Here is a 51,242-nt window from a genome sequence, read left to right as displayed (position 1 = left end):
CCCCCCCCCCCCCCCCCCCCCGCCATAAATTTTTTTTTACCACCATCCTCTAAAATTATAGCTCTATCATGTTTTTTCTGGGGTTGGGTTATTTTATTAAGAGCCTGGTGATGCCCGGGGCCTGCCGCGCCGACGAGGTGGCGTTGCAATACGCGACCGCCGCCGCGACGGCCAAGCCGATCAACAGGCCCGACCCGGCCGCGCGAGCGGCGGGAGCCAGCGCGGCGAAGATCCCGGCGCCGAGCATCGCACCCAGCCCGATCACCACCGCATCGGCGAGCCCGAGACGGCGAGGCAACCGGCCCGATGTCTCGTGACCCGCCACCTCGGTGAAGTCGGATTCGCTCATGCTTATGTCGCCCTGGCAAATCCGGCCGCATCCGAGTCATCGGGTTTCGTACCGCCGAGGCGCGCGTCGACCAGCAGGCCCGCCACGCCGATCGCGATGCAGAGGACGGACACGACGATCAGCGCGGGATCGGTGCTCCCCGTGAGCGCCTCGCCGAGCGCGACCAGCGCGATCGTCCCCGGAAGTACACCCACGGCCGTCGCGATGAGAAACGGTGCCAGGCGCATCGACGAAACACCTGCACAAAAGTTGACCAGCCAGAACGGAACCGGGCTGATCAACCGCAGCGATCCCACGGCCAGCCAGCCGCGCCGAGCCAGCCGGCGGTCCACCGCCACGACCGCCGGATGCGTCCACCGCGCGATGACCGCCTCGCGACCGACCGCACGCACGAGCAGAAACGCCAGTGCCGCACTCACCGTGGTGGCGGACACCGCGAGCGCGACGCCGAGGGCCGGACCGAACAGCAGTCCGGCGACCAGAGTGAACGGAACCCGCGGCAGCACAACGGTTGCCAGCACGTGTGCGAGAAAGAACACGAGCGGCAGCCACGCTCCGGAAGCACGCGCCCAATCACGAATCTGGCCGACCTCCGGACGCGGCGCGAACAGCGCGAGCGCCACGAAAACCACCAGCAGCACGAGCGCGCCGATCAGTCTCGGACTCCGGCGACGGCTCGGCACGATCGCCACCGTGGCGCGAAAGCCTGCGCTGAGCATGCTGGGGCCGCTCAGCGCGCCGCGGGACGAGGCGCGGGCTGAAACAGTTCGACGAAGTTGCCGGACGAGTCCTGCAGCAGAACCTGTTGTCCCCCTGGGCCGCTGAGAATGTCGTTGCGGAAGGTGACACCGGCTGCCCGCAGCCGCGCGACCTCGGCGGCGATATCGTCGACCACGAGCTGGATACGGTTCCAGCCCGCGCCGGGCACCGGGACGGCGCCGTCGGGCATCGGGCGGCCCGCGGAACTCTTGGGTCCGGCGAGCAGCAGCTGCAACGGACCGCGGACGACGGCGGCGAATGCGGGCGCGGCATCGAAATCGACGGTGAAACCGAGGTGGGTGGTATAGAACTCCACAGCTTCGCGCACATCATCGATGAGGTATCGGACGCGGGCGAGTTCGTTCGGTGCGGTGGTGGTCATGGTCGGGCCTCCTTGTCATCCCTACAGAGCCAGGAACCCGATGCGGGTATCGAGTTCGGTTGCGATACGCCGGAATTCGGGATAGGCCGCCTCCTCGGTCGCCGCGGCGGCGGCCGGATCCGGCAGGCTCCAATGCGTCGTGACCGCCGCGCCGTGATCGCGCGGAACCTCGCGGATCTTGTCGCACAACGTGATCACGACATCGAAACGGCGACTCGCGATCTCCTCCAGCGACCGCGGCCGCCGGGGTGCGAAGTCGATGCCGAAGTGCTCGCGCAGCACGCGTCCGGTATTCGGGTGCATGGCGGGCTTGGGATGACTGCCCGCGCTGGTCACCTCGACGCGTCCGCCACTGCGACGCCGCAGCAGCGCCTCCGCCATCGGTGAGCGCGCGCCGTTTCCGGTGCACAGGAACAACACCGAGCCGCCCTTCGGCCACTGCCGCTCGGCGGGCGCCAGCAAGGGATGCAGCGCGTCGGCCGCGTCACCGAATGCCGTGGCGCAGCGGGCCAGATCGAGGTGGTAGTAGCTGTCGCGACCGTCGAAACTACTGCGCCGCATCGTCACCAGACCGGCCGTCCGCAACAGCCGCAGGTGATAGGACACCAGGTTCTGCGGCTCGTCGACGGCCGCGACCAGCTCTCGCACCCGTCGATCACTGGACGCCAACTCGGTCATCAGCGCCCAGCGCAACGGGTGTGCCGCCATCCGCATGAGCAGCGGCACCGGTACTCGCGTCTGGGTTGCCACACGAGCAGAATACATCAAATGGGTTTGATGTAATAGGGGTCCACTCAGTGGATCGGAACGAAGGCCTCAGCCGGGCTACCAGGCCACGGGCAGTTCGTAGATGCCGTATGCGAGGCGGTCGTGTTTGAACTCCACCTTGTCGAACGGAATCGCCAGGTGCAGCGTGGGAATGCGGCGGACCAGGGTGTGGAAGACGATCTGCAGTTCGGCGCGGGCCAGCTGCTGCCCGACGCACTGGTGCGGGCCGAAGCCGAAGCCGACGTGCAGGTTGGCGGGGCGGCGCAGGTCCAGCTTGTCCGGCTGTTCCCACTGCTTCTCGTCCCAGTTGGCCGGGGCCAGATCGAAGATCAGGCCGTCACCGGCACGGATCGTCTCGCCCGCGATCTCGATGTCGTCGATCGCGACCCGGCGCTGGCCGTTCTGGATGATGCTCAGATAGCGCAGCAACTCCTCGACCGCTCCCGCCACGACCTTCGGATCGTCGGTGTCGCGCAGCAGCGCGAACTGGTCCGGGTTCTCCATCAGGGCCAACGCGCCGAGGGAAATCATGTTGGCGCTGGTCTCGTGGCCCGCGATGAGCAGCCCGGTACCGAGCTGGGCGGCCTCGCGCATGTCGATCTCACCGGCGCGCACCCGCTCGGCGATATCGGTCACCACGTCCTCGGCCGGTTCGTCCAGCTTCTTCTTGACCAACTCGACCAGATAGCGCGCCAGCTGCGAACGACCCTCCGCCGCTTGCTCTTTGGTCGCGAACCGGTCCACGTTCATGGTGGCGTGCAGTTGGAAGAACTCGTGGTCGTCGTAGGGCACGCCCAGCATCTCGCTGATCATCAGGGTCGGCACCGGAAGGGCCAGTCCCGCAACCAGATCGGCGGGCTGCGGGCCGTCGAGGATCTTGTCGACGTGCTCGTCGGTGATCTGCTGGATCACCGGGCGCAGCGCCTCGACCCGCTTGAACGTGAACGGCTTGGTGAGCATTCGCCGGTACCGGCTGTGTTCCTCGCCGTCGGTGGTGAACAGCGACTTGGGACGGCTGTCCTTGATCGCCAGCATGCCCTCGTTCCAGTGCGGGAAGCCCGGGCGGTGATCGTCCACGCTGACACGGGGATCGGACATCAGCGCCTTGAACTCGGCATAGCCGGTGACCAGCCACGGCGTGCTGCCGTCCCAGATCCGCACCCGGTTGAGCGGCTTCTCGCGGCCCAGCCGCAGCGCCTGCTCGGGGGGCGCGAACGGGCAGCCGGCGGACCGGAGCATCGGATAGTCGGGGATGCCCGCCGTCGCGGCGGTGGCGTCGGTCAGTGTTTCGGACACGGTGACTCCTGTGGTCGGCTGCGGCGAACCGCAGGCTTTCGGTCTATTCCTCGACGTGGATGGCCATGGCGGGGCAGACCGCCGCCGCCTCCCGCACGTCGGCGGCGAGTTCGGCGGGCGGGTTCTCGTCGAGCAGTTCGACCACACCGTCGTCGTCACGCTGATCGAATACGGCCGCGGCGTGCATGACGCAGTGCCCGGCGGCAATGCATTTGTCCTGTTCGACAGTCACCTTCATCGGGACCTTCTTCCTACGGGGAGTGCGCTGGGGTGAGCGGCTCGCGGCGGGCATCCACGAGATGCTGACGCTGCATGCGAGCCTGTTTGGGCATGTTCCAGCCGAGCACGGCCGTGATCGCTCCGGCCCGCTCGTAGCGGGCGACGAAGCGACCGGTCGCCGGGTCGCCGTCCACGACCGTGACCTGTGCGTCGGGCGTGATGGTGCCGTGCACCTGGATCTTGGCGTCGAACTGGTCGGTCCAGAAGTACGGGATCGGCCGGTAGACCCGCTCGGCGCCGACGATATTGGCCGCCACCACGCCCGCCTGTTCGGAGGCGTGCGTCCGATTCTCCAGGCGCACAGGCGCGTTCGCGTCCTGATCGTGCCAGCGGGCGACGTCGCCGACGGCGTAGACACCCGCCGCGGCCCGGCAGCTGTCGTCGCAGACGACGCCGTTGGCCAGGGTCAGCCCGCTGCCCGCGAGCCAGTCGGTCGCGGGCACGGCGCCGATGGCGACGACGACCAGATCGGCGGGCAGCGTCTCGCCGGTCCGCAGCGTCACGCCGGCGACCCGGCCATCGCGATCGGTGAACCCGTCGACGCCCGCACCGAGCCGCAGCCGGACACCGTTGCGCGTGTGCAGCTCGGCCAGCCGCGCGGCGGCGAACTCGCCGAGTTGGGTCACCATCGGGGCGGACAGCGGGCCGGATATGGTGACGTCCAGGCCCAATTGCCTTGTGGTCGCGGCGATTTCCGCACCCAGGACGCCCTCGCCTACGACGACCACCCGGGGCCGCGCCGGACCAGGGTCACTCGAGGCGTACCCGAGCCCGGCGGGGGTCAGCGCGTCACGCAATGCCAGGGCGTCGTCGAGGGTGCGCAGCACATGAACGCCGCGCAGACCGGGCACGGTCGGCAGCGTCCTCGGGGTGGCCCCGGTGGCTATCACGACCGCGTCGGTGGCGGTGATGGGTCCCGCCGTCGAGCGCACCGTGCGCCCGGCCACGTCGAGGGCGAGGGCCCGGTGCCCGAGCAGCAGTTCGACCTCCAGCCCGGCCAGCAGGCGCGGCGCGCGCAACAGGGTACGTTCGGGCCGCCAGGCGCCGGACAGGATCTGCTTGGACAACGGCGGACGATCGTAGGGCAGATGCGGTTCCGCGCCCAGCATCGTGATCGCACCGCGGAAACCCTGGCGGCGCAGCGCTTCCGCCGTCGCCAGCCCGGCGGCCGCGGCGCCGACGATCAAGACACCCGTGCGGCGGGGGACTCTCGTCATCTCCCGACTTCCTTTCTACGCGCGGCCGTTCGGGGCCGCGTGACGACGGTCATCGCGTGACCGGCGCCAGATAGAGCCCGGTGATCGCGTCGATCAGACCGGTCGCGGTCTCCTCCCAGCTCGCGCGGCCCAGCAGCGTGTCGTCGGCCAGCGCGCGCTCACGCTCGGCACAGGTGTGCACGATCAGCAAGCGCGCCATGGAGTTTCGCTCCCGGCGCAGTTCGGGTGACAGGCCGGGCAGGCTGCGCTGCAGGCCGTCCACGACGCGCACCAGCGACCGGGACGCCAGCGACTCGTCCGACATCAGATCGCGGAAGACCGGATCCGGCTGCAACTGCGCGCTGAAGCGCGCGTACCAGGTCGGATTGCCCAGGGCCGCAAGGTGTTCGGTGACCGGGCGGACCAGACAGCTCACCCAGTCCCGCAATTCGTCGGACTCCCCCACGCGCGTCACCATCTCCCGGCACAGCTGCTCGGTATGCGCGTGATGCCTGCGCACGATGGCCCGGACCAGGTCTGCCTTGGCGCCGAAGTGGTAGCCGACCGCGGCGTTGTTCCCTTGTCCCGCGGCCTCGCTCACCTGCCGGTTCGACACCGACGCGATCCCGCGCTCGGCGAACAGGCGTTCCGCGGCGACGAGAATGGCCTCGCGAGTCGTGGTGACCTGCTCGGCGCGGGATCTGTCGACCGTAGCCATGTCGGCTCCCTCCGGATCGCCGGCTCGGCCCGGACGGCGTGATGACCGCGCGGCCGCATCGGAATCTCGTTCTCGATTTCGAATACCGGCACTTCCAGTCAACGCCGCCGGGCGATTTAAGTCAAGCAGTTGAATTAACGCGAGCATGATCAGCTACGGGCGGTGACGGACTGCTCCGCGGGCTTCTTGCGCAGCTTGAGCGGCTTACCGGCCACCGTGCCGCCGTCCACGGGCAGCACCGTTCCCGTGACATACGCCGAAAGGTCGCTGCCGAAATACAGCACCGCCTCCGCGACATCCTCCGGTGTGCCCTCGCGCGGCAGCGGCCGGTCCTCCTTCATCGACGCCCGCACCGACCGGGTGAATCGCTCGATGCGTTCGGCCGACATCGTGGTGGCCGACGCCGCGAGAAACGGGGTCGGCACGTTGCCGGGAGCGATGCAGTTGACCCGAATGCCGTACTGCGCCAACTCGATCGCCGCGGACTTGGTGAAGTGGATCACCGCGGCCTTGGAGGCCCGGTAGGTCTGCACGCCGCCACCTGCCTGGACGCCGCCGATCGAGGACAGGTTGACGATCGACCCGCCGCCGTGGTCGACCATGTGCCGGGCCGCGAACTTGGTGCCCGCCATCACCCCGAGCAGATTCACCCCGAGGACCCGGTGGAAATCGGCGAGGTCGTCGACCAGCAGGCTCGGATGCATGGCGCCCGGCACGCCGGCGTTGTTGCACATGACGTGCAGGCCGCCGAAGGTGCGTACCGCGAGGTCGACCAGCCGTTCGACCTGTTCGGGTTCGGCGACGTCGGTCTGCTGGAACACGACCGCGTCGCCGTAGCCGGCCACCGACTCCGCGCCGCGTTCGGGATCGAGGTCGCCGACGACGACGTTGGCGCCCGCGGCGACGAACCGTGCCACCGTCGCGGCGCCGATTCCGGAGGCGCCGCCGGTGACGACGGCGACCTTGCCGGTGAGTTCGTCGGTCATATGTCGTTCCTTTCGAGGAAGGTCAGCAGCAGGTCGTTGACGATCTCGGGCCGCTCGATCTGGGGGCAGTGCCCGGCCTCGGGCACCGTCGCGTGGCGGGCGCCCGCGATCTGCCCGGCGATCTCCGCGGCCCAGCCCTCGGGGAGCAGTTTGTCGCCGGCTCCCTCGACGACGAGGGCGGGGACGGTGATGCGCTCGTACGCCCGCTTGCTCGACGGGCCGGTCGGCGGCTCGGCGCCTGGGCGGCGAAAACGGGCCGCCGCCAACGCTTCCCATGCGCCGGGGGCGATGCTCGCCTCGTAACGACGGCGCACGTAGGCCTCGTCCGCCGGGTAGGAGGGGGAGTGGAACAGCGCCGTGACGATGCGGCGCATCCCGGCGAAGGTGGCGTCGTAGTCGTAGAGCGCGCGCATGTGCTCGTTGCTCTGGATCTCGCCGCCGCCGCAGATCGCCACCAGGCTCCGCATCGGCAGCCGGGGCGCGTCGGAGGTCGCGTCGACCAGCAAGTTGATCGCACCCATCGAATTGCCGACGAAATGGGCCGCATCGATGCCGAGCAGGGCGAGGAATCGCGCGATGTGCCGGATGCGCAGGCCGCGACCGTCGGTGAAGTCGACCACCTTCGCCGACTCGCCGAAACCCAGCATGTCCGGCGCCAGCACCCGGTAGCGCTCGGCCAAGGCGTCGATCGTGTGTTCCCAGCCGATTTCGGCGCCGACCCCGAATTCACCGCCGTGCAGCAGCACGACCGGTTCACCCGATCCGGCCTCCAGGTAGCTGGTTGTCGAGCCGTCGACAACCAGAGTCCTGCGCTGTGCGTTCATGAGGCCCTTCCTATTTCGCCGGGGACACCCGGTGTAGGCGACCCGGTTTCCGCTCGGGAAGCGTTCTCCCACAGCGGAATCAGCTCGAGGATGCGCACGGGATCACTGGCGGAATCCGGGATATCGAGGACATGGGGGTCCGACCGCTGGGTGTGCCCAGGGCCGGTGGCCTGACCGTCGTCGGCGAGGAGCCGGATCTCGTGGAAGCCGAGTTCGTCCAGGATGTCGAAGGCGGTGCGGAGATCCCAGACCTCCAGGGGATGTGTTGCGGGATACGGTGTCTCGGTATTCCGGGACGGCGCCGGGCCGTGTGCGCGGCCGCCGCGGGTGCGAATGTAGACCAGCACACCGTGACCCGCGCGGGCGATGCGGTCCACGGCGTGGTCGAGGCCGGTCCGGCAGCCGCAGAGCCGGGAACCGAGCGCGTCCCCGAACAGGCACTCCCCATGGACTCGTACCAGCGGAGTGATACTCGAGACGGGATGCCCGTACACGAGCGCGATGTGCTCGCGGCCCAGCCCGTCGGTGAATCCGTACGCGCGGAACCTGCCCGCCGACAAGGGGATTCGCGCAGTGCCGCACCGGCGGACACGCGCCAGCTCGCGGCGGCGATACGTGACGATATCGTCGATCGAGACGACCGGTAGCCGATGACGGCGGCCCAATTCGAGCAGTTCGGGCAGCTCCGCCAGCTCACCGTCGGCGGCACACACCTCACACAGCGCGGCAGCGGCCGCCATCCCCGCCGAGCCGGCGAGGTCGACAGCGGCCTCCGGCGGCGCGGGCGCCGCCAGCACTCCCCCGGCCGCACAGCCCAGCGGAAAGACGTGGCCGGGACGCGTGAAGTCCGCCGGGCGGCTGGCCGGATCGGCCAGTGCCCGAATGGTTCTCGCGCGTTGCGACGCCCGCACCCCGGCGCCCTCGCCCGCGAGCCCCACCGGCATTCGGAACAACTCACGGCCCGGTCCGGTCGCGGTCGGATCGGCGGGCGGAATCTCGAGCCGGTCCAGCGCCGCCGACGGCACCGCCACCTGCACCAGCCCGCGCCCGACCGTCGTCATGGCATTGACCGCCTCGGCCGTAGCGTGTTCGGCGGCCAGCACCAAATGGCCGCGATGCCCGCCGTTCTCGCCGCCCACCACGAGCACCATGCGCCCACCCCGCAGCGCGGCCACGGCGGCAGCCACCGAACGCCCCGCGACCGCCCCGCGGGGTGGGACGCTCACGCCCGTACTCCGCCGGTCGGGGCGAAGGTCAGGACCTGGGTGGCCAGTACTTCCAGTTGGGCGCCGACGGTTTCGTCGGTGAGGGCGCCGTCCGGTCCCCAGATCGGCTCGGCGGAGTTGATCGCGACGCCCAAGGGGGTGGGCCAGGCGCGCAGGGCGTGGCCGATCGAGCGGAGCTGGCCCAGGGTGCCGACGGCGGCCTGCCAGCCGTAGGCGCAGGTGATGCAGCCCCACGGCTTGTTGTCGAGGTAGACCGTGGGGTCGCCGCGCAGGTCCTCGATGTAGTCGAGGGCGTTCTTCACCATGCCGGAGATGCCGCCGTGGTAGCCGGGCGAGGCGATCACCACGGCATCGGCGCGGCGCAGCGCGTCGACGAGTTCGGTCGCGCCCGGCGTGCGGCTCGCGTCGTACGGGTTGTACATGGGCAGGTCGAGAGCGGCGCCGCAGAACAGCGCCGTGCGCCCGCCCTGGCGCTCGACCGCCATCAGGCAGTGCCGCAGCGCGCGCTCGGTCGACGAATCCGCGCGCAACGTGCCGCCGACGCCGACGACGAACGGCCGTCCCTCGTCGATGCCGACGGCGGTGGTCGCGTTTGTCGTACTTGCAGTCACAGCCGGAACCTCCTGGTTGGCTTACTTGATGGCGATCGGGTTGAGCGGCGAGCCGACGGCGCCGACGACCCGCAAAGGCGGTGCGATCAGCTGGAATTCGTAGACGCCGTCCGCCGCGCAATCGGCGGCGAGCGCGGTCAGGTCCCAGTACTCGCCGAGCATCAGGCCCATATCGCGCAGGCACAGCATGTGCATCGGCAGGAAGGTGCCCTCGACCCCGGAGACGACGTCCTCGACCATCAGGTTGTCCGCCGCCACCGCCGCGACCTCGCGTTCGTGTAACCACTTGGCGCACATCCAGTCCAAGCCCGAGTACGGCTCGGCGCCGTCGCCGGTCTCGGCGAATCGGGCCTGCCAGCCGGTGCGCACGAGCACGATGTCGCCGCGGCCGACCTCGACGCCCTGGGCGCGCGCGACCTCGTCCAATTCGTCCGGGGTGATGGGATTGCCCGGCTCCAGGAACACGTCGGCGCCGCGGTGGCGGACCAGGTCCAGCAGCACGCCACGGCTGGTGATGCCCTTGCCGTCGACCTTCTCGATGCCGCAGTGGAACGCACCGGCGCTGGTCACCGAGTCGGCGGGGAAGCCGTTGTACAGCTTGTCGTCGTAGTACACGTGCGACAGCGCGTCCCACTGGGTCGCGGCCTGCAACGGCATGATGATCATGTCGTCGTTGAACCGGAACGGATTGTCCTCACCCGCGAAGAAGCCGCCGAACTCCTGGCCGAACCCGTTGCCCGCCCACTGTGGCCCGTATTCGGCCATCGTCCGCGCGTCGCCGCCGTCGACGGTCATCACGTGCACCGGGTTCTGCCGGAACTTGAACGCGCCCTGCGGCCCGGACGAGTCGAAGTCGATGCCGAGCGGGAACACCCGGCCGTGCCGCACCAGCCGCGCCGCCGCGGCGATCTTGTCGGGAGTGATGAAGTTGAGCGTGCCGAGTTCGTCGGCGGCGCCCCAGCGACCCCAGTTGCTCACTTCCGCTGCGACGCGCCGGAATTCGGTCAGGCTGGCCATTTATGATTCTCCTTCGGTGATTCGCGCGGCCACGTTGCCGCCGTCCACCCACAGCACCTGTCCGGTCACATAGCTCGCGGCCCGGCTGTTGAGGAACACCAGGACGGCCGCCTGCTCGTCCGGCTCGCAGACCCGGCCGAGCGGTTTGGGGATGGTGTCGAGATACTGCGGCCCGTACGCCGAGCGCAGCTGGTCCAGGATCGGCGTCTCGGTGACGCCCGGTCCCGTGCAGTTGATCCGGATGCCGCGCGCCCCGAGGGGCACGGCCTGCCGCATCGTGTAGTAGATGATCGCTTCCTTCGACAGCCGGTAACCGCCGTCGGCGAGGGCGTCGGGATTGCCTTCGCACCAGGCGATTCCGTCCGCCATACCGGTGGTGTCGAGCAGGCCGAGGACCTGCTCTCGGTGCGCGAGGTACCCGGCGGCGGCGAGCGAGGAGACGCTCACGACCGTCGATCCCGGGGCCATCGCCGCGGTGAGCGCGTCGGTGAACCGCCGCAGACCGAGGAAATTGATCGTGACGACCCGCAGCGGGTCCCCGATGCCCGACGAGACCCCGGCGACGTTGAACAGCGCGTCCACCGGCCCGCCGACCGACTCGACGGCCCGGTCGATCGACGCGGCGTCCGACATGTCGACCTGCTGGAACTCGTCGAGTTCGGTTGCGGGCGTGGCGATGTCGAGCCCCACGACCTCGCCGCCGAGGTCACGGACCTGAGCCGCCACGCACGCGCCGATCCCGGAGGCGCAGCCGGTCACGACGACCCGCCGGCCGTCGTAGCGCCACAGTTCGTCCACACGTCCCACGTCGGGCACCTCGTCCTCGCGGTCCGGCTACTGCTCGTCCTTGGCGCGCTGCGCCGCCTGCACCCGGCCCTCGTTGATCTCGGCCATGGCCTCGGGGATCTCGCTGGCGGTGAACTTGCCGCCGCGGCCGGTGGGCAGGCCGCCGAAGGCATAGGACTCGTCGAATGCGGGCGAGGCCAACGGCTTCCCCCGCGCCTCCACCTTCTCGATGATCGGCTCGAGCCGCTTGGCCTTGGCCGCGACCGCCTTCTCGTCGCGTTCGATGAACTCCGGCAGCACCTGCTTGCCCATCAGCTCGATCGACTCCATGGTGCCCTCGTGGCTGCGCGGGTTGAGCAGCAGGATGATCTCGTCCACGCCGCTCTCTTCGTAGCCGCGCAGGAATTCGCGCACGGTGTCCGGCGAACCGATCGCACCGCGGCCGGGGCCGTAGGCCAGCGTCTCGTCCTCCTTCACCGCGTCGAGGTAGCGGTCCCAGACGCCGGTGCGGCCGGGGGTGTGCTGGCCGGTCATGTAGTAGTGCATGATGCCGAAGGAGAAGAAGCCGCCGCCCACGTCGAGCCGCCGCAGGGCCTGCTCGTCGGTCGGCGCGACCATCATCGACAGGTCGCCGCCGATGGCGAGGATGTTCGGATTGAGCTGCGGGATGGTCGGTTCGGCCTTGTCCTCGAACTCCTGGTAGTAGCCGCGCACGCGCTCGGCGAGCGGCCCGGGGCCGGTGTAGGCGAAACTCAGTGCGCCGATGCCCTTCTGGGCAGCCATCTGCACCGACGACGGCCGGGTACACGCCACCCAGACGGGCGGATGCGGCAGCTGCTGCGGCTTGGGAATCACGTTGCGCGCGGGCATTTCGATGTGGTTGCCCTTGAAACCGGTGAACGGCTCCTCGATCATGCAGCGGATGGCGACGTCGAGGGCCTCCTCCCACTGGCCGCGCTTGTCGGCGGGGTCGATGTTGAACCCGCCCAGCTCACCCACCGACGACGATTCGCCGGTGCCGAATTCCACGCGCCCGTTGGAGATCCGGTCCAGCGTCGAGACCCGCTCGGCGACCCGGGCGGGGTGGTTGATCGCCGGCGGCATGTGCATCACGCCGAAGCCGAGGCGAATGTCCTTGGTGCGCTGGCTCGCCGCGGCGAGGAACATCTCCGGCGCCGTGGAGTGGCAGTACTCCTCGAGGAAGTGGTGCTCGGTGAGCCACACCGTGGAGAAGCCCGCCTTGTCGGCGGCCTCCACCTCGTCCAGGCCGTCCTGGAACATTTCGCGCTCGTCGTCGTGGGTCCACGGCCGCGGCAGCGCGAATTCGTAGAACAGCGAGATCTTCATGTGCTTCCTCCGTTGGAATGAGACGTCATGTGCTGGGCCGCTATGTATCCGAATGTCATCGCGGGCCCGATGGTCGCGCCCGCGCCGGCGTAGCTGCGGCCCATGACCGCCGCGGACGTGTTACCGGTCGCGTACAGACCGGGGATAGGGGTGCCGTCCGCGCGCAGCACCCGGGCATGCTCGTCGGTGCGCAGACCGCCCGAGGTGCCCAGGTCGCCGGGGACGATCCGGAACGCGTAGTACGGCGGCTTGCCGATCGGATACAGATTGGGGTTCGGCAGCGTCGGATCGCCGTAGTAGTTGTCGTAGACGCTGTCGCCGCGATCGAAGTCGTCGTCGTGGCCCTTGCGCGCGAGTTCGTTGAATCGTTCCGCGGTGGCGCGCAGGCGTTCCGGCGGGACATCGATCTTGGCCGCCAGTTCCTCCCACGTGTCCGCGGTCTTGACCACGCCCGACTCCAGCCAGGCGCGCGGCATCTTCCGGCCGGTGGGCACGGGCGCGAACGGCACTGTGGGAATCGGCAGATGTCCCGCCACGACATACCGGCGCCACGAACGCGTGTCGGTGACCAGCCAGCTCGGGATGTGGGTGACGCCCGACTTCTGGCCCTCGATCATCGCGTGCCCGAAGTCCATGTAGGGCGCGGCCTCGTTGATGTACCGCTCGCCCGCGCCGTTGACGATGAACTGGGACGGCATCATGCGCTCGTTGAGCATGAATTGCATACGGCCGTCAGGCCATTGGATGGCGGGGAACCACCACGCCTCGTCCATCAGATCGGTGCCCGCGCCGACCCGCTCGCCCGCGCGGATGCCGTCGCCCACCGACGCCGGATTGCCGAAACTCCAGTCCTGGTCGATGACCGGTTCCAGCTCCTTGCGCCAGGCCATGTCGTGCTCGAAGCCGCCGGTCGCCAGGATCACGCCGCGCTCGGCGCGGATGCGCAGTTCGCGGCCGTCCCTCTCGATGACCGCGCCCACCACCGCGCCGTCGGCGCCGGTGATCAGCGCGGTCATCGGGGCGTCGAGCCACAGCGGAATGTCGTGCTCGCGCAACGCCAGTCGCAGCCGGGCCACCAGCGATTGGCCGATGGCGGCGATCCGGTCGCCGAACACCCGGGCCCGGAACATCCGCCACACCAGCTTCACCAGCACGGTCTTGCCGCGCCAGTGCTGGCGGACCTGGTAGAACAGCCGAAGGTCCTTGGGGCCCAGCCAGATTCCCTTGGGCGCGAGGGCCAGCGGGCGCAGCAGCAGTTCCTCGTCGGGACCTAGTTCGCGCAGATCGATGGGCGGCACGTTGATGGTGCTGCCCTCGGGCGAGCCGCCGGGCAGTTCCGGGTAGTAGTCGGCGTAGCCGGGCTTCCACACGAATTCCAGCCAGTCGCTGCGGTTCTCGAGGAACTCCATCATCTCCGGCGCGCGTGCCACGTAGGCGCGCAACCGCTCCTCGCTGACCAGACCCTCGGTGATCCGGCGCAGGTACTCCACGACGTCCTCGGGGTCGATCCGGTACCCGTCGCGGCGCTGGGCCGGTGCGCCCGGCACCCAGATGCCGCCGCCCGACAGCGCGGTGGAACCGCCGTAGTGCGAGGACTTCTCGACCACGAGGGTGTCCAGCCCCTCCGCCTCGGCGGCGAGCGCCGCGGTCAGCCCGCCGCCACCGGACCCGATGACCAGGACGTCGACGGTGTGGTCGAAGTCGTCGCGCGGTGCGGCGGAGGTCGCCGGAGCGCCCTCGGGTTCCACGGTCACGGTTGCCTCCCGGAGGTCGAGTCGAGGTCGTGCACGGGCAGCGCGGTCCGCACGGCGAAACCGGCGATCAGCGCGGGCGCGGGCCGGTAGTAGCGCACCGCGGTCCGGTACGGTCCCTGGCTCGCGAGAGCGGCGAAGGCTGCCACCCAGGTCCGCACCTCGTGCGCGGAGTTCCCGGCGACCTCGGTGATCCAGGCGTTGTCCCAGGCGTCGAACTCGCCGAGGCGGCCGTCGTCGAGCGCGGCGAGGAAGCCGCGGTCCCACTCGGGATTGAGCGGGCGCAACGATCCACCGCCCGTGGCGAATTCGCGGGCGGCCTCGATCACCTTCTCCTGCCGGGCGAGTCGCTGTCGCGCCGTCATCGTGCCGCCGTGCAGGATGCGTTCGCGGGCGGGGCCGGTCGCGGTGGCCAATGCCGGCACCGGCGGATCGTGCGAGAGACCGCCGGAACCGAGCACCAGGACCCTTTTGCCGAGGGTCGAAAGATGCTGTCCCACAGCCGCTCCCAGCGCCGACGCCCGCCGCAGCGGTCCGAGCGGGACCGCGACCGAGTTCACGAAGATCGGCACGACCGGCCGGGCCGTGGCCGCGCCCAGCAGCCGCTGCAACGGCTGTACGGTGCCGTGGTCGACCTCCATCGTCATCGACACGGCCACGTCCACCCCCGCCGCGAGCACCGACTCGGCCAGCTCGCGGGCCAGCTCGGCGGGCACGTCGAGGGCGCCGGCGTGGGTGCCGTAGTCCCCCACCCCGGTCGCCGCCGTACCGACGCAGAACGGGGGCATGAGCTTGTAGAAGAACCCGTTGTAGTGGTCCGGCGAGAACGTCACCACCAGTTCGGGATCGAACTCGCGCACGAACTCCGCGGCCCGGTCGAGCGCCGACTCGATATCGTCGAGCAGGTCGCGTTCCGGTCCTGGGAGATCAAGCAGAGGGCTGTGCGAGACGCAGCACAGGGCCAGCGGCATCGGGTCCTCCTCCCGTTCGGAGGGTGAGGGTGCGCAGCAGGTCCGCGCTCAGTTCCGGGGCCAGCTGCGCGATGGTCGCGCCCGCCACGCAGTGATCCGGCCGCAGGAACAGCACGGAGTCGCGCTGGCCGTCGAACCATTTCTTCAGCGCGCCCGCGCGGTCGCCCAGCACCAGGACGTCGGGATCGTCGTGACCGGTCCAGTGCAGCTGGGTCGCGGGCCGCGCCTCGAAGAACCGCGCGCCCAACGCCTTCCACGCCTCGAACGCCGCGGCGCCGAGCACCTCGCGGGGCCGGTTGTTCCAGCACAGCACGGCGAACCGAGGTCCGAGCGCGTCATCGAGCAACAGGTTCGCGTGCTCGCGGGTGTCCACCCGGGGCTGGATGAACAGCGTGCCGACCGCCGAATCCGGGGACCGGGACCAGGTGTGCACCACCGCGCCGCGGTCGTAGCGCGGCATCGGCTTGAACCGCATGCCGAGCACATAGCGCCGCACCGGCGGCACCGCGGCGGCCGCCCGGACCAGCACGTCACGCACCGCGGCGACCTTGCGGTCGGTCGGCGAGATGACCTTGCCGACCATCGTCGACAGGTCGATCATGGCGCGGGCGTGCTTGCGGCGCTCCAGGTCGTAGCTGTCGAGCAGGGCGTCCCCGGCGTGGCCCTGCACCACCGCGGCGAGCTTCCAGCCGAGGTTGGCCGCGTCGCGGATGCCGCTGTTGTAGCCCTGGCCTTGCCACACCGGCATCAGGTGCGCGGCGTCGCCCGCCAGCAGCAGGCGGCCCTTGCGGAAGGCACTCGCGATGCGCGAATGATGCGTGTACACCCGGCGGCGGATCACATCCAGACGGTCGGGGTGCGGGACGAAGGGTGCCACCATCCGCGCCACGAACGCCGGATCCTCGGCCAGTTCGTCGGATTCGTGGTCATGGATCATGAATTCGAAGCGGCGGATGCCGTGCGCGATCGACACCGACACGTACGGCCGCGCCGGGTCGGCGCCGACCTCACTGTTGGGGTGCCCCAGCGGATCCGATGCCAAATCCACGACCAGCCACCGCGTCGAGGAGGTGGTGCCCTCGAACGCCACTCCCATCTGCCGCCGCGTCGCGCTGCGTCCACCGTCGCAGCCGACCAGGTACCGCGCGGTCACGGTGGACGTGCCGGACTCGGCCGTCAGTTCGGCGGTCACGCGCTCGCCGGACTCGGCGCAGGAGGTCATGGCCGTGCCCCACGCCACCTCGACGTGCTCGAACCGGCCGAGTCCGGCGAGCAGCTCGGCGTCGACCAGCGGCTGCACGAAGCCGTTGCGCTTGGGCCAGCCGAATGAGGCGTCGTTCGGGGCGATCTCGGTGAGCAGCCGACCCTTGCCGTCGACGAACCGCATGATCTGGTTCGGTGTCGTGTGCGGCAGGATCTGTTCCACGAGTCCGATCGATTGGAAGGTGCGCAGCGACTCGTCGTCGAGTCCGACGCCGCGCGGGTAGTCGATGAGCGTCGGCCGCTCCTCGATCACCCGGGTGCGCACGCCGTACATGCCGAGCATGTTCGCCAGCGTCAGGCCGACCGGGCCCGCCCCGACCACCAGCACGTCGACGTCGACGGCCGAAGCGGTTGCGGCGGAACTGTTCTGCTCGGTCACGGCCGGCCGCCCAGCAGGAATTCCAGATGCAGCGCGTTGAACGCCTTGGGGTCCTCGTGCTGCGGCCAGTGACCGCAGCCGGGCAGCACCTCGAAACGCGCGCCCGGAATCATCGACGCCATCCGCCTGCCCTCGGTGACATCGGCGGTGGGGTCGTCACTGGTCCAGAGCACCAGTGTCGGCGCGGTGATCCGGTCGTAGTCGTCCGGCCCCAACAGGTTTCGCTGCCGGATCTCGGGATCCTGCAGCGCCATGATGTCGCGCATGGCGGCGACGAAACCGGGCTGCCGATAGATGCGCTGACGGCTGGCTACCACGTCGTCGTAACTCTTCGACTTGTCGGCCATCAGCCATTTGATGCGCGCCTGCACCGTCTCCCAGGTCGGGTCGGTGACCGCGGCCATCGACAGCGTGACGATGCGCCGCATCACCTCCGGGTCGGCCTGCGATCCGCCCGCGGTGTTGAGCACCAGGCGCTCGACCCGGTCCGGGTGATCGATGGCGGTGCGCGCGGCCACCCAGCCGCCGAGCGATTCGCCGCTGACACAGGCCTTTCCGACGCCCACCGCGTCGAGGAACGCGATCAGGTGCGCCACATAGTGTTTCACCTCGAGCGGATGGCCGGGGCGGGCGGTGTAGCCGTGGCCCAGCATGTCGATCACCCAGGTCGAGAAGTGTTCGGCGTGTGCTTCCAGGTTGCGGACATACGCCTCGACGTGCCCGCCGGACCCGTGCAGCAACACCAGCGCCGGCTTGTTCGAGTCGCCCGCGTGCAGGTAGCGCGTGCGCACGCCGCCGACCTCCAGGTAGCCCTGCGTGAACGCGACGCCCTGCAGATCGCTCCAGATGCTTTCGTACTCAGACAAATTCGTTACCTCCGTGACCCCCGGGGCCGTGCTCAGATGTCCACCGACTTGCCGGTCGCGGCGGCGTGCCCGGCGCGGAAGCCGTACACCATGCCGGGGCCGAGGGTGCCGCCCGCGCCGCCGTACGCCCGGCCGGTGACACCGGCCATCGCGTTGCCCGCGGCGAACAGGCCGGGGATGACCCGGCCGTCGACGTGCAGCACCCGGCCGTCACGGTCGGTGCGCGGCCCGCCCTTGGTTCCCATGGCGCCGACGGTGACCGGCACGGCGTAGTACGGCGCGGTGTCCACCGGGCCGAGGGTGCGGCCCGCGACGGTGTCCGCGTTCTCGTCACCCCACCAGCCGTCGTAGGCGCTGGCGCCGCGACCGAAGTCGGGGTCGGCCCCGTCGGCAACATTGCGGTTCCAGGCGGCTACCGTCGCGGCGAGACCGGCCGGGTCGATACCGGTCTTCGCGCCGAGTTCCGCGAAATCGGCCGACTCGCAGAACCATTCGGGCACGTCGTCGCCCGGCGCGATGCCGAGGAACCCGTAGTGGCGCAGATGTTCCGCGTCGAACACGATCCAGCCCGGATCGTTGACGTAGCCGCCCTTGGGGTCGAGATAGTGGAACGCCCCCGCCATCGAGTTGTACTCCGACGCCTCGTTGACGAACCGCCGCCCCGCGCGATTGACCATGATGCTGCGCGGCCGGGTCCGCTCCAGGCGCACGCTGCGGCTGCGCGGCTTGCCCTGGATGGTGTCGCCCGGAATCCGCACCACCGGCACCCACCACGCCTCGCTCATGGTGCCGAGGTCGGCGCCGTGCGCCATCGCCATGCGCAGGCCGTCGCCGGTGTTGTTCGGCGGCGACACCGGGCCGTGCATCGGGCCGCGCAGGTACGCGCGCACCAGGCCGGGGTCCCATTCGAAGCCGCCGGTCGCCAGCACGACGCCGTGGCGCGCCCGCACGATCGTCTCGCCGGTGGCGGTGCTCAGCCGGACGCCCGTGACGGCCCCGCCCTCGGACAGCAATTCGACGGCGCGCGCGCCGGTGCGGGGCACCACGCCCGCGTCGAGCACGCCGCGCAGCAGCCCGGCGACGAGAGCCGTTCCGGCGACGCAGAAGTCGGCCGAGTCGCTGCCGGTCTGCGCGTGCAGCCGGGCGCGGGTCTCGGCGTCGAAGCCGACGTTGCTCCAGTCGGCGGGGAAGGAGGTGATGCGGTCGCGCCACTCGCCGAGGCGGGTGAGGTCGAAGGCGACCGGGCTCAGCGACCGCCCGCCGCCAGGGCGGCCGCCGGGCAGCTCCGGCTTGTAATCCGGGAAACCGTCGGCGATCTCGAACCGCGTCCCGCTGTGCGCCTCGACGAAATCGACCATCGCCGCACCGGTGCGGACGAAGACCTCCACCAACTCGTCGTCCATCGAGCCCAGCGACTGCGCGTGCAGGTAGGCCAGCGCGTCGGCCACGGTCAGCGGGCCGTCGGAAGCCCGGTCGTGCGCCGGAATCCACGCGATGCCACCGGATACCGCGCTGGTCCCGCCGACGGTGTCGGCCTTCTCGAACAAGGCCACCGAGGCGCCGTGCACGGCGGCGGTCAGCGCGGCGGTCAGGCCCGCGGCGCCGCTACCCAGAACGACGACATCGACGGGAGAATTCATGAGACCTCCATTCGCGAATGACAAGAATCATATTCTCGTCAGATGAATGTGGCAATCCGCTCGCGGATCAGATGTTTGCGGACCTTCCCGCTGGGCGTGCGCGGATAGTCCTCGACCTCGAACAACCGCTCCGGCCACTTCTGCCGCGCGACACCGGCGGCCGCGAAGTGCTCGCGCACCGCGGCGAGCGCGGGCAGGCGATGACCGGGCCGCAGCCGCAGCACCGCGCCGACGGTCTCGCCCAGGCGCTCGTCGGGCACGGCCACCACCACGGCCTCGGCCACCTCCGGCAATTCGGCGAGCAGTTCCTCCACCTCCAACGCGCTGACGTTCTCGCCGCCGCGGATGATGACGTCGGACTTGCGGTCGGTGATCGTCAGATGGCCATCCGGATGCAGGACGCCGATATCGCCGGTGTGGTACCAGCCCTCGGCGTCGAAGACCCGCGCGGTGAGTGCGTCGTCGGTGTAGCCCAGGCACAGATCCGGTCCGCGACTGAGTATTTCGCCGTCGTCGGCCAGCCGGATCTCCACGCCGGGCAGCGGCCGCCCGTCGGTCGACAGGCGCTCGAACTCCGGCGCGTCGTAGCGAGAGGAGGTGATAGAGGGATGCTCGGTACTGCCGTAGGCGCGGAACGGGATCAGGCCCAGACCGGCCAGCCGGCGGGTCACCGTGACGGGCACCGTGGAACCGCCCAGCCCGACATAGCGGAAGTTGTCCAGATATTCGGGGGCGAAGTCCGGATGATCGAGGAGGCTGGTAACGAAGTAGGGCGGCCCGCCGCCGACCGTCAGCCCGTCGCTCTTGATCAGTGCCAGCACCCGGCCGGCGTCCCAGACGTCGAGCAGATGCACCGGCTTGCCGTGCAGCACGGGAAGCAGGAAGGCGCCGACCATCCCGATGAAATGCCCGACCGGCGTGGCGGTGAGCATCGTGCCCCGGTCGAGCGCGTTGTGCTCGGCGAGCTGCCGCGCCTCGCAGCCCAGCGTCTGATGGCTGTGCACCACGCCCTTGGGCGCGCTCGTCGTGCCCGAGGTGAAGGCGATGAGGGCGGGCGACGCCGGATCGGCCGCGACCACGCCCGCCATCGGGTCGTCGGCCAGCAGGTCGTCGAAGTCGCGGCCGACCACCCCGACGATCGGCACCGCCGCGCTCACCTCCGGATCGAAGGCGATGCGGCCGAAGCGTTCCGCGGTGATGAAGACCTTGGGCCGCACGGTCGTCAGGATGTGCCCGACCTCCTTGCGCCCATAGAAGTGGACGATCGGCACGACCGCCGCGCCGAGGTAGGCCGATGCCCAGAAGGTCGCCGCGGCCTCCATCCAGTTGGGCAACTGGAACGCGACCGCGTCACCCGGGCCGACGCCGCGCGCCCGTAACCCGGCCGCCAGCCGCCGGGCGATCCGGTCCACCTCCCCCACGCTGCCCGACCAGGGGCGCACCTCGGAGTGCACCCGGAACACGGCGTCCGGCGCCGTCGCGAGGCCGCGACCGAGCAGGTCGCCCAGCGTTTCTCGGCGCCACCAGCCCGCGCTCTCGTACCGGGTGCGCAATTCCTCAGGGACGGTTCGCATCTGAGCCTCACTCGTTTCCGCAGGTGGGCGCGTCGCGCGCGCTCGATGTACACAGACCGCGGCCACCGGGTCGAGGGCCGCGCCCGGAGGTCTTCCAGACCTTCGATGAAAATACCGTTCTCATGTAACGGAAATCGGAGATTCAACGAGGTTTCGCGGGATCGTCGGTGGTGAGCAGGCTTTTCTGCGGGCACAAGTAGGGGTTCGCCGGAGATGCCTTGCCGCCGCGCTACCTTGCGGCAAGAGTTTGGCAAGAGTAACGTTCTCATCTACTGCAAGGAAAATTCTTGCTCCATGTCACGGCCGCGACACCGCGGCCGTGCACAGTCGGCGCCACGGCATTCAGCGAGGCGCGCGATCCGCCGCGACGGCGCCGCTGCCGCCGCGGTCGCAGAGAAGAACGAAAGGGTCAGCTGTGGGACGTGTCGAGGGCAAGGTCGCTTTCATCACCGGTGCCGCGCGCGGGCAGGGCCGCAGTCACGCGGTCCGTCTCGCCGAGGAAGGCGCCGATATCATCGCGGTCGATCTGTGCGAGGACATCTCGACCATCGGATACGCGCTCGCGCGCCCCGAGGACCTGGAGGAGACCGCGAACCTGGTCAGCAAGACCGGCCGGCGCGTGGTCACCGCGAAAGCCGATGTGCGCAGCGCCGAGCAGTTGCAGGCCGCGGTGGACAACGGCATTCGCGAACTGGGCAAGCTCGACATCGTCGTCGCGCAGGCCGGTATCGCGGGCATGAAGGGCGAACCGGCCCTGCAGGCCTGGATCGACGTGATCAACACGAACCTGATCGGCACCATCAATGCCATCCAGGTCTCGCTGGCCCACCTGAAGGAGGGCGCGTCGATCATCGCGACCGGCTCCACCGCCTCGCTGATCGACATCTCCAAGATCGACAACCCGGGCAACGACCCGGGCGGCATGGCCTACGTGCACTCCAAGCGCGCCCTGACGGCGTACGTCTACGAGCTCGCTCGGCAGCTGGCGCCGCGTGGCATCCGCGCCAACGTCGTGCACCCCACCAACTGCAACACCCCGATGTTGCAGAGCGAGCCGATGTACCGCTCGTTCCGCCCCGACCTGGAGAACCCGACCCGCGCCGACGCGGAGCCCGTGTTCGGCGTGCAGCAGGCCATGCGCATTCCCTATGTCGAACCCGAGGACATCAGCAACGCGGTGGTCTACCTGGCCTCCGAGGAATCCCGCTACGTCACCGGCACACAGATGCGCGTCGACGGCGGCGGCTACCTGAAGTCGTACGACTACCACATCTGATCGCCGGGGAAACCCGTGGCGCGGCAACGAGATCCGTCAGCAGCGGAGGAAGAATATCGTGAGCATCGACGACGCACTCGCCGACCAGGACCGTAAGAAGAACCGGTACCACTTCGATCGGCACACGCCCGAATACCGGCACCGGTTCGTGGAGATCACCCAGGAGATGCAGGCCAAGTGCCCGATGGCCTGGAGTGACACCTACGACGGGCACTGGGTCGCCGCGGGCAGCACCGAGGTGTTCGAACTCGCCCGCTGCCCGCACGTCTCCAACGACCACGACCTGCGCGGAGAACGCAAGGGCTACAAGGGCATCTCGATCCCCACCGCCCAGCGGGTGCAGGCCGTGCGCGGCGGCATTCTGGAGATGGACGACCCGGAACACCGGATCTATCGGCAGGCGGTCAACCCGTACCTGTCCCCCGCCGCGGTCCGGCGCTGGGAGCCGGTGATCGACGAGATCGTCCGCGCCGCCCTCGACGAGAAGATCGAGAGCGGCCGGATCGACTTCGTGGACGACCTCGCCAATATCGTCCCGGCCGTGCTGACCCTGGCCATGCTCGGAATTCCGTTGCGGCAGTGGTCGATGTACAGCGAGCCGGTGCACGCGGCGGTGTACACCCCCGAGGATTCGCCGGACGCCCCGCGCGTCGCGGAGATGCACCGCGCCATGGGTCTGGATCTGCTGAACAACCTGATCGAGATCAAGGAGAACCCGCGGCCCGGTCTGGTGGACGGTCTGGTCAAGCTCCGCATCGACGGTGAACCCGCGCCCGACCTCGAGGTGCTCGGCATGCTCGGGCTGATCATCGGCGGCGGCTTCGACACCACCACCGCGCTCACCGCGCATTCGCTGGAATGGCTGTCGGAGCACCCGGATCAGCGCGAACTGCTCAGCAAGGAGCGCGAGCACCTGCTCGACTCCGCGACCGAAGAGTTCCTGCGCTACTTCACCCCGGCGCCCGGCGACGGCCGGACCATCGCCGCGGACATGGAATTGGTGAACACCCAATTCAAAGAGGGTGAGCGCCTGTGGTTGTCGTGGGCGATGGCCAACCGGGACCCGCAGGTCTTCCCCGACCCGAACGAGGTCGTACTGGACCGAAGGGGCAACCGGCACTTCAGTTTCGGGCTCGGCATCCACCGGTGCATCGGCTCGAACGTGGCGCGCACGGTCTTCAAGTCGATGGTCACCGCCGTGCTCGACCGGATGCCCGACTACCGCTGCGATCCCGAGGGCACCGTGCACTACGAGACCATCGGCGTCATCCAGGGCATGCGGAAACTGCCCGCCACCTTCACCCCCGGCCCGCGGCTGGGCCCCGGGCTGGACGAGACCCTGGAGAAGCTGCAGCGGATCTGCGACAAGCAGGAACTCGCCGCGCCGGTGACGGAGCGGCCCGAACGGGCGCGCATCGAGTGATGGCCGACGGCACCGGCACGCCTGTCATCGACGCCAGCGTGCACATCTTCTTCACCTCGAACCGCGATATGCGCGGCTTCCTGCGCGAGCCCTTCGCCAGCCGCGGTATCCCGGATCCCGAAATGGATTGGTACGGCGCGCCGGGCGGGGAGTATGCCGAAGGCACGCGCGGGCCGAGCAAACGCGGCCCGAACAAGGGGTACCCGGGCTCGGATCCCGAATTCGCCGGTGCGCAGTTGTTCGACGAACGCGGCGTGGACATCGCGGTGCTGCATCCGATGACCCGCGGCATCCTGCCGGATCGGCATCTCACTACCGCGGTGCTGGCCGCGCACAACGAGATGATGGTGACGCGCTGGCTGGAGTCGAACCGGTTCGCCGCGCGATACCGGGGCACGATCCGGGTCAACCCCGAGGACATTCCGGGGGCGCTGCGCGAAATCCACAGGTACGCGGATCATCCCGGCGTCGTACAGGTCGGCATTCCGCTGCAATCGCGGGAACTCTACGGCAAGCCGCAGTTCTGGCCGCTGTGGGAGGCCGCGGCCGCGGCCGGGCTGCCGGTCGCCGCGCACATCGAGACCGGGGAGAGCATCGCCTTCCCGCCCACCCCCTCGGGCCACACCCGGACCTACGAGCAGTACCTCGGGTTCATGTCGCTGAACTACGTGTACCACCTGATGAACATGATCGCCGAGGGCGTTTTCGAGCGGTTCCCGGAGCTGAAATTCGTCTGGGCCGACGGTGGCGCGGACATGCTCACCCCGTTCACCTGGCGGATGGACACCTTCGGCCGGCCCCATCTGGAACAGACACCGTGGGCGCCCCGCATGCCCAGCGACTACCTGCCCGGTCACGTGTATTTCGTGCAGGGCGGTCTCGACGGCCCCGGCGACACCGAATTCGCCTCCGAATGGCTGGGTTTCACCGGCAAGGAGGACATGGTGATGTTCGGCTCGAGCTACCCGCACTGGCATTGCGGCGCCGACCCCGCGCTGCCGTCCGCGCTCACCGCCGAGCAGCGCGAAAAGGTGTTGTGGCGCAACGCGTCCCGGCTCTACGGCATCGATGTCCCGGCCGCGGCGGCCACCACCTAGCCCTGTCCAGAAGAGGGAGACGACCATGACGCTGGCACACCGGCAACATCGCGCCCCGGCACCCGAACAGGTCGCCGTCCGGGTGGTCGACTCGGACGTGCATCCCGTGCCGCGGCGCGGGGAACTCGTGGAGTACATCCCCGAACCGTTCCGGACCGACTATTTCCTCAGCCATCGCGTCGGCGACACGATCATCTACGACGCCCCCGATTACGCGCACACCTTCGCGATGCGAGCCGACGCCTTCCCCGAGGGCGGCGAATTCCCGGGCAGCGACCCGGAATTGGCGTTCCGTCAGCTGATCGTCGACGCCGGATCGGATATCGCGATCCTGGAACCGACGGTGAAGGCGACCCGGCTGCCCGAGGCCACCGCGGCGATGGCGACCGGGGTCAACCATTGGCTCGCCAACCATTGGCTGGACGCGAAGAACAACTGGCATCAGCGCTGGCGCGGGTCCATCTGCGCGGCCATCGACGATCCGCGCAGCGCGGTGCGCGAGATCGAGCACTGGGCCGGGCATCCGTTCATGGCGCAGATCCTGATCAAGGCGGAGCCGCGCCCGTCCTGGGGCGACCCGAAATACGATCCGATCTGGGCGACGGCCACCAAGCACGATCTGGTGGTGAGCTGCCACCTGGGCCGCGGCGCGTACGAGACGATGCCCATGCCGCCGGTCGGATTCCCCAGCTACAACCACGATTTCATGGTCACCTACTCGCTGCTGGCGGCGAATCAGATCATGAGCCTGATCTTCGACGGCGTCTTCGACCGGTTCCCGACGCTGCGGATCGTGTTCGTGGAGCACGCCTTCACCTGGATCCTGCCGCTGATGTGGCGGATGGACGCGATCTACGAGGCGCGCAAGTCCTTCACCGGGATTCGGCGCAAGCCCTCGGAGTACGTCCAGGAACACATCAAGTTCACCACCCAGCCGCTGGACTACCCCGACGACAAGACGGAACTGACCCGCGCGTTCGAGTGGATGTCGGCGGACAAGATCCTGCTGTACTCCTCGGACTACCCGCACTGGACCTTCGACGATCCGCGCTGGCTGATGAAGCACCTGCCGGCGCACGCTCGCGACCGCGTGATGTACCTCAACGGGATCGAGACCTATCACCTGCCCGAGTCGGTGCCCGCCATCGAGGGTCAGCGGCGGGTGCTGTGATGGCCGACTCCGAACAGCCCCGGCTCGCCCAGGGGCGTGAGCATGTCGTGGCGACGGTCGACGAGATCCCGCCCGGCTCTTCGAAAGTAGTGCCGATCGGGCGGCACGGCGTCGGCGTCTACAACGTCAACGGGACGTTCTACGCCATCGCGAACTACTGCCCGCACGAGGGCGGACCGCTCTGCGCGGGCCGCGCGCGCGGCCGCACCATCGTCGACGAGTCGGTGCCCGGCGACCAGGTGATGGTGCGCGACCAGGAGTTCATCTACTGCCCGTGGCATCAGTGGGGTTTCGAACTGGCGACCGGAACCACCGCGGTGAAGCCCGAATGGAGCATCCGCACCTATCCGGTGCGCGTCGTCGGTGACTCCGTCGTCGTGCTGGCCTGATCGTGCCGGTATGGAGAACAGGAAGGAAGTCGCATGCCCACCGTGGCGGTGAACGGCGGCGAGGTCGTCTACGAAATCCTCGGTGACTCGGGGAAACTCGTCGTCCTGACGCCGGGCGGACGGTTCGGCATGGACGTGCCCGGCCTGCGGCCGCTGGCCGAGGCGATCGTCGCGGGCGGATACCGGGTGCTGCTGTGGGACCGGCCCAATTGCGGCGCCTCCGACGTGCAGTTCTACGGGCAGACCGAATCGCACATGCGGGCCGAGACGCTCGACGGGCTGCTGAGGGCGCTCGATGCCGGGCCGTGCGTGCTCGCGGGCGGTTCGGGCGGCGCGCGCGACTCGATCCTGACCACGATCCTCTACCCCGAGCGAGTCACCGAACTGGTGCTGTGGAACATCGTCGGCGGGGTCTACGGCATGTTCAATCTCGGCGCGTACTACGTGCTGCCGAGCCTGCAGGCCATGCGTGGCGGCGGGAATGCGGGGCTGCTGCGGATGCGGGAGTGGCGGGAGGCCGTCGAGCGCAACCCGCGCAACAAGCAGCGCCTGCTCGATCTGGACCGGGACGAGTTCGTGAAGCTGTCGCTGCGGTGGCTCAACGCGTACGTCCCGAAGCCCGGACAGACTATTCCCGGCGTGGACGACGAGCTGTTCGACCGAATTCGGGTGCCCACCTTGATCATTCGCGGCGGCGAGCACGACATCGACCATCCCAAGCGCACCTCGCTCGAGGTGAGCTGCCTGATCGAGGGGTCGACGCTGATCGATCCGCCGTGGCCCGAGGATGCCTGGGAGCGGGCCGTCGAGGCACGCGGATCCGGAAAGGTGCAGCACTACAACCTCTTCGAGACCTGGGTGCGGGCCGCCCCGGCGATCCTGTCGTTCCTGGACAACTGATGGACGGCTATCCGCTACCGGGATCGGTGGCCCGGCTGCGCCGTTCAGCGGGTGCGGATGTGGACCTCACAGTTCAGCGACGCCTCCAGGGCCGTGTGGATCCGGCTCTCCGGCACCCGCGCCAGCTCGGTCTCCGACAGCGTGACGTAGACGATGTCGAAGCCGTCGCCGCCCGGTTCCCGCACGACCTCGCCGCTGAGCCCGAATCCGGCGAGGACGCCGTGCGCGTCGTCGTCGGTGCCGCGGCTGACGAAGGTCAGGACCCCGGGCACCGGCTCGGTGCCGAACGCCGTGGCGCACAATCGCACCGCCGCGGCCACTGTCGCCTCGGGATCGTCGGTGGTGACCAGCAGTTGGATCTCCCGGCGATGCGGCGGCTTCCCCGCCACTTCGTTGTCGAACACCTCGGCCCCGAGCGACGCGGCGCTCCCCCGCAGCGCGCGCACGCCCTCCGCCAGCCGCGCCCCGGTCAATTCGCCGGCCGGATCCACATCGATCCGCACCACCGCCGTTCTCATGATCGCCAGCGTAGCGGCACGGGCGATTTCCCCGCGAGTCAGCTTCAGCCGAAAGAGGTTGCCATGCAAGAGACTTTCGATGCGATCGGGGCGCTCACCGTGGGCGCGCTGCCCGGGTGCGCGCCGCGTCTGCTGCGGCCGGTCGGCGAGGTCGAGGACTTGGCCGCCTACCGGGCCGTCGGCGGGTACGGGCCGCTGGGCGCCATGGATCTGCTGCTCACCGAGGTCCGGCACAGCGGGTTGCGCGGCCGCGGCGGCGCGGCCTTCCCGCTCGCGGTGAAGCTGGCCACCGTGCGCGACGCACAGCGGCGCGGCCACGAGACGGTCGTGGTCGCCAACGGCGAAGAGGGCGAACCGGCCTCGGTCAAGGACAAGTGGCTGCTGCGCCGCCGCCCGCATCTCGTGCTGGACGGGCTGCGGCTGGCGGCGGCGATCGCCGGGGCGCGACGGGCCTACGTCTACGTCTCGGATCCGGAGTCCGCGCGCCGGGTCGACGCCGCGCTGACCGAACTCGACACGACCGCGGCCACCGACGTGATCATCGAACTCGTCACCGTCGCACCGGGTTACGTGGCGGGCGAGGAGACCGCCGCGATCCGGGCGATCGACGGCGGTCCGGCGAAGCCCTCGGACAAGCCGCCGCGCCCCTTCGAACACGGCGTCGGCGGCGCACCGACGGTGGTGAGCAACGTCGAGACGCTGGCGCATCTGCCGTTCGTACACCGGCACGGCGGCGCGGCATTCCGGGCCGTCGGCACCGACGCCTCCCCGGGCACCTTCCTCGCCACGGTCACCGGCGCCGACCGGCCCGCGGCCCTGTACGAACTGCCGCACGGCACCCCCGTCGCGGAACTGCTCGCGCTGCACGGCATCTCGCCGGACGCCGTGCGCGGCGCGCTCACCGGCGGCTACTTCGCGGGCATGGTCGACCGCGCGATCCTCGGCGCCACGCTGGACCACGAGTCGATGCGCGGCCTCGGCGGCGGGCTGGGCTGCGGGGCGATCTCTTTGCTCACCCGCGAATGCCCGGTCGCGGTCGCCGCGGGCGTGCTGAGCTACTTCGACCGTGAGAACGCCGGGCAGTGCGGGTCCTGCTTCAACGGCACCGCCGCCATGGCCGCCGTGGCGTCCGCCCTGCGCGACGGGCAGGCCACCGCGACCGATGTCGAGCGGCTGCGGCGCTGGTCGGTGGTGCTGCGCGGCCGCGGCGCCTGCGGCACCCTGGACGGCGCGGCCAATACCGCCGCCACGCTGCTCACCCGGTTCCCCGCCGAGGTCGACGCGCATCTCGCCGGGCGGTGTGCCGCCTGCGCCGACGATGTCTACCTGGCCGAGCGGCCCTTCGACGCACAGGCGGTGCTGGTCTCGTGAAGATTCGCCTCGACCGGACACTCTGCGACGGCTTCGGCGTCTGCGCCAAGCACGCGCCCCGGCACTTCTCCCTCGACGACTGGGGTTACGCGGCCGTCGAGGGCGACGGCACCGTTGCCCCGGCGGACCGCGACAGCGTGCTGCGCGCGCTGCTGGATTGCCCGGTGCACGCCATCACCGAACTGCCGAGCGCCGAATCCCACGGTGGCACAACGACTTCCAAGGCGGCCGAGCGGATATCCGAGCGGGGGCCGACACCATGACCGATCCCGACGACAGCCTGCCCGAGGGCGCCGCCGACCTCCCCGCGTGGAAGCAGCGGGCGGTCGAGCGGTCGCTGCGATCCGCGAAAGCGCGAGCGGGGCAACGGGTGCAGCGGTTCCTGGACGCGGCGCAGGCCATCATCACCGAGAAGGGCAGCACCGACTTCACCGTCCAGGAGGTGGTCGACCGTTCGCGGCAGTCGCTGCGCAGTTTCTACCTGCAATTCGACGGTAAGCACGATCTGCTGCTGGCACTGTACGAGGACGCCCTGGGCCGCACCACCGACCAGATCCGGGCCGCGACCGCCAACAGCGTGCATCCGCTGGACAAGGTCCGCACGGCGGTGGAACTGCTGTTCCAGCTGTGCCGTCCGGATCCGCACGCCCGGCGCCCGCTGTTCACCGAGTTCGCGCCGCAGTTGCTGAGTTCGCATCCCGCGCAGATCCGGCTGGCGCACGCGGCGCTGTTCACGCTGTTCACCGAGTTGCTCACCGAGGCGCACGGCGCGGGCCGCCTGGCCTCGGGCGCGAATCCGCGGCGGCTGGCCGCGATCACCATGCAGACCGTCATGTTCATCGCGCAACCGGCCGCTACCGAGTCGGAGTCTCACCCCATTACCGCCGATGAGGTCTGGAGCTTCTGCGCGCACGGGCTCACCTGACCGTCGCCCGCACATTCGAGGAGGTCAACGGTGGCTTACGTCATCACCCAGAACTGCTGCAAGGATGCCAGCTGCGTCGCGGCGTGCCCGGTGGACTGCATCCGTCCCGTCGGCGACGACGGCGGCACCCAGATGCTCTACATCGATCCCGAGACCTGCATCGATTGCGGCGCCTGCGCGGACGAATGTCCCGTGGAGGCGGTGTATTCCGAATACGATCTGCCCGCGGACATGCTGCGCTTCGCGGAGATCAACGCCGAATACTTCCGTCGTCACCCGCTGGAGGCGGGCCCGATGGAACCGCTGGCGGCGCGCGCGGCGATCACGCCCGGAGAGTTGCGGGTCGCGGTGGTCGGGGCGGGCCCGGCCGCCTGCTATGCCGCCGCCGAACTGCTGGAGACCCCCGGTGTCGAAGTGGACCTGTTCGAGCGGCTGCCCACCCCGTTCGGCCTGATCCGCGCCGGGGTGGCGCCCGACCATCAGCGCACCAAATCGGTGGTGCGGATCTTCGAGAAGGCGTTCGCCGACAGTCGATTCGGCTGTCACCTCAATGTCGAGATCGGGCGGGAGCTGACGCACGCCGACCTGCTCGCCCACCATCACGCCGTCGTCTATGCCGTCGGCGCGTCCGACAGCCGGGACCTGCATGTTCCCGGCGCCGACCTGCCCGGCCACCACGCCGCCGCGGACTTCGTGGGCTGGTACAACGGGCATCCCGACCACGCCGGTCACGAGTTCGACCTGTCGTCGCGGCGCGCGGTGATCGTCGGCAACGGCAATGTCGCGCTGGACGTGGCCCGGATACTGCTGACGACCCCGGCGGAGCTGGCGGCCACCGATATCGCCGACCACGCGCTACAAGCCTTGTCGCAGAGCCGGATCGAGGAGGTGGTGGTGCTCGGCCGGCGCGGCCCGCGGCATGCCGCCTTCTCCTTCGGCGAGTTCCACGCCCTGGGTTACCTGTCCGGGGTCGATGTGGTCATCGAGGGCGGCGACCTCGAGCCGCAGCCCGACGACGACGTGGAGACGACCCTGAAACTGGCCCTCGCCCGCGAATACGCCGATCGCCCGCGGACTCCCGGCAACAAGCGGATCGTCTTCCGGTTCTGCGCCGCTCCCACCGAGATGGTCGGCGACGAGCGCGTCGCGGGCCTGCGCATCGCCGACGGCGCGGAGTCCGGCGGCGAACTGCTCGAGACCTCGCTGGTCCTGCGTTCGATCGGCTACCGCGGCCGCCCTGTCGACGGCCTGCCCTACAACCCCGACACCGGCACGGTGCCGCACGAGCACGGCCGCGTGATCGACGACTCCGGCGCCCCGATCCCCGGCGTCTATGTCACCGGCTGGATCAAACGCGGCCCGCGCGGGGTCATCGGCACCAACCGCGCCTGCGCCGCCGAGACCGTGGCCGCCCTCCTCGCCGACTTCGCCACCGGAACCCTGCATCGCGCGGTCGGCGACCGGGAAGCCTTGCGCGCCACCATGTCCGAGCGCGGCGTGCATGCCCTCGGTTGGCCCCAGTGGCGGGCCATCGACGCCGCCGAACGCGAACAGGGCACCGCCGCCGCGCGTCCCCGCGTCAAGTTCGTCTCCATCGATGAGATGCTCGCGGTCGCACGGCGGTAGTCAGATCCGGCTGCCGGATGTCCGGGGCGCGGCCGCGGTGAGCATGTCGTCATCGTCGGTGAAGCGCCGGACTATCAGGGCCGAACGCAGACGCCAGAGTCCGGTGAGATCGGCGGGGTCGCAGCCCGTGAGCTGGCCGATGCGTTTGAGCCGATAGTCGATGGTGTTGGTGTGCACGCACAATTGCCGAGCGGTGAGCTGGCGGTTCAGGTCGTTGGCGAGGTGGCGGGTCAGGGTTTGCAGCAGTTCGGGGCGGCTGTCGAGCGGCGCGAGCAGCGCCCGCAGCGCGTCGCGGCCGGGACCGGGGCGGGTGAGCTGGAACGGCAGCACCACGTCGTCGAACCGGTAGAGCCGGGGCGTGGCACGCAGTTGCACGGCCGTCTCGAGCAGTTCGTGCGCTTGCCGGGCGACGTCGGGGATGTCGTCGACGGCCGCGTTCAGGACCACCGCGACGAGCGCGGAACCGGCGCGTTGCGACAGTTCGGCGATCAAATCGCCCAGCCGCTCGTCCTCGATCAGGTCCATCGGCAGCAGCAGCGTGCCGCCCTCGGCGCCGAGGAACGACAGCGCGTTCGTCCCCAGCCGGTGCGCGAGTTCGCTCTCGACGCACTGCGCGGCGATGCGCGGCACGGCTCGGGAGTCGCCGTCCGCGGCGGGTACCGCCACCGCGACGACGTGGTATTTTTCGGCGATCTCGATGCCGCAGTGGCGGGCCGGGGTCCCCGCGGGCTCGCCGCGCAGCAGCACGGCCGCCATCCGCCGCGCCGCCGCGGCGCGCTGATCCGGCGGCGGCAGCTGACTGGTGTAGGCGCGGGTGAGGCCGATGTGCAGCGATTGCAGTGCGTCGAGCTGCCGCCGCATCATCGCCGTCGCCGCCGCGCCGTCCGTGGGCGCGAGCAGGCCCGCCGCGCGGTCGGCACCGAGCCGGAAGCCCTCGTGCACGACCTGCTGCAAACGATCCAGGGGGACACCGTGATTCGCCCATCGGCGGGCGACTTCCTCGAGCATCGAGACGATAGCGACGGCGTCCTCGCCGCGGCACACCCGTATCGCCAGCTGCCGGCACAGCCGCACGACATCGACCGTGTCCGAGGCCGCCGAGCGGGCCGGCTGTTCAACCGAGTCGATCACCGAACTCCTCTATGATTTGCCTGTTACCAGAAGTGTCAGCATCTTATCGAATCGGTGAACGAATGTGCACTGAATCAGTGAGATAGCCGCTCGGAGGCGGATGCACCGAAACGCCCCGACCCGCTGCGCCCGCTCGACACACTGTGCTCAGCGAAGATTCCAGTGTACGTTCGTACACAGGAGGAGGAATCGCTGTGGATCTGTTGAAGTGGAGCAAGCGCCCCGCCGCGGGGGTCGGCGCACGCAATCCGGGAGTCAACATCCTGCGCGGGCTGGTAGCCCGTGCCACCACGCCGCTGCTGCCGGACGACTATCTCCGCCTGGCCAACCCGCTCTGGACCGCCCGCGAATTACGCGGCAAGGTCGTCGACGTGGTCAAGGAGACCACGGATACGGCCACCGTGACAATTCGTACGGGCTGGGGCTTTCCGGCGTCGTACGAGCCCGGGCAGTACGTCGGCATCGGACTGCAGATCGGGGGCCGGTGGCATTGGCGGTCCTATTCGCTGACCTCGATCGGTTCCGGGCGCGACAAGACCATCTCGATCACGGTCAAGGCCAATCCCGACGGTTTCCTGTCGACGCATCTGGTCGACGGCGTCCAGCCGGACACGATCATCCGGCTGGCGGCGCCGAAGGGGGATTTCCATCTGCCGCAACCGGTTCCGGAGCACATTCTGTTCGTCACGGCCGGGAGCGGCATCACCCCCGTGATCGCGATGCTGCGGGCGCTCGGCGCGCGCGGGGACAAGCCCGACATCTGCCACATCCATTCCGCCCCCACCCGCGACGACGTCGTCTTCCTCGACGAGATGGAAACCCTCGCGGACGACTCGAACGCTTACCGCCTGAATCTCCAACTCACCAGGGAGATGGGCAAATTCGACGTCGCGCGGCTCGACGAATGGGTGCCGGACTGGCGCGAACGCGAATGCTGGGCGTGCGGCCCGCCGGCGCTGCTGGACGCGCTGGAATCGCACTACGAGGCCGGCGGTCTGCGCCACCGCCTGCATATCGAGAGGTTCACCATCGCCCGCACCGATCACGGCGGCGAGGGCGGGACGGTGCGTTTCGCCGTCTCGCACAAGGAAGCCCGGATCGACGGCGCGACAACCCTTCTCGAAGCGGGCGAGAAGCTCGGCATCGCGATGCCCTTCGGCTGCCGGATGGGTATCTGTCAGACCTGCGTCGTCCCACTGGCCGGAGGATATGTGCGCGATCTGCGCAACGGCACGGAACGGCGTGAAGGAGAACGAATCCAGACATGCATCAGCAGCGTGTCCGGCGACTGCACTCTCGATCTGTAGGAGGGTAAATGGCCATCACCGACATCGACGCCTACGCGCACCTGACCCCCGACGACGTCGAGGCGCTGGGGGCCGAACTCGACGCCATCCGCCGCGATATCGAGGAATCTCGCGGCGCGCGCGACGCCGCGTATATCCGGCGCGCCATCGCCCTGCAGCGCATGCTGGCCGTCGGCGGGCGCGCGACCCTGATGTTCAGCAACCGCCGCGCCGCCTGGCTCGCGGGCACGGCGATGCTCTCGCTGGCGAAGATCATCGAGAACATGGAACTCGGGCACAATGTGATGCACGGGCAATGGGATTGGATGAACGATCCGGAAATCCATTCCTCGTCGTGGGAGTGGGACACCACCTGCCCCAGCGTGCAGTGGAAGCATTCGCACAATTTCGTCCACCACAAGTACACGAACGTCGTCGGAATGGACGACGACGTGGGCTACGGCGTCCTGCGCATCACCCGCGATCAGCGGTGGGAATGGTGGAATATCGGCAACCCGGTCTACAACCTGGCGCTGGCGACCTTCTTCGAATGGGGCGTCGCCCTGCACCATCTCGAGGTCGAGAAGCTCCGCAACAAGGAGAAGACCTGGCGGCCGGCGATCAAGGATCTGCGCATCATCGGGACCAAGGTCGGTAAGCAGGCGGCCAAGGACTACCTGATCTTCCCTGCGCTGTCGGGCCGGAACTGGAAGACGACGCTGACCGCCGACGCCACCGCCAACATCGTCCGCAACTACTGGGCGTACGTGGTGATCTTCTGCGGCCATTTCCCCGACGGCGCCGAGAAATTCACCACGGCCGAACTCGAGGCCGAGGACCGCCCGCGCTGGTATCTGCGACAGATGCTGGGCTCGGCCAACTTTCGCGCCGGGCCGCTGATGCGCTTCATGAGCGGCAACCTCAGTCACCAGATCGAGCACCACCTGTTCCCCGATCTGCCGAGCAACCGCTACGAGGAGATCGCCGTCCGAGTGCGCGAACTGTGCGACAAATACGACCTGCCCTACACCACCGGTTCCCTGGGCCACCAATACCTGCAGACGTTCCGCACCATAGCCAAACTGGCCCTCCCGAACGCCCTGCTCGCCGCCACCCCCGACGACGCCCCGGAAACCGCCTCGGAACTACGCTTCGCGATCCGCGAGGGCGTGCACACCCATTTCGGCCCCGGCCCCGACGGCACCCGCCGAGGCCTCCGCACCGCCCTGCGCGAACTCAAACGCGCACCGCTACAGACGACGAGCTGACCCGGCGGGTCAGTCGCGCGCCCGCCAGACAGAGACGGCGAGGGTGGTGAGGTCCAAGGCGGGGCTGAGGGCTATTTCGCCGGTGGCGGCCCGCGCCCGGAAGGCCTCGACCACCTTGTCGGGGTCGTCGCTCAGTTCGTAGACGGCCAGGTAGCGGTGGGGTGGGCCGTCGGCGGTGGGGATCGGGCCGGGGACCAGGTCGTAGCGGCGGCCGGCGAGGACACCGGGGACGGCGGTCACGTCGGCGAGATGCTGGGTGTCGTACCACTCGTTGAAGGCGTCGTCCTGGCCCGCCACCGCGTTGGAGAACACGAGCATCTTCGAATTCGCCATGTTCACAACGCCTTTCGGTCAGTCGCTGGCGGGCAGCGGCTTGGCTTCCTTGAGTGCCAGCGGGGTGGCGCCGACGCTCAGCGTTCCGGCGCCGGCCTTCGTCACCAGCACCTCCGCGCCGGAATCGTCGACGTATCGCTTGCCCAGCTGATTACCCTCGGAGAAGTTCGGGTCCGGGGTCGCGCCCGCCGCCGGCTCGCCGTCGAGCGGGATCATCGGGACACCGCCCGCGCGGAGGTCGTCGAGACCGTCCGTCGCCTTCACCACGATCACCTCGGTGTCGCACACCTGGCTGCGCAGCCGCGTGCCGTTCTTGACCATTGTCATCCTTTCCTGGCGGCGATCATCGGCTCGGCGCCGCGTCCACCGCGGGTCCGTATTCCTCGATCAGAGTGCGCCGCAATACTTTTCCGGTCGGCGTGGCGGGCAGCGAGTCGCGGAACACGACCCGGTCCGGGGTGCGGGAACCGCGCAGTTCGGCGCGGACGTACTCACGCAGCTCGGCCGGGTCGGGCGTCGCGCCTGCTTCCGGCACCACTACCGCCACGATGATCTGACCCCACTGCGCGTCCTCGACGCCGATCACCGCGACCTCGCGCACCGCCGGATGTTCCACCAGCACGTCCTCGATTTCGGCCGGCGCGATGTTCTCGCCGCCGCGGATGATGGTGTCGTCGGAGCGCCCGCCGATGTACAGGTAGCCGTCGGCGTCGAGCGTCGCCACGTCCTTGGTGGGGAACCAGCCGTCGGCGTCGAGCACCGAGCCGATCCCGGTGTAGCGCCCGGACACCTGCGGCCCGCGCACGTACAACTCGCCGGTCTCTCCGGGCGGCAGCACCCGGCCGCTCTCGTCGCGGATCTGCACCTCGATACCGGGCACGGGCTGCCCGACCGAGCCGAGCCGCCGCGCCAAGTCCGGATCGGTGGCCGAGCGCGCGGCCCGGTGGTCCTCCGGGCCCAGCACCGCGATGGTCGAGCTGGTCTCGGTCAGCCCGTAGGCGTTCACGAAACCGACCTCAGGCAACAGGTCGAGCGCCTTGCGGACCAGCGGCAGCGCCACTTTGGAGCCGCCGTAGGCGAAGTTGCGCAGCGTCGGCAGTGTCGCCCCCGTCCGCTCCAGCTCCGTCACGATCCGGTCCAGCATGGTGGGTACGACCGTCGCGGTCGTCACCGATTCGCTGCCGATCAGGCTCACCCAGCGCGCGGCGTCGAAACCGCGCAGATACACCATCCGCCGACCGGCGTAGAGGTTCGACAGCGCGGCGCCGATACCCGCGATGTGGTACGGCGGCACACAGATCAGCGCGGCGTCGGTCGGTGCGGCCGAATCGAATTCGACCGTCCCGGTGATGTAGCTGAGCAGATTCTGGTGCGACAGCTCGACCGCTTTCGGCGCCGAGGTGGTTCCGGAGGTGAACAGCACGACCGCCACCTGGTCCGGATCGGGCGACTCCGACACCGGTTCGGCCGCGGCGGCGGCCGTGACGAACTCGCCCGAACGCACCACCCGCTCGCCGAATCCGGAGACGACGTCGTGATACTCGTCGTCGCACACCAGCAGCGGATCGTCCAGTCGCGCAACCAGTTCCCGCAGCGCGTCGCCGCTGAGCCGGTAGTTCAGCGGCGTGACGGGCACCGCGGCGCCGGCGGCCGCGAAGATCAGCAGCGGCAGCATGTGCCCGCCGGTCCCCACATAGGCCACGCTGCGCGCGCCCGACGCCCTGACGACACCCGCGCCACCTTGCGCCAAGTTCTGCAGTTCGCCGGTGCTCCAGCGCAGTTCGTCACAGACGATGGCGGTGCGCTCGGGGTCGCCGGAGACCGCCATGTCGAGCAGCAGCGACACGGTCATGACGCGACTCCGCTCGCCCGCGGCACGCGCGTGGCACTCTGCCTCGCGATTCGCTCATCCCGTCGGCTCATTCGCACCCTCTCCGCGAGCATCCGCCCACCGCGCGGCGGGCGGGAGACTTGTCGGCAGCTCTCGTGGTATCGCCATTCTCTTTCAAAGAGAATAACATATTCAGCGGTGCGCTCAGCCCGCCGAGACCAGGTCCGACCCGCCCCACAGGCCGGTGAGCAGCAATTCCCCGCACCGGAACACCTCGGCGTCGCCGATCTCGATGCCGGGAGCGCCCGCCGCCTTCAGAGCCGCGCTCTTGAAAGCCCGTGCGGCGCCGCTGAGCCGGTGCTCGACGACACCCAGCCTGCCGTCGAGTTCCGCGGGCAGTTTCCCGCCCCACAGCGCGACCTCGATGAGGCCGTGGTCCAGACATTCCAGCACGCCGCCGCGCACCCGCGCGTCGGCGACGAACATCTCCGGATCGACCGCGACGGCGTGCGGCCAGGTGTCGTGCACCGGCGAGGCCAGCGACCGCTCCAGATCCAGCACGGTGGCGCCGAGGATCTGCAGCGGGCGCGCGTCGGTGGCGTCGGCAAGCAGCACGGTCACCTCCCAGCCCGCCATCGTCCGGTCGCACACCCAGCCGCCGACATGCCGCACGGCCTCGACGGCGTCGGTGGCGACGACGGCGAGCCGGTAGCGCAGCAGATGTTCGCGGGCGTGTGCCCGCCAGCCCGAAACCGATTGCAGCGCACCGGGTTCCGCTGCGCCCGAGGCGACAGAGTGAGCAGCCATGGTGTCCGTCCCGAGGGTGAGCGTAGTGACGTGCGGCGACTCAGCCGCGTGGCAGGCCGAGCACCCGCTCGGCAATGATGGTGCGCTGAATCTCCGAGGTGCCGCCGGCGATGGTGCCGGCGAAGCTGCGGATATAGCGCTCGAACCAGCTGGACCAGTAGTGGTCCAGGGTCCACGGACCGGGTTCCGAACTTTGCGCGGGATGCACGAGCCCCTCGGCCCCCAGGGAATTCAGCGCCTGCTCCGAGGCCGACTGAATCGCCTCCGAGCCCAGCACCTTGAGTACCGACAGGGCCGGGACGTCCTGTTCACCGCGGGCCTCCCGGGACAGCGCCGCCGAACCCAGCAGCCGCAAGGCCTCGGTGTCCATCACCAGCCGGGCGTAGGCGTCGCGGTCGTGGATGTCGCGCGGACGGAAATCGCGCAGCAGATCGTCCAGCCGGTCGGCGTAGCTCAGCCACAGCATCGTGCGCTCGTGCCCGAGTGAGCCGTGGGCCACCGACCAGCCCTTGTTCAGCTCGCCGAGCAGATTCTCCGCGGGCACCCGGACGCCTTCGAAATAGACCTCGTTGAAGTCCAGGTCGTCCGGCGACGCCACCGACGGGAACGGCCGCCTGGTCACCCCGGGCAGGTCGGTGGGGATGATCAGCACACTGATCCCCCGATGCTTGGGCGCGTCCGGATCGGTGCGGACGAAGGTCAGCAGCACGTCGGCGTCGTGCGCCCCGGACGTCCACACCTTCTGGCCGTCGACGACGAATTCGTCCCCGTCGCGGACCGCCCGGGTCCGCAGCGACGCCAGGTCCGACCCCGCGCCCGGCTCGCTCATCCCCAGCGACGCGGTGATCTCGGCCCGCAGGATCGGCACCGCCCAGCGGCGCTTCTGCTCCTCGGTGCCGAAGGTCAGCAGCGAGGCCGCGACGATCCCGACGCCCTGCGGGTTGAAGCTGTGGTAGATCCGCCGCTTGGACAGTTCCTCGAGGTGCACGTACTGCTGCAGCACCGAGGCGTTGCGGCCGCCGAACTCCGGCGGGTTCGCGGGCAGCAGCCAGCCGTTGTCGAACAGCAGCCGCTGCCAGCGCCGAGCCCATTGCGGCACATCGGAACTGGAGCGCGAACGCTCGGCGGTCTCGGAGGCGTCGGGCAGGTGTTCGGTGAGAAAGGCGACGAACTCGGCGCGGAACGCCTCGACGTCGGGATCAAACGTGAGCTGCACGGTACTCCTCGGCGATCAGTGCCCGGTGCTGGGCCGCGCCGCCGAGCATCAACTCACCGGCCTTGGCCCGTTTGAGCGCGAACTGTAGGTCGTTTTCCCAGGTGAAGCCCATGGCGCCGAACGACTGCAGGCCGTGCCGGAAGACCGTCGACTGGCATTCGCCCGCCGCGGCCTTGGCCATCGATGCCGCCAGTCGCCGTCGCGGGTCGTCGGCCGCCAGGCACAGCGCGGCGAAATAGCCGAGGGCACGGGCACGTTCGATGGCGATGTGCATATCGGCCGCCTTGTGCTGCACGGCCTGGAACGATCCGATGGCGGCGTCGAACTGGCGGCGGGTGCGCACGTGGTCGAGGACCATGTCCAGGATGCGCTGGCAGGCGCCCACCATGGTGAGCGAGAGCCCGGTGAGCGCGTGCTGGCGAGCCTGCTCGGGGTCGACCTCGACGCGGTCGGCGGCGGTGACTCGCACCGCGTCGAATGCCACGTCGGCGATGTGCAGCACCGGATCGAACACCGAAGTGCGCGTCGCGGTGACGGCTACGGCGGACACCACGAACACACCAGCCTCCGTGACCACGGCCAGCCGCTGCGCCCGATCTCCGTCCAGCACGTGCCGTGCCGTGCCGTCCAACCGCCAGCCGGACCCGTCGGCGGCCGCGGTGACGCCCGAATACACTGCGGCGCCGGGTTGTTCGATATTGCCCGTTTCCCCGGCCAGCGGCGCGAACTGCGACATCGTCGCCAGGAACGGGGTGGGATCGGTGGCGCGGCCGAGGCCTTCGAACACGATGCCCAGTTCGACCGACAGCGCCGGATCGGCCAGTTCGGTCCAGCCGACGTCGACATAGGTCTGCCACAGCGTGCCTGGTTCGACCTCCTTGTCGACGACGTCCCTGATCAGCGCGGGCGGACACTCCCTGGCGGTCACCTCGCGCACCGTGTCGCGCAACAGTCGCTGGTCGGCGTCGAACTCGAAGAGCATCGCGGCCTCCCTTCCTTCGCAGCCTCACATGCAACCCGGACGAGAATAACATTCTCTCATCCGGAGAGCCTATTTACGACCGATTCGGTTCATACCGCGTCGGCCTCGGACACCCGGCCGGTCGCCCGGGCGAGCGCGGCGTTGTAGTCCCGCACGAAGCTCACCAGCGCCGCCAGCGTCTCGTCGTCGTCGGGCAGGCTGTCACCGAGGGCGGTCAGCTCCCCGTACAGCGGCGCCACCGCCACCTCCGCCCGCACCGCCACCGGTTCCACCCGGACCCGCCGCCGATCCTGCGCGTCCCGGTTGCGGCGCACGTAACCCGCGCGTTCCAGGCGGTCGACAACGGTGGTGATGGCGCCACCGCGCGCGATCCCCAGCAGGTCCGCAAGCTCGCCCGGCGTCAGCGGACCCCGCATCCGTAACAGATTCAGGCACGACAGATCGGTGACCGTGATACCCAGTCGCGCGGCGACCGCGGAATGGAACACCACAGTACGGGTCGCCTGGACCCGCAATTCCTCCCGCAGCACGGCCACCATGTCGGCCCGCGCGCTCCCTGTCGGCATCGACGCCACTCCTTCCGGCCCGCCGCTCCCGCAACTGTCGGCATTGCCATGCATCGGTTGAGAGAATATCATTCTCGCAGCCAGGTAAGGAGGATCTCATTATGATGTGGACATGCCCTATCACCTGTGGACCCGCCGCCTGCCGCCCGCGACCACGCGGGCGATGAAGGACCAGCTGTGGTAGCCCCCACGGGGCGGTCGCCGGCGGCCATTCCAGTGCAACCCCAACCGGGTCGCCGCGATCGGCGCCGCAGCAGGGCGCGCACGGGGTCCGAAACCCGCCGTTACCCACGGATCCCGTGCTCGCGCCGGCCCGGCCGCGCGCGGAATGTGCGCCCATGATCGACCTCACCGGTATCGACCTCGGACCCGACGGGCAGCCCGGCGAGCCACTCGTGGTGCTGGAGCCGCGGCGTCCGCACGACCTGTCCACGGCCGAGGCGGTGCGGCTGGCGGCGGTGGCGGAACGCGCCGTGCCGTTGGTGGTGACGGTGTTGCGCGAGCCGCCGCCGCCACAGTTGCGGCCGCTGCTCAGCGCCTCCACCCTGACCCTCGTCGATCAGCCGGTCTCCGAACGCTGGCAGCAGGTGGTCACCGTCCCGGATGTCGGTGCGGCCCTGGATACCTTGCGCCGCGCCGTGGACCACGCCCCGCGCGCCGCGATCGCCTGCGGGCAGCTGCTGCGGCAGACCGCGGCGCTCCCGACGACGCCCGCGCTGGCCGCGGAGGCGGCGGCGTACTCGATGTTGCTGGGGGGCAGCGAATTCGCCCGCTGGCTTGCCGAAAGAGGTCCGGCGCGAGCGGATCCCACCCCGGGCGGGGAACCGGTGCGCGTGCACCGGGACGGTGCCACGCTGTCTGTCACGCTGGACCGGCCCCGACGCCGCAATGCCCTGAACGCCCGGATGCGGGAGGAGCTGCTGGCGGCGCTGGCGGTCGCCGATGCCGACCCGGCCATCGAGTCGGTCGAGCTGTCCGGTGCCGGTCCGGCCTTCTGCAGCGGTGGAGACCTCGATGAATTCGGTACCGCCACCGATCTTGTCGCCGCATATCTGGTCCGGTTGGACCGAGCGCCGTGGGCGGTGATGGACCGCATCGCCGGTCGGCTGACCGCCCGCGTGCACGGCGCCTGCATCGGCGCCGGCGCCGAGATGGCTTCCTTCGCCGGAACCGTGATCGCCGCCCCCGACACCTACTTCCAATTCCCGGAACTGAGCATGGGCCTGGTCCCGGGCGCCGGTGGCACGGTCGGTGTCCCCCGCCGAATCGGCCGCTGGCGCGCGGCCTGGCTCATGCTCACCGGCGAGCCCATGTCCGCCCGGACCGCACTCGAGTGGGGATTGGTCGACCGTCTCACCGAAACCGAGCTCCCGCACAGCGATTCGCCGGACCTGAGCATGCTGTCGAGGACGCCCCGATGACCACGCCTCCCCAGCCCGACACTCCCGCCGCCGTCGTCCGCGGCTGGCTGAGCTCGCTGGGAACCACAACCTCCGGCGCAGGACCCGAAGGGGGAACGCGGTTTTCGGGGACAGATGACGCGGAACCGGCCGAATGTGCGGCGCTGGGCTGGGCGGCGTCCGGGGCTATGGACCTCACGGGTGCGGCGGACGGTCCGCCGGTGTTGTCGCCCGCACCGGCATACGGTTTGCTGGTCGAGGTCGCGCGGGTATTCGCTGCCCTGACCGAGCGAATCGGGCGGCGGGTGGATCCGGATCCGGGGGTGATTCTTTCCGGGCGGGCGGGCTTGCGCGGGTTGCGGCGGGCCGGGCGGCGGACGGCGGGTGGGGCCGGGCGGCTGTTGCGGACCGCGGACGGGTGGTGTGCGGTGTCGCTGAGTCGGCCCGACGATATCGAGGCGGTGCCCGCGCTCGTCGGCGAGCCGTGTCACGAGGACCCCTGGGTCACTCTCGAATCGGCCGCGACCCACTGGACCGCAAGGGAATTGGCCGAGCGGGCGCAATTGCTGGGTGTCCCGGCGGCGGCATTGCCGACCACCCCGCACCGCTGCGCGCCGTGGCAAAGCGAGCACATCAGCGACCGGGTGGCCGGGCGCGGGCTCGACGACTGCGTGGTGGTCGATCTGTCGTCCCTGTGGGCGGGACCGCTGTGCGCGCATCTACTCGGGCGGGCCGGTGCGCGGGTCATCAAGGTGGAGAGCGCCCATCGCCCCGACGCGAGCCGGAGTACACCGCAGTTCTTCGAATGGCTGCACGCCGGTCACGAGTTCCGATCCGCCGACTTCCGAACCCCTTCCGGGCGAGACGAAGTGGCCGCGCTGATCGACTCCGCCGACATCGTCCTGGAGGCATCCCGACCACGCGCACTGGAGCAATTGGGGCTGGGACCGGACTCCCGTCCGCACCGCCCCGGGCAGATCTGGCTGAGCCTCACCGGCTACGGCCGCGACCACCCGATGCGCGTCGCGTTCGGCGACGATGCGGCGGTCGCGGGCGGCCTGGTCGGGTGGCACGACGGCGAGCCCGTCTTCTGCGCCGATGCCATCGGCGACCCGCTCTCCGGAATATGCGCCGCCCTGGCCGTGGCGGGCGCGGTCCAGGCAGGCGGCGGCCTGCTCATCGACCTGTCCATGCGCGCCACCGCCACAGCCTTCACCACCGCCCCCGCCCTCTCCCACGGCCCGCACCGGCTCGTACGCCACCACGACGCATGGGCCGTCGAGTGCGACCACCTCCACCGCACGCAACCCGTACTCCCCCAGCCGATCCCAGCGCAGGCGGTCTCCTGAGCCATGCCCGCAACCGCCGCCTCAATTCGCGCCATACGTGGAAGACGCTCCCGCGCAGTCCCTTTCGTGGCCGAGAGGCAGGGCGAGCCGACATGCTGATTCGCAATGCGACGGTATTCGGGAGCGCGTGTACCGATGTGCGGTGGTCTCGGGGGCGCATCACCGACTGCGGGCGGGGTCTGCGGGCGGAAGTGGGCGAGGAGGATATCGACGCGCGGGGTGGGTGGCTGTTGCCGGGATTGCACGATCACCACACACATGTGCGGGCTACGGCGGCGCTCGCGGCATCGGTGCGGCTCGACGAGCCCCCGGCAAGCAACCTCGCTGAGCGGTTGCGCCGGGCCGATCGAGAAGCGGCCGCCCACACGTGGATTCGGGCCGTCGGGTATCACGAAACGAGCGACGAGCCGCTGGACCGGTGGGCGCTGGACCGGATGGTGAGCGGCCGCGCGGTGCGGGTGCAGCATCGGTCGGGGGCGTTGTGGGTGCTCAATTCCCGTGCCTGCGAACTACTGCGCGTGGACGAATGCGCGCTCCCCGGCGTGGAACGCGATGCCGCCGGGCGCGCGACGGGTCGGCTGTGGCGAATGGACGCGTGGCTGGCGGAGGGCCTGCGGTCGGCGCCACCCGACCCGGCCGGAGTGAGCGCCGCCGCGGCCGCGCGCGGGATCACCGGCTTCACCGACGCCACTCCGGCACTGCGGCAGGCCGATATCGACGGGTTCGCGGAGCTGGTCGCCGACCGGCGCATCGTGCAGCGGATGCACTGCATGGCCCCGCCGGGCCTGTCCGGACCGCCCGAGCCGCGATTCACGCTGGGCCCCACCAAATTCCTGCTCGACGACACCGCGCTGCCGCCGCTGGACGATCTCACCGACCAGTTCCGCGCCGCGCACGCGGCGGGCAGATCCGTTGCGGTGCACTGTGTCACGCGGGTACAGCTGATCGTGACCATGGCCGCGCTGGACAGCGCCGGAGTGCGCCGCGGCGACCGTATCGAGCACGGCGCGATCATCCCGGCGGAGTCGATGTCGTGGCTGCGGGACCACGGGCTACCGGTGATCACGCAACCGCACTTCCCGATCGAGCGCGCCGACCAGTACGCCCGGGACGTGCCCGCCGACGAACAACCCGACCTGTGGCGGCTGCGGTCACTGCTCGACGCCGGTGTCGCCGTCGCGGCCGGGACCGACGCCCCCTTCGGATCCGCCGATCCGTGGGCGGTCGTCCGCGCCGCCGTCGAGCGGCCCGCGAAACCGTCTGACGCCGAGAGCGTTTCGCTCCACACGGCCGTCGCATTGTTCCTCGGGGAGGCACACTGTCCCGGACGCCGTCGCACCATCGAACCCGGCGGAGCCGCGGACCTGACCTTGCTGCGCACACCACCGAACGATCTCCTGGGCACCCCCACCACCGACCTCATCGCCGCCACCATCGTGGACGGCCGACCGGTGTACCGAGCCTGAGACATTCAGCGCGGGTGCGCTCCCGCGCCACGCAGAACCTGCACCACCGACTCCCCGAACTCCGCCAGTGTCGCGGGCGGCGCGAAGTCCGCGAACCACACATAGAAACGCCGCACGCCGAGCCGCGCCAGACCACCGAAATGCTCCACCAGATCGTCGGCGTCCCCGCATCGCAGCCCGTCGCCGAGATAGCCGAAGCGGCGCTCGCTCACCGCCCGCACCTCCGCCGCGGACTGCCCGGCCCCCACGAAACCGATCATCTGCTGAATCGAGGCCCCCGCCGAGCCGATCGAGGGCAGCAGGTCGGGTAACCGGCCCAGTTCCGTCGCGGGCAGATTCCACCAGGTCGCGTACTCCCGGACCAGCTCCAGCGTCTTCGCCCCGGTCCCGCCGAGCACCAGCGGAATCGGCGTGGACGGTTGCGGCACTTGGGCTTCCGCCGTCGTGCCCCAGTACCGCCGCAACGACGCCAGCGTGCGCTCGAGCCGCTCTCGGCGTTCCGCCGCCCGCGCTCGAGTGATCTCGAACCGGACCAATTCCGCCGGTATCGAACCGGACCCGAGCCCGAGCTCGAATCTGCCGCCGGACGCCTCGTGCAGCGTCACCGCCTGCTTGGCGAGCACCGCGGGATGCCGGAACGCGTCGCACAGCACCAGGTGCCCGACCCGCAGCCGGTTCGTCCGCGCCGCCACCCAGCTCGCGACCGTCATCGCCTCCCACAGCGGCTGGTGCTCCGCGCCCGGCGCCACCAGGTGATCGATGAACGCCACCCCGTCGAACCCGACCGACTCCGCGGTCTGCGCGCGCTCCACGATGTCGGCCATCGGCATCCGGATCTGCGGTATGAACAAGAAGAATTCGGCCATTCGCCTCTCGCTGTCTCTCATTGCCGTTCGACCAGCACCGGCGCCACCGTCCCGATGCCGCGAATCACGGTGTCCGGCAGGGGTTTCAGGTGGAAGCCCGGATGCGCGGCCAGCGCCTCGGCGACCGCGGGCGCCGCCAGCACCGTGTCGGGATCGGCCAGCGTCGTCAGGCGGCTGGCGAGATTGACCGTGACGCCGAAGATGTCGCCCAGATACCGGATCACCGGTCCCAGCGCCACCCCGACCCGCAGCCCGGGAATGTCGCGGTCGGCGGCGAACTGCGCGATCAGCCGAGTCGCGATGTCCGCCACCGCAGCCGCGTCGTGCGCGGTGAACAGCACCTCGTCGCCCAGCGTCTTCACCACGCTGCCGCCCGACTCGAAAATCACCTGGGTGGAACGGAATTCGAAGCGGCCGACGATGCGGGTCAGTTCGCTGTCGGTGCGATGCCTGCTCAACTCGGTGAAATCGACGATATCGGCGAACCCCACCGCCACCGCCGCCCCCGGATCGGCATCGGCGTCCGCCTCGAAAGCCCGTATGGCGCCGGCCAATTGGCGTACCCAGATCTGCCCGAGCACCCGCTGCACCTCGGGCATCCGGTGCATCATCTGCTCCACCACGTCGATCCCGCCGGCCCGAGCCCGCGCCTGCTGGCTGGCCAGGATCTCCACCTGCAGGTGCGCCAAATGCGCGATCGCCCGCGTCAGCACCCGGGTCAGGCGCAGCGTATCCGCTTCGGTCATGACGTTTTCCGAGACGTAGCCGCTGATGGTGCGCAGCAGTTGCACGTCCGAGGCGCCGAACGCCACCGCGGTGTCGCCGGTCGTCGGGTAGCCGAGCGCCCGCCAGTACTGACGGGCCTGCACCAGCGGGATACCGACGGCCGCCGCCGCGTCCTCGGCCGAATAGCGCAGCGGCTCACCGAATCCGGGCAGCAGCGGCAGCCCCGCCATGAGAACTCCTGTCTCCTAGGTCTTCCCGGTCGTCGAGTTCACCAGTCGGTCATAGGGCGAGCCCGCCGTCGACGGGGATCACCGCGCCGGTCATCGCGCTGTTGTCGGCCCCGGCGAGGAAGGCCAGCACCGCGGCGATCTCGCCCGGTTCGAGCAGCCTGCCCACCGGCTGCTGCCCACCGAAACGCCCGGGATCGGAGAAGCCGTAGAGGCGGGCGGTCTCGTCCAGGATCGCGGTGTCGGTGGAGCCGGGACTGACCGCGTTCGCCGTGACTCCGGTGCCGCCTAGTTCCGCGCCCAGCGCCCGGATCAGCCCCGCCACACCGGCTTTGGCCGCACAGTAGGCCGCCAGCTGCGGCAACCCCTTCGTCGCGGCGGCCGACGCCACGGCCAGGAATCGCCCCGATCGCGGGGCGGGGCGGTCCAGCAGGGCCGGGACGGCCGCGCGCGCCAGGTTCGTCACACCGCCCAGGCAGACGTCGAGCACCGCACGCTCCTGCTCGATCGGCATGTCCCACAGGGGCACTCCCCCGGCGATCACACCGGCGGCGGCGATCGCCGCGTCCAGCCCGCCCCAGGCGTCCACCGCCTCCGCCACGGCGGCGCGCAGCGCGTCGGCGTCGCGGACATCGGCCACGAACGGCCGCACCGCGCCGACCCGGTTGACCCGGCCGCCCGCCTCGGTGGCGACCGCGAGCAGTTCCTGTTTGGTCCCCATCGCGTACGGCAGCACCGAATCGTCGGCGGCCACGTCGACCGCCAGCACCGACCACCCGCGATCGGCCAGCGCCAAAACGGTGGCCGCGCCGATCCCCCGGGCCGCGCCGGTCACCACGGCGACCCGGCGATGCCCGGTGGAATTCGCTACGTGTCGAGCCCGCGCCACGACGCCACCCCGCTTCCGGCCCGGATCGCCCTCATGCCGCCGCCGTCTCGTGCCACCGCTCGATCCGCTCCGCCAGCGCCCGCACCAACGCCTCGGCGAGGACGCCGCCCTCCGCTCCGGTCGCACCGGCCGGGTCGCCGAGGACGCCCGCGTCGCTGATCGCGCGCACGCCGCAGGAACGCAACGGCGGCACCGGTTCCGGCGCCCGGCGAGCACCACCCGTCACCGCCCGGTAGTCCCGGACCGCCAGGGGACGGACGGCGAGCATCAACGCCGTCTCGGTGCGTCCGGCGTGCGGATCACCGTTCCAGTACGGGGCGAAGGCCCGCACGTCGCGCGACTCGGCCCGCAACCGGTCGACGGCGCGGGCCACCGGTTCGGCGCTACCGTGATGCGTCGAAACCAGCAGCACCCGCTCGAATGTCTCGCAGGCGCTGCGCCCCAGCTCGGTGAGTACCAGCTCCAGCGCCGACTGCCCGATGGACAGCGCGCCGACCGCATCGCCACACCCATAGGCGACGGGCGGCGCGACCAGCACGTCGGTGCGCGACCGCGCCAAACGCTCGCACAGCGCGCCCGCGACGTCGGTGTCGGCGGATACCGGTAGATGTGGCCCGTGCGGTGCCGTGGCGCCGACCGGAACGGCCAGCAAGGCGCCGGCGGCCGCGCGATCCCGGATCTCCGTCCAGGTCAGGTCGGCCAACCGATACCGCGGGCCGTTCATGACAGCACCTCGCGCGACAGCGGTGCCGCACACCGGATTCCGGCCCGGTACGACCCCGCGTCGCGTACCGAATCGTGCTCCGTCTCCACAGCGTCGTCGATCATGAGGACTCCCCGGATGTGCGCTTTCGTCACACAGTGACGAAATGGAAATGCTGTTCTCCATTTACGATAATGTCATTGCGTGTCAGAAACAAGATCGGGCCGCCCCCGCGGCACCAGTCGCCGCGAACTGGAGCTCGTCGCGCTGCGGCTGTTCACGACGCAGGGCTTCGAGGAGACGACCGTCGAACAGATCGCCGCGATCGCGGGCGTCAGCCGGCGCACGTTCTTCCGCTACTTCGACTCGAAGGCCGCGGTGCTGTGGCACCGCTTCGATACGGAGGTCGGCGCGATCCGCGCCCAACTCGACCGCGCGCCGGCGGATCTCGGCCTGCTCGCCGCCATCCGCCGCGCCGTGCTGGCGGCCAACCGATATCAGACCGCCGACGTGCCCGAACTGCGGATGCGCATGATCCTGCTCAGCTCGGTCCCGGATCTGATCGCCAGCGCGGCGGTGCATTACCACGCATGGGAGCGGGCGATCAGCGACTTCGCCGCCCGGCGCACCGGACGTCCGGCGGACTCGCTGTACTGCCTCGCGGTCGGCCGGGCGACCCTGGCGGTGTGCCGCGCCGCCTACGACAGCTGGGTCCAGCGCGCCGACGCCGATCTCACCGAGTATCTCGATACCGCCCTGCGCGCGCTGGAGACGGGCTTCTCCGACAGCGTCGCGACCGCGCCACCCGGGCGGCGATGAACCGGCGAGCACCCGCGTCGCCGGATTCCCTGCCCTCGGCAGGACCCTGAGTGTATCGTCTACGCCAGATGCGAGAGTATCATTCTCGTAGGTGGAGATTGAAAATCTCGCGCCACGCTCGGGGTCGACCCGTACGACATTCCGCACGAACAGCGAGGAGTCCCGTGAACATCGACGACATGATCCTGGTAAGTATCGACGACCATGTGGTCGAGCCGATCCACATGTTCGACGGCCATGTCCCGAAGAAGTGGGCGGATCTGGCGCCCAAGGTCGTCGTGGACGAGAAGGGCATCGACCGCTGGGTCTACCGGGACCGGCCGACCGGGGTCACCGGCCTCAACGCCGTGGTGTCGTGGCCGCCGGAGGAATGGGGCTACGACCCGGCGGGCTACGCGGAGATGCGGCCCGGCGTGTACGACGTGCACGAGCGTATCCGCGACATGAACGCCAACGGCATCCTCACCTCGATGTGCTTCCCCACCTTCGCCGGATTCAGCGCGGGGCACCTGGCCTACTTCAAGGACGAGATCACCGTCGCGATGATCCAGGCCTACAACGACTGGCACATCGAGGACTGGGCGGGCGCGTATCCCGGCCGGTTCATTCCGCTGTCGATTCTGCCGCTGTGGGATCCGAAGCTGGCGGTCGCCGAGATCGCGCGGGTCGCGGAGAAGGGCTGCCATTCGGTGTCGATGCCGGAGCTGCCGCACCTCGACGGCCTGCCCAGCTACCACGACATGGACTACTGGGGCCCGGTGCTGGCCGCGCTGTCCGACCACGGCACGGTGATGAATCTGCATATCGGCCAGGGTTTCCGGGTGCTGAACCTGGCGCCCAACGCACCGATCGACAACCTCATGGTGCTGGCGCCGAGCGTGTCGCTGATCGCGGCCCAGGATCTGCTGTGGGGCCCGGCGTTCCGCACCTACCCGAAGCTCAAGGTCGCCTTCTCCGAGGGCGGCGTCGGCTGGATCCCGTTCTTCCTGGACCGCTCCGACCGGCACTACACCAACCAGAAGTGGCTGCGCCGCGACTTCGGCGGCAAGATGCCCAGCGAGGTGTTCCGGGAGCACACCATCGCCTGCTACGTCACCGACCGCACCTCGCTGAAGATGCGCCACGACATCGGCATCGAGAACATCGCGTGGGAATGCGACTACCCGCACTCGGATTCGATCTGGCCGAACGCGCCGGAATTCGTGCTCGAGGAGCTGCAGGCGGCCGGGGCCAGTGACGCCGATATCAACAAGATCACCTGGGAGAACGCCTGCCGCTTCCTGAACTGGGACCCGTTCGCGCACATCCCGAAGGAACAGGCGACGGTCGGCGCGCTGCGCGCCCAGGCGAAGGATGTCGACACCTCGACCACGTCCCGCAAGGAGTACGCCGAGGCCTACGCCGCGAGGGCGAGCTGACGGCGGTGGCCCGGCCGACACCCGCGGGCGCGTCTCGGAGGCGGCCGCGACCCCGCCGGTACGAGCGCGCCCGTGCCCCCGGGTGGCCGGATGAGTGAGGGCAAAGTCCGCGCCACCGCCCTGCTGCCGTGGACCCAGCGGGAACAGCTGCGGGCTCTGCGGCAGCGCGTAGAACTTGCCGGGCTGCAGGCGGGCCGGGACCTCGAAGTCGCGCGCGCCCTCGGGGGTCGACCGCGTCATGGTCGGCGTCTCGACCTCGATGAACGCATGCTGGT

At 69.8% G+C, this 51,242-nt stretch carries 50 protein-coding genes and 2 pseudogenes; 17 read left to right on the top strand and 35 right to left on the bottom strand.

From position 1 onward, the window contains the following. Window positions 1-118: 118 nt before the first annotated feature. From QH470_RS20090 to QH470_RS19990, 21 genes and pseudogenes are all read right to left on the bottom strand, one after another. A pseudogene (locus QH470_RS20090) lies at window positions 119-349 on the bottom strand (amino acid permease); the annotation flags it as partial. Between the two features lie 2 nt (window positions 350-351). Further along, window positions 352-1,068, bottom strand: coding sequence for a TVP38/TMEM64 family protein (locus QH470_RS20085; RefSeq protein WP_280273934.1), 717 nt, complete (start codon window positions 1,066-1,068; stop codon window positions 352-354). A gap of 11 nt (window positions 1,069-1,079) precedes the next feature. After that, window positions 1,080-1,490, bottom strand: coding sequence for a VOC family protein (locus tag QH470_RS20080; protein ID WP_280273933.1), 411 nt, complete (start codon window positions 1,488-1,490; stop codon window positions 1,080-1,082). 21 nt (window positions 1,491-1,511) lie between these two features. Next, on the bottom strand, window positions 1,512-2,240 hold the full coding sequence (locus QH470_RS20075) for an arsenate reductase/protein-tyrosine-phosphatase family protein (protein ID WP_280273932.1): 729 nt from the start codon (window positions 2,238-2,240) through the stop codon (window positions 1,512-1,514). A gap of 75 nt (window positions 2,241-2,315) precedes the next feature. Further along, a complete protein-coding gene (locus QH470_RS20070) occupies window positions 2,316-3,554 on the bottom strand; it encodes a cytochrome P450 (protein WP_280273931.1) in 1,239 nt (412 codons plus the stop codon). A gap of 43 nt (window positions 3,555-3,597) precedes the next feature. Further along, a complete protein-coding gene (locus tag QH470_RS20065; RefSeq protein WP_280273930.1) occupies window positions 3,598-3,792 on the bottom strand; it encodes a ferredoxin in 195 nt (64 codons plus the stop codon). Between the two features lie 13 nt (window positions 3,793-3,805). Next, a complete protein-coding gene (locus QH470_RS20060; RefSeq protein ID WP_280273929.1) occupies window positions 3,806-5,050 on the bottom strand; it encodes an NAD(P)/FAD-dependent oxidoreductase in 1,245 nt (414 codons plus the stop codon). 49 nt (window positions 5,051-5,099) lie between these two features. Further along, window positions 5,100-5,747: a TetR/AcrR family transcriptional regulator gene (locus QH470_RS20055; protein ID WP_280273928.1), complete on the bottom strand. Its 648-nt coding sequence runs from the start codon at window positions 5,745-5,747 to the stop codon at window positions 5,100-5,102. Window positions 5,748-5,896: 149 nt separating this feature from the next. Next, a complete protein-coding gene (locus QH470_RS20050) occupies window positions 5,897-6,733 on the bottom strand; it encodes an SDR family NAD(P)-dependent oxidoreductase (protein ID WP_280273927.1) in 837 nt (278 codons plus the stop codon). Beyond that, the gene (locus QH470_RS20045; RefSeq protein WP_280273926.1) at window positions 6,730-7,557 is read right to left on the bottom strand and encodes an alpha/beta fold hydrolase; all 828 of its coding nucleotides are present in this window, start codon (window positions 7,555-7,557) and stop codon (window positions 6,730-6,732) included. The genes QH470_RS20050 and QH470_RS20045 overlap by 4 nt, the downstream gene beginning before the upstream one ends. Next, window positions 7,554-8,783, bottom strand: coding sequence for a 3,4-dihydroxy-2-butanone-4-phosphate synthase (locus QH470_RS20040; protein WP_280273925.1), 1,230 nt, complete (start codon window positions 8,781-8,783; stop codon window positions 7,554-7,556). The genes QH470_RS20045 and QH470_RS20040 overlap by 4 nt, the downstream gene beginning before the upstream one ends. Then, the gene (locus tag QH470_RS20035; RefSeq protein WP_280273924.1) at window positions 8,780-9,394 is read right to left on the bottom strand and encodes an NADPH-dependent FMN reductase; all 615 of its coding nucleotides are present in this window, start codon (window positions 9,392-9,394) and stop codon (window positions 8,780-8,782) included. Before QH470_RS20035 ends, QH470_RS20040 begins: the two co-directional genes overlap by 4 nt. A 21-nt stretch (window positions 9,395-9,415) precedes the next feature. Next, window positions 9,416-10,411, bottom strand: coding sequence for a cyclase family protein (locus QH470_RS20030; protein WP_280273923.1), 996 nt, complete (start codon window positions 10,409-10,411; stop codon window positions 9,416-9,418). After that, the gene (locus QH470_RS20025; protein ID WP_280273922.1) at window positions 10,412-11,218 is read right to left on the bottom strand and encodes a coniferyl-alcohol dehydrogenase; all 807 of its coding nucleotides are present in this window, start codon (window positions 11,216-11,218) and stop codon (window positions 10,412-10,414) included. It lies immediately after the preceding gene. A gap of 27 nt (window positions 11,219-11,245) precedes the next feature. Beyond that, on the bottom strand, window positions 11,246-12,544 hold the full coding sequence (locus tag QH470_RS20020; RefSeq protein ID WP_280273921.1) for an LLM class flavin-dependent oxidoreductase: 1,299 nt from the start codon (window positions 12,542-12,544) through the stop codon (window positions 11,246-11,248). Next, on the bottom strand, window positions 12,541-14,292 hold the full coding sequence (locus tag QH470_RS20015) for an FAD-binding protein (protein ID WP_280273936.1): 1,752 nt from the start codon (window positions 14,290-14,292) through the stop codon (window positions 12,541-12,543). The genes QH470_RS20020 and QH470_RS20015 overlap by 4 nt, the downstream gene beginning before the upstream one ends. Window positions 14,293-14,294: 2 nt before the next feature. After that, window positions 14,295-15,266, bottom strand: a complete 972-nt coding sequence (locus QH470_RS20010; protein WP_280273920.1) for a 3-carboxyethylcatechol 2,3-dioxygenase — start codon at window positions 15,264-15,266, stop codon at window positions 14,295-14,297. Then, window positions 15,223-16,908: a bifunctional 3-(3-hydroxy-phenyl)propionate/3-hydroxycinnamic acid hydroxylase gene (locus QH470_RS20005; RefSeq protein ID WP_280273919.1), complete on the bottom strand. Its 1,686-nt coding sequence runs from the start codon at window positions 16,906-16,908 to the stop codon at window positions 15,223-15,225. Before QH470_RS20005 ends, QH470_RS20010 begins: the two co-directional genes overlap by 44 nt. Then, window positions 16,905-17,774 (bottom strand): alpha/beta fold hydrolase, encoded by an 870-nt coding sequence (locus QH470_RS20000; protein ID WP_280273918.1) that lies wholly within the window; start codon window positions 17,772-17,774, stop codon window positions 16,905-16,907. Before QH470_RS20000 ends, QH470_RS20005 begins: the two co-directional genes overlap by 4 nt. 32 nt (window positions 17,775-17,806) lie before the next feature. After that, entirely contained in the window at window positions 17,807-19,414 is a 1,608-nt protein-coding gene (locus QH470_RS19995) for an FAD-dependent oxidoreductase (protein ID WP_280273917.1), read from the bottom strand. A gap of 38 nt (window positions 19,415-19,452) precedes the next feature. Continuing rightward, entirely contained in the window at window positions 19,453-20,988 is a 1,536-nt protein-coding gene (locus QH470_RS19990; RefSeq protein ID WP_280273916.1) for an AMP-binding protein, read from the bottom strand. Between the two features lie 415 nt (window positions 20,989-21,403). On the opposite strand from QH470_RS19990, the gene QH470_RS19985 reads away from it, so the two are divergent. The 6 genes from QH470_RS19985 to QH470_RS19960 are packed head-to-tail and all read left to right on the top strand — an operon-like array spanning window position 21,404 to window position 27,244. Then, window positions 21,404-22,264 (top strand): mycofactocin-coupled SDR family oxidoreductase, encoded by an 861-nt coding sequence (locus QH470_RS19985; protein WP_280273915.1) that lies wholly within the window; start codon window positions 21,404-21,406, stop codon window positions 22,262-22,264. A gap of 58 nt (window positions 22,265-22,322) precedes the next feature. Next, a complete protein-coding gene (locus QH470_RS19980) occupies window positions 22,323-23,687 on the top strand; it encodes a cytochrome P450 (protein WP_280273914.1) in 1,365 nt (454 codons plus the stop codon). Further along, entirely contained in the window at window positions 23,687-24,784 is a 1,098-nt protein-coding gene (locus QH470_RS19975; protein WP_280273913.1) for an amidohydrolase family protein, read from the top strand. The genes QH470_RS19980 and QH470_RS19975 overlap by 1 nt, the downstream gene beginning before the upstream one ends. A 25-nt stretch (window positions 24,785-24,809) precedes the next feature. After that, a complete protein-coding gene (locus QH470_RS19970; RefSeq protein WP_280273912.1) occupies window positions 24,810-25,955 on the top strand; it encodes an amidohydrolase family protein in 1,146 nt (381 codons plus the stop codon). Then, the gene (locus QH470_RS19965) at window positions 25,955-26,344 is read left to right on the top strand and encodes a Rieske (2Fe-2S) protein (protein ID WP_280273911.1); all 390 of its coding nucleotides are present in this window, start codon (window positions 25,955-25,957) and stop codon (window positions 26,342-26,344) included. Before QH470_RS19970 ends, QH470_RS19965 begins: the two co-directional genes overlap by 1 nt. Window positions 26,345-26,377: 33 nt before the next feature. After that, window positions 26,378-27,244 (top strand): alpha/beta fold hydrolase, encoded by an 867-nt coding sequence (locus tag QH470_RS19960; protein ID WP_280273910.1) that lies wholly within the window; start codon window positions 26,378-26,380, stop codon window positions 27,242-27,244. 44 nt (window positions 27,245-27,288) lie between these two features. On the opposite strand, the gene QH470_RS19955 is transcribed toward QH470_RS19960, so the two are convergent. Continuing rightward, a complete protein-coding gene (locus QH470_RS19955) occupies window positions 27,289-27,762 on the bottom strand; it encodes a hypothetical protein (RefSeq protein WP_280273909.1) in 474 nt (157 codons plus the stop codon). 63 nt (window positions 27,763-27,825) lie between these two features. Here QH470_RS19955 and QH470_RS19950 point away from each other — a divergent pair, with 63 nt between their 5' ends. The 4 genes from QH470_RS19950 to QH470_RS19935 are packed head-to-tail and all read left to right on the top strand — an operon-like array spanning window position 27,826 to window position 31,684. After that, entirely contained in the window at window positions 27,826-29,133 is a 1,308-nt protein-coding gene (locus tag QH470_RS19950; protein WP_280273908.1) for an NADH-ubiquinone oxidoreductase-F iron-sulfur binding region domain-containing protein, read from the top strand. After that, a complete protein-coding gene (locus tag QH470_RS19945; protein WP_280273907.1) occupies window positions 29,130-29,396 on the top strand; it encodes a ferredoxin in 267 nt (88 codons plus the stop codon). Before QH470_RS19950 ends, QH470_RS19945 begins: the two co-directional genes overlap by 4 nt. Continuing rightward, entirely contained in the window at window positions 29,393-30,058 is a 666-nt protein-coding gene (locus tag QH470_RS19940) for a TetR/AcrR family transcriptional regulator (RefSeq protein WP_280273906.1), read from the top strand. Before QH470_RS19945 ends, QH470_RS19940 begins: the two co-directional genes overlap by 4 nt. 30 nt (window positions 30,059-30,088) lie before the next feature. Beyond that, entirely contained in the window at window positions 30,089-31,684 is a 1,596-nt protein-coding gene (locus tag QH470_RS19935; protein ID WP_280273905.1) for an FAD-dependent oxidoreductase, read from the top strand. Here QH470_RS19935 and QH470_RS19930 read toward each other — a convergent pair whose 3' ends face one another. Further along, window positions 31,685-32,815, bottom strand: a complete 1,131-nt coding sequence (locus QH470_RS19930; RefSeq protein ID WP_280273904.1) for a PucR family transcriptional regulator — start codon at window positions 32,813-32,815, stop codon at window positions 31,685-31,687. 194 nt (window positions 32,816-33,009) lie between these two features. Between QH470_RS19930 and QH470_RS19925 the strand changes: the two genes are divergently transcribed. After that, a complete protein-coding gene (locus QH470_RS19925) occupies window positions 33,010-34,122 on the top strand; it encodes a ferredoxin reductase (RefSeq protein ID WP_280273903.1) in 1,113 nt (370 codons plus the stop codon). 8 nt (window positions 34,123-34,130) lie between these two features. Beyond that, window positions 34,131-35,369 carry a fatty acid desaturase family protein gene (locus QH470_RS19920; protein ID WP_280273902.1) on the top strand — a complete coding sequence of 413 codons (1,239 nt, stop codon included), beginning with the start codon at window positions 34,131-34,133 and terminating at the stop codon, window positions 35,367-35,369. A 9-nt stretch (window positions 35,370-35,378) separates the two neighbouring features. On the opposite strand, the gene QH470_RS19915 is transcribed toward QH470_RS19920, so the two are convergent. The 7 genes from QH470_RS19915 to QH470_RS19885 all read right to left on the bottom strand — a co-directional run bounded on the left by QH470_RS19915 (window position 35,379) and on the right by QH470_RS19885 (window position 41,104). Continuing rightward, window positions 35,379-35,702, bottom strand: a complete 324-nt coding sequence (locus tag QH470_RS19915; RefSeq protein ID WP_280273901.1) for a hypothetical protein — start codon at window positions 35,700-35,702, stop codon at window positions 35,379-35,381. Window positions 35,703-35,720: 18 nt separating this feature from the next. Next, entirely contained in the window at window positions 35,721-36,023 is a 303-nt protein-coding gene (locus QH470_RS19910) for a hypothetical protein (RefSeq protein ID WP_280273935.1), read from the bottom strand. Between the two features lie 22 nt (window positions 36,024-36,045). Continuing rightward, a complete protein-coding gene (locus QH470_RS19905; RefSeq protein WP_280273900.1) occupies window positions 36,046-37,554 on the bottom strand; it encodes a class I adenylate-forming enzyme family protein in 1,509 nt (502 codons plus the stop codon). A gap of 183 nt (window positions 37,555-37,737) precedes the next feature. Then, the gene (locus QH470_RS19900) at window positions 37,738-38,250 is read right to left on the bottom strand and encodes a hypothetical protein (RefSeq protein ID WP_425302713.1); all 513 of its coding nucleotides are present in this window, start codon (window positions 38,248-38,250) and stop codon (window positions 37,738-37,740) included. Window positions 38,251-38,380: 130 nt separating this feature from the next. After that, window positions 38,381-39,556 carry an acyl-CoA dehydrogenase family protein gene (locus QH470_RS19895; protein WP_280273898.1) on the bottom strand — a complete coding sequence of 392 codons (1,176 nt, stop codon included), beginning with the start codon at window positions 39,554-39,556 and terminating at the stop codon, window positions 38,381-38,383. Next, on the bottom strand, window positions 39,540-40,538 hold the full coding sequence (locus QH470_RS19890) for an acyl-CoA dehydrogenase family protein (protein ID WP_280273897.1): 999 nt from the start codon (window positions 40,536-40,538) through the stop codon (window positions 39,540-39,542). Before QH470_RS19890 ends, QH470_RS19895 begins: the two co-directional genes overlap by 17 nt. Window positions 40,539-40,627: 89 nt before the next feature. Beyond that, window positions 40,628-41,104: a MarR family transcriptional regulator gene (locus QH470_RS19885; RefSeq protein WP_280273896.1), complete on the bottom strand. Its 477-nt coding sequence runs from the start codon at window positions 41,102-41,104 to the stop codon at window positions 40,628-40,630. 338 nt (window positions 41,105-41,442) lie between these two features. Here QH470_RS19885 and QH470_RS19880 point away from each other — a divergent pair, with 338 nt between their 5' ends. The 3 genes from QH470_RS19880 (at window position 41,443) to QH470_RS19870 (ending at window position 45,319) form a co-directional block, all read left to right on the top strand. After that, window positions 41,443-42,525, top strand: coding sequence for an enoyl-CoA hydratase/isomerase family protein (locus tag QH470_RS19880; protein ID WP_280273895.1), 1,083 nt, complete (start codon window positions 41,443-41,445; stop codon window positions 42,523-42,525). Then, window positions 42,522-43,853, top strand: coding sequence for a CoA transferase (locus QH470_RS19875; protein WP_280273894.1), 1,332 nt, complete (start codon window positions 42,522-42,524; stop codon window positions 43,851-43,853). Before QH470_RS19880 ends, QH470_RS19875 begins: the two co-directional genes overlap by 4 nt. Before the next feature lie 92 nt (window positions 43,854-43,945). Beyond that, the gene (locus tag QH470_RS19870; RefSeq protein ID WP_280273893.1) at window positions 43,946-45,319 is read left to right on the top strand and encodes an amidohydrolase family protein; all 1,374 of its coding nucleotides are present in this window, start codon (window positions 43,946-43,948) and stop codon (window positions 45,317-45,319) included. Window positions 45,320-45,324: 5 nt separating this feature from the next. On the opposite strand, the gene QH470_RS19865 is transcribed toward QH470_RS19870, so the two are convergent. The 4 genes from QH470_RS19865 to mftE are packed head-to-tail and all read right to left on the bottom strand — an operon-like array spanning window position 45,325 to window position 48,751. Next, on the bottom strand, window positions 45,325-46,185 hold the full coding sequence (locus tag QH470_RS19865; RefSeq protein WP_280273892.1) for an LLM class flavin-dependent oxidoreductase: 861 nt from the start codon (window positions 46,183-46,185) through the stop codon (window positions 45,325-45,327). A 17-nt stretch (window positions 46,186-46,202) separates the two neighbouring features. After that, complete coding sequence (locus tag QH470_RS19860; RefSeq protein ID WP_280273891.1) at window positions 46,203-47,141, bottom strand: adenylate/guanylate cyclase domain-containing protein; 939 nt, start codon at window positions 47,139-47,141, stop codon at window positions 46,203-46,205. A 49-nt stretch (window positions 47,142-47,190) separates the two neighbouring features. Beyond that, complete coding sequence (locus QH470_RS19855) at window positions 47,191-48,027, bottom strand: mycofactocin-coupled SDR family oxidoreductase (protein WP_280273890.1); 837 nt, start codon at window positions 48,025-48,027, stop codon at window positions 47,191-47,193. A 31-nt stretch (window positions 48,028-48,058) separates the two neighbouring features. Next, a complete protein-coding gene (gene mftE / locus QH470_RS19850) occupies window positions 48,059-48,751 on the bottom strand; it encodes a mycofactocin biosynthesis peptidyl-dipeptidase MftE (protein ID WP_280273889.1) in 693 nt (230 codons plus the stop codon). A 183-nt stretch (window positions 48,752-48,934) separates the two neighbouring features. On the opposite strand from mftE, the gene mftR reads away from it, so the two are divergent. Both mftR and QH470_RS19840 read left to right on the top strand, forming a co-directional pair. Continuing rightward, window positions 48,935-49,549 (top strand): mycofactocin system transcriptional regulator, encoded by a 615-nt coding sequence (mftR, locus tag QH470_RS19845; protein ID WP_280273888.1) that lies wholly within the window; start codon window positions 48,935-48,937, stop codon window positions 49,547-49,549. Window positions 49,550-49,713: 164 nt separating this feature from the next. After that, window positions 49,714-50,967, top strand: a complete 1,254-nt coding sequence (locus tag QH470_RS19840) for an amidohydrolase family protein (RefSeq protein ID WP_280273887.1) — start codon at window positions 49,714-49,716, stop codon at window positions 50,965-50,967. 141 nt (window positions 50,968-51,108) lie between these two features. On the opposite strand, the pseudogene QH470_RS19835 reads toward QH470_RS19840, so the two are convergent. Continuing rightward, window positions 51,109-51,242 (bottom strand): annotated as a pseudogene (locus QH470_RS19835) (amino acid--tRNA ligase-related protein); the annotation flags it as partial.

The sequence above is a fragment of the Nocardia wallacei genome (genome assembly GCF_029868745.1).
Taxonomy (GTDB): Bacteria; Actinomycetota; Actinomycetes; order Mycobacteriales; family Mycobacteriaceae; genus Nocardia; species Nocardia wallacei_B.
Note: the sequence above shows the minus strand (reverse complement) of the source record. Positions and strands in the feature narration are given on the sequence as shown.

What these genes read in the sequence shown, in the direction of transcription:
- QH470_RS20085 (WP_280273934.1), bottom strand. Translation starts at nt 1,068, where the DNA reads ATGCTCAGCGCAGGCTTTCGCGCCACGGTGGCGATCGTGCCGAGCCGT.
- QH470_RS20080 (WP_280273933.1), bottom strand. Translation starts at nt 1,490, where the DNA reads ATGACCACCACCGCACCGAACGAACTCGCCCGCGTCCGATACCTCATC.
- QH470_RS20065 (WP_280273930.1), bottom strand. Translation starts at nt 3,792, where the DNA reads ATGAAGGTGACTGTCGAACAGGACAAATGCATTGCCGCCGGGCACTGC.
- QH470_RS20060 (WP_280273929.1), bottom strand. Translation starts at nt 5,050, where the DNA reads ATGACGAGAGTCCCCCGCCGCACGGGTGTCTTGATCGTCGGCGCCGCG.
- QH470_RS20055 (WP_280273928.1), bottom strand. Translation starts at nt 5,747, where the DNA reads ATGGCTACGGTCGACAGATCCCGCGCCGAGCAGGTCACCACGACTCGC.
- QH470_RS20050 (WP_280273927.1), bottom strand. Translation starts at nt 6,733, where the DNA reads ATGACCGACGAACTCACCGGCAAGGTCGCCGTCGTCACCGGCGGCGCC.
- QH470_RS20045 (WP_280273926.1), bottom strand. Translation starts at nt 7,557, where the DNA reads ATGAACGCACAGCGCAGGACTCTGGTTGTCGACGGCTCGACAACCAGC.
- QH470_RS20030 (WP_280273923.1), bottom strand. Translation starts at nt 10,411, where the DNA reads ATGGCCAGCCTGACCGAATTCCGGCGCGTCGCAGCGGAAGTGAGCAAC.
- QH470_RS20020 (WP_280273921.1), bottom strand. Translation starts at nt 12,544, where the DNA reads ATGAAGATCTCGCTGTTCTACGAATTCGCGCTGCCGCGGCCGTGGACC.
- QH470_RS20010 (WP_280273920.1), bottom strand. Translation starts at nt 15,266, where the DNA reads ATGCCGCTGGCCCTGTGCTGCGTCTCGCACAGCCCTCTGCTTGATCTC.
- QH470_RS19995 (WP_280273917.1), bottom strand. Translation starts at nt 19,414, where the DNA reads ATGAATTCTCCCGTCGATGTCGTCGTTCTGGGTAGCGGCGCCGCGGGC.
- QH470_RS19990 (WP_280273916.1), bottom strand. Translation starts at nt 20,988, where the DNA reads ATGCGAACCGTCCCTGAGGAATTGCGCACCCGGTACGAGAGCGCGGGC.
- QH470_RS19975 (WP_280273913.1), top strand. Translation starts at nt 23,687, where the DNA reads ATGGCCGACGGCACCGGCACGCCTGTCATCGACGCCAGCGTGCACATC.
- QH470_RS19970 (WP_280273912.1), top strand. Translation starts at nt 24,810, where the DNA reads ATGACGCTGGCACACCGGCAACATCGCGCCCCGGCACCCGAACAGGTC.
- QH470_RS19965 (WP_280273911.1), top strand. Translation starts at nt 25,955, where the DNA reads ATGGCCGACTCCGAACAGCCCCGGCTCGCCCAGGGGCGTGAGCATGTC.
- QH470_RS19960 (WP_280273910.1), top strand. Translation starts at nt 26,378, where the DNA reads ATGCCCACCGTGGCGGTGAACGGCGGCGAGGTCGTCTACGAAATCCTC.
- QH470_RS19955 (WP_280273909.1), bottom strand. Translation starts at nt 27,762, where the DNA reads ATGAGAACGGCGGTGGTGCGGATCGATGTGGATCCGGCCGGCGAATTG.
- QH470_RS19950 (WP_280273908.1), top strand. Translation starts at nt 27,826, where the DNA reads ATGCAAGAGACTTTCGATGCGATCGGGGCGCTCACCGTGGGCGCGCTG.
- QH470_RS19940 (WP_280273906.1), top strand. Translation starts at nt 29,393, where the DNA reads ATGACCGATCCCGACGACAGCCTGCCCGAGGGCGCCGCCGACCTCCCC.
- QH470_RS19920 (WP_280273902.1), top strand. Translation starts at nt 34,131, where the DNA reads ATGGCCATCACCGACATCGACGCCTACGCGCACCTGACCCCCGACGAC.
- QH470_RS19915 (WP_280273901.1), bottom strand. Translation starts at nt 35,702, where the DNA reads ATGGCGAATTCGAAGATGCTCGTGTTCTCCAACGCGGTGGCGGGCCAG.
- QH470_RS19910 (WP_280273935.1), bottom strand. Translation starts at nt 36,023, where the DNA reads ATGGTCAAGAACGGCACGCGGCTGCGCAGCCAGGTGTGCGACACCGAG.
- QH470_RS19905 (WP_280273900.1), bottom strand. Translation starts at nt 37,554, where the DNA reads ATGACCGTGTCGCTGCTGCTCGACATGGCGGTCTCCGGCGACCCCGAG.
- QH470_RS19890 (WP_280273897.1), bottom strand. Translation starts at nt 40,538, where the DNA reads ATGCTCTTCGAGTTCGACGCCGACCAGCGACTGTTGCGCGACACGGTG.
- QH470_RS19885 (WP_280273896.1), bottom strand. Translation starts at nt 41,104, where the DNA reads ATGCCGACAGGGAGCGCGCGGGCCGACATGGTGGCCGTGCTGCGGGAG.
- QH470_RS19880 (WP_280273895.1), top strand. Translation starts at nt 41,443, where the DNA reads ATGATCGACCTCACCGGTATCGACCTCGGACCCGACGGGCAGCCCGGC.
- QH470_RS19875 (WP_280273894.1), top strand. Translation starts at nt 42,522, where the DNA reads ATGACCACGCCTCCCCAGCCCGACACTCCCGCCGCCGTCGTCCGCGGC.
- QH470_RS19870 (WP_280273893.1), top strand. Translation starts at nt 43,946, where the DNA reads ATGCTGATTCGCAATGCGACGGTATTCGGGAGCGCGTGTACCGATGTG.
- QH470_RS19865 (WP_280273892.1), bottom strand. Translation starts at nt 46,185, where the DNA reads ATGGCCGAATTCTTCTTGTTCATACCGCAGATCCGGATGCCGATGGCC.
- QH470_RS19860 (WP_280273891.1), bottom strand. Translation starts at nt 47,141, where the DNA reads ATGGCGGGGCTGCCGCTGCTGCCCGGATTCGGTGAGCCGCTGCGCTAT.
- mftE (WP_280273889.1), bottom strand. Translation starts at nt 48,751, where the DNA reads ATGAACGGCCCGCGGTATCGGTTGGCCGACCTGACCTGGACGGAGATC.